Origin of the sequence: Dermacoccus barathri, assembly GCF_015070805.1 — a bacterium.
GTDB classification, from domain to species: Bacteria; Actinomycetota; Actinomycetes; order Actinomycetales; family Dermatophilaceae; genus Dermacoccus; species Dermacoccus abyssi.
The window spans coordinates 458,202-513,180 of record NZ_JADCTK010000001.1 but is presented as its reverse complement, the minus strand read 5'-3'; the positions used below and the strand labels follow the sequence as shown (position 1 = coordinate 513,180).

Annotated in this window: 60 protein-coding genes and 2 pseudogenes (2 of these 62 only partly in view); 20 read left to right on the top strand and 42 right to left on the bottom strand. The window is 68.9% G+C overall.

Going from position 1 to position 54,979, the window contains the following annotated elements; all coding sequences use genetic code 11:
• Positions 1-313 carry the end of a TrmH family RNA methyltransferase gene (locus tag IM689_RS02440; RefSeq protein ID WP_193642719.1) on the top strand. It extends 500 nt beyond the left edge of the window, so only the last 313 of its 813 coding nucleotides appear in the window; the start codon falls outside the window, past its left edge; its stop codon occupies positions 311-313.
• A 71-nt stretch (positions 314-384) separates the two neighbouring features.
• On the top strand, positions 385-1,038 hold the full coding sequence (locus tag IM689_RS02435) for a VOC family protein (RefSeq protein ID WP_193642718.1): 654 nt from the start codon (positions 385-387) through the stop codon (positions 1,036-1,038).
• Between the two features lie 17 nt (positions 1,039-1,055).
• Here IM689_RS02435 and IM689_RS14845 read toward each other — a convergent pair whose 3' ends face one another.
• Positions 1,056-1,589, bottom strand: a complete 534-nt coding sequence (locus IM689_RS14845) for a hypothetical protein (protein ID WP_193642859.1) — start codon at positions 1,587-1,589, stop codon at positions 1,056-1,058.
• Between IM689_RS14845 and IM689_RS15120 the strand changes: the two are divergent.
• Together IM689_RS15120 and IM689_RS02425 are read left to right on the top strand one after the other, a co-directional pair.
• A pseudogene (locus IM689_RS15120) lies at positions 1,536-1,664 on the top strand (CPBP family intramembrane glutamate endopeptidase); the annotation flags it as partial. The gene IM689_RS14845 and the pseudogene IM689_RS15120 overlap by 54 nt on opposite strands.
• 104 nt (positions 1,665-1,768) lie before the next feature.
• Positions 1,769-2,695 (top strand): tryptophan-rich sensory protein, encoded by a 927-nt coding sequence (locus IM689_RS02425; protein WP_193642717.1) that lies wholly within the window; start codon positions 1,769-1,771, stop codon positions 2,693-2,695.
• A 10-nt stretch (positions 2,696-2,705) separates the two neighbouring features.
• Here IM689_RS02425 and IM689_RS02420 read toward each other — a convergent pair whose 3' ends face one another.
• The 8 genes from IM689_RS02420 to IM689_RS02385 all read right to left on the bottom strand — a co-directional run bounded on the left by IM689_RS02420 (position 2,706) and on the right by IM689_RS02385 (position 9,025).
• Positions 2,706-4,250, bottom strand: coding sequence for a polyamine aminopropyltransferase (locus IM689_RS02420; RefSeq protein ID WP_193642716.1), 1,545 nt, complete (start codon positions 4,248-4,250; stop codon positions 2,706-2,708).
• 39 nt (positions 4,251-4,289) lie between these two features.
• Entirely contained in the window at positions 4,290-4,526 is a 237-nt protein-coding gene (locus tag IM689_RS02415) for a hypothetical protein (protein ID WP_118912982.1), read from the bottom strand.
• Positions 4,523-5,023, bottom strand: coding sequence for a DUF2617 family protein (locus tag IM689_RS02410; RefSeq protein WP_193642715.1), 501 nt, complete (start codon positions 5,021-5,023; stop codon positions 4,523-4,525). Before IM689_RS02410 ends, IM689_RS02415 begins: the two co-directional genes overlap by 4 nt.
• Positions 5,020-5,475: a DUF4178 domain-containing protein gene (locus IM689_RS02405; RefSeq protein WP_052946813.1), complete on the bottom strand. Its 456-nt coding sequence runs from the start codon at positions 5,473-5,475 to the stop codon at positions 5,020-5,022. Before IM689_RS02405 ends, IM689_RS02410 begins: the two co-directional genes overlap by 4 nt.
• Before the next feature lie 11 nt (positions 5,476-5,486).
• Positions 5,487-5,915 carry a DUF350 domain-containing protein gene (locus IM689_RS02400; RefSeq protein ID WP_129666219.1) on the bottom strand — a complete coding sequence of 143 codons (429 nt, stop codon included), beginning with the start codon at positions 5,913-5,915 and terminating at the stop codon, positions 5,487-5,489.
• Positions 5,916-6,176: 261 nt separating this feature from the next.
• A complete protein-coding gene (purB, locus tag IM689_RS02395; protein ID WP_193642714.1) occupies positions 6,177-7,598 on the bottom strand; it encodes an adenylosuccinate lyase in 1,422 nt (473 codons plus the stop codon).
• Positions 7,599-7,665: 67 nt separating this feature from the next.
• On the bottom strand, positions 7,666-7,965 hold the full coding sequence (locus IM689_RS02390; RefSeq protein WP_193642713.1) for a COX15/CtaA family protein: 300 nt from the start codon (positions 7,963-7,965) through the stop codon (positions 7,666-7,668).
• 259 nt (positions 7,966-8,224) lie between these two features.
• A complete protein-coding gene (locus IM689_RS02385) occupies positions 8,225-9,025 on the bottom strand; it encodes a VOC family protein (protein WP_193642712.1) in 801 nt (266 codons plus the stop codon).
• Between the two features lie 176 nt (positions 9,026-9,201).
• On the opposite strand from IM689_RS02385, the gene IM689_RS02380 reads away from it, so the two are divergent.
• Positions 9,202-9,624, top strand: coding sequence for a YkvA family protein (locus IM689_RS02380; protein ID WP_193642711.1), 423 nt, complete (start codon positions 9,202-9,204; stop codon positions 9,622-9,624).
• Between the two features lie 2 nt (positions 9,625-9,626).
• Here IM689_RS02380 and galK read toward each other — a convergent pair whose 3' ends face one another.
• From galK to IM689_RS02355, 5 genes are read right to left on the bottom strand one after another with little or no spacing between them, the layout of a single operon-like run.
• Positions 9,627-10,835 carry a galactokinase gene (gene galK / locus IM689_RS02375; RefSeq protein ID WP_193642710.1) on the bottom strand — a complete coding sequence of 403 codons (1,209 nt, stop codon included), beginning with the start codon at positions 10,833-10,835 and terminating at the stop codon, positions 9,627-9,629.
• Complete coding sequence (gene galT, locus IM689_RS02370; RefSeq protein WP_193642709.1) at positions 10,832-11,923, bottom strand: galactose-1-phosphate uridylyltransferase; 1,092 nt, start codon at positions 11,921-11,923, stop codon at positions 10,832-10,834. The genes galK and galT overlap by 4 nt, the downstream gene beginning before the upstream one ends.
• Positions 11,923-12,621: a dethiobiotin synthase gene (gene bioD, locus IM689_RS02365; protein ID WP_193642708.1), complete on the bottom strand. Its 699-nt coding sequence runs from the start codon at positions 12,619-12,621 to the stop codon at positions 11,923-11,925. Before bioD ends, galT begins: the two co-directional genes overlap by 1 nt.
• Positions 12,618-13,766 carry an aminotransferase class I/II-fold pyridoxal phosphate-dependent enzyme gene (locus IM689_RS02360; RefSeq protein WP_319803762.1) on the bottom strand — a complete coding sequence of 383 codons (1,149 nt, stop codon included), beginning with the start codon at positions 13,764-13,766 and terminating at the stop codon, positions 12,618-12,620. Before IM689_RS02360 ends, bioD begins: the two co-directional genes overlap by 4 nt.
• Entirely contained in the window at positions 13,763-15,103 is a 1,341-nt protein-coding gene (locus IM689_RS02355) for an adenosylmethionine--8-amino-7-oxononanoate transaminase (RefSeq protein WP_193642706.1), read from the bottom strand. The genes IM689_RS02360 and IM689_RS02355 overlap by 4 nt, the downstream gene beginning before the upstream one ends.
• 313 nt (positions 15,104-15,416) lie before the next feature.
• On the opposite strand from IM689_RS02355, the gene IM689_RS02350 reads away from it, so the two are divergent.
• Positions 15,417-15,791, top strand: a complete 375-nt coding sequence (locus tag IM689_RS02350) for a hypothetical protein (protein ID WP_193642705.1) — start codon at positions 15,417-15,419, stop codon at positions 15,789-15,791.
• Positions 15,792-15,853: 62 nt separating this feature from the next.
• On the opposite strand, the gene IM689_RS02345 is transcribed toward IM689_RS02350, so the two are convergent.
• From IM689_RS02345 to IM689_RS02310, 8 genes are all read right to left on the bottom strand, one after another.
• Positions 15,854-16,753 (bottom strand): type IV toxin-antitoxin system AbiEi family antitoxin domain-containing protein, encoded by a 900-nt coding sequence (locus IM689_RS02345; RefSeq protein ID WP_193642704.1) that lies wholly within the window; start codon positions 16,751-16,753, stop codon positions 15,854-15,856.
• Positions 16,754-16,930: 177 nt separating this feature from the next.
• Positions 16,931-17,164 carry a biotin synthase auxiliary protein BsaP gene (gene bsaP, locus IM689_RS02340; protein WP_193642703.1) on the bottom strand — a complete coding sequence of 78 codons (234 nt, stop codon included), beginning with the start codon at positions 17,162-17,164 and terminating at the stop codon, positions 16,931-16,933.
• Positions 17,165-17,247: 83 nt separating this feature from the next.
• Entirely contained in the window at positions 17,248-18,285 is a 1,038-nt protein-coding gene (gene bioB, locus IM689_RS02335) for a biotin synthase BioB (RefSeq protein WP_118912969.1), read from the bottom strand.
• A gap of 150 nt (positions 18,286-18,435) precedes the next feature.
• Entirely contained in the window at positions 18,436-18,558 is a 123-nt protein-coding gene (gene ykgO / locus IM689_RS02330) for a type B 50S ribosomal protein L36 (RefSeq protein ID WP_193642702.1), read from the bottom strand.
• Complete coding sequence (gene rpmF / locus IM689_RS02325; protein WP_129666246.1) at positions 18,555-18,755, bottom strand: 50S ribosomal protein L32; 201 nt, start codon at positions 18,753-18,755, stop codon at positions 18,555-18,557. Before rpmF ends, ykgO begins: the two co-directional genes overlap by 4 nt.
• The gene (locus tag IM689_RS02320) at positions 18,755-19,474 is read right to left on the bottom strand and encodes a GTP-binding protein (RefSeq protein WP_193642701.1); all 720 of its coding nucleotides are present in this window, start codon (positions 19,472-19,474) and stop codon (positions 18,755-18,757) included. Before IM689_RS02320 ends, rpmF begins: the two co-directional genes overlap by 1 nt.
• A 60-nt stretch (positions 19,475-19,534) precedes the next feature.
• Entirely contained in the window at positions 19,535-19,861 is a 327-nt protein-coding gene (locus IM689_RS02315) for a hypothetical protein (RefSeq protein WP_193642700.1), read from the bottom strand.
• Positions 19,858-20,109 carry a type B 50S ribosomal protein L31 gene (locus tag IM689_RS02310; protein WP_047310660.1) on the bottom strand — a complete coding sequence of 84 codons (252 nt, stop codon included), beginning with the start codon at positions 20,107-20,109 and terminating at the stop codon, positions 19,858-19,860. Before IM689_RS02310 ends, IM689_RS02315 begins: the two co-directional genes overlap by 4 nt.
• Before the next feature lie 66 nt (positions 20,110-20,175).
• On the opposite strand from IM689_RS02310, the gene rpmB reads away from it, so the two are divergent.
• Genes rpmB through rpsN form a run of 3 tightly spaced genes read left to right on the top strand, consistent with a single transcriptional unit; the run spans position 20,176 to position 20,881 of the window.
• Positions 20,176-20,412 (top strand): 50S ribosomal protein L28, encoded by a 237-nt coding sequence (gene rpmB, locus IM689_RS02305; RefSeq protein ID WP_047310659.1) that lies wholly within the window; start codon positions 20,176-20,178, stop codon positions 20,410-20,412.
• Complete coding sequence (gene rpmG, locus IM689_RS02300; RefSeq protein ID WP_129666252.1) at positions 20,412-20,582, top strand: 50S ribosomal protein L33; 171 nt, start codon at positions 20,412-20,414, stop codon at positions 20,580-20,582. Before rpmB ends, rpmG begins: the two co-directional genes overlap by 1 nt.
• A complete protein-coding gene (gene rpsN, locus IM689_RS02295) occupies positions 20,582-20,881 on the top strand; it encodes a 30S ribosomal protein S14 (RefSeq protein ID WP_193642699.1) in 300 nt (99 codons plus the stop codon). Before rpmG ends, rpsN begins: the two co-directional genes overlap by 1 nt.
• Positions 20,882-20,944: 63 nt before the next feature.
• Here the strand turns inward: rpsN and IM689_RS02290 are convergent, their stop codons facing one another.
• Together IM689_RS02290 and IM689_RS02285 are read right to left on the bottom strand one after the other, a co-directional pair.
• Entirely contained in the window at positions 20,945-23,398 is a 2,454-nt protein-coding gene (locus IM689_RS02290) for an MMPL family transporter (protein ID WP_227484424.1), read from the bottom strand.
• A 46-nt stretch (positions 23,399-23,444) separates the two neighbouring features.
• On the bottom strand, positions 23,445-24,056 hold the full coding sequence (locus IM689_RS02285) for a TetR/AcrR family transcriptional regulator (RefSeq protein ID WP_193642847.1): 612 nt from the start codon (positions 24,054-24,056) through the stop codon (positions 23,445-23,447).
• A 231-nt stretch (positions 24,057-24,287) separates the two neighbouring features.
• Here IM689_RS02285 and IM689_RS02280 point away from each other — a divergent pair, with 231 nt between their 5' ends.
• A complete protein-coding gene (locus IM689_RS02280; RefSeq protein WP_193642697.1) occupies positions 24,288-26,996 on the top strand; it encodes a DivIVA domain-containing protein in 2,709 nt (902 codons plus the stop codon).
• Between the two features lies 1 nt (position 26,997).
• Positions 26,998-27,399 (top strand): DivIVA domain-containing protein, encoded by a 402-nt coding sequence (locus IM689_RS02275; RefSeq protein WP_193642696.1) that lies wholly within the window; start codon positions 26,998-27,000, stop codon positions 27,397-27,399.
• Positions 27,400-27,490: 91 nt separating this feature from the next.
• Here IM689_RS02275 and cydC read toward each other — a convergent pair whose 3' ends face one another.
• Both cydC and cydD read right to left on the bottom strand, forming a co-directional pair.
• On the bottom strand, positions 27,491-29,182 hold the full coding sequence (cydC, locus tag IM689_RS02270) for a thiol reductant ABC exporter subunit CydC (RefSeq protein WP_193642695.1): 1,692 nt from the start codon (positions 29,180-29,182) through the stop codon (positions 27,491-27,493).
• Positions 29,179-30,774 (bottom strand): thiol reductant ABC exporter subunit CydD, encoded by a 1,596-nt coding sequence (cydD, locus tag IM689_RS02265; protein ID WP_193642694.1) that lies wholly within the window; start codon positions 30,772-30,774, stop codon positions 29,179-29,181. The genes cydC and cydD overlap by 4 nt, the downstream gene beginning before the upstream one ends.
• A 120-nt stretch (positions 30,775-30,894) precedes the next feature.
• Between cydD and IM689_RS02260 the strand changes: the two genes are divergently transcribed.
• From IM689_RS02260 to IM689_RS02230, 7 genes are all read left to right on the top strand, one after another.
• Positions 30,895-32,217, top strand: a complete 1,323-nt coding sequence (locus IM689_RS02260) for a cation:proton antiporter (protein ID WP_205744921.1) — start codon at positions 30,895-30,897, stop codon at positions 32,215-32,217.
• 173 nt (positions 32,218-32,390) lie between these two features.
• Positions 32,391-33,761, top strand: a complete 1,371-nt coding sequence (locus IM689_RS02255) for an NAD-dependent succinate-semialdehyde dehydrogenase (RefSeq protein ID WP_193642692.1) — start codon at positions 32,391-32,393, stop codon at positions 33,759-33,761.
• A gap of 39 nt (positions 33,762-33,800) precedes the next feature.
• Entirely contained in the window at positions 33,801-34,259 is a 459-nt protein-coding gene (locus IM689_RS02250) for a DoxX family protein (protein WP_193642691.1), read from the top strand.
• 107 nt (positions 34,260-34,366) lie between these two features.
• Entirely contained in the window at positions 34,367-35,050 is a 684-nt protein-coding gene (locus IM689_RS02245) for a type 1 glutamine amidotransferase domain-containing protein (protein ID WP_193642690.1), read from the top strand.
• Positions 35,051-35,518: 468 nt separating this feature from the next.
• Positions 35,519-36,142 carry a hypothetical protein gene (locus IM689_RS02240; RefSeq protein ID WP_047310648.1) on the top strand — a complete coding sequence of 208 codons (624 nt, stop codon included), beginning with the start codon at positions 35,519-35,521 and terminating at the stop codon, positions 36,140-36,142.
• Positions 36,143-36,284: 142 nt separating this feature from the next.
• The gene (locus tag IM689_RS02235) at positions 36,285-37,019 is read left to right on the top strand and encodes a heme peroxidase (RefSeq protein WP_193642689.1); all 735 of its coding nucleotides are present in this window, start codon (positions 36,285-36,287) and stop codon (positions 37,017-37,019) included.
• 61 nt (positions 37,020-37,080) lie between these two features.
• Positions 37,081-37,485: a hypothetical protein gene (locus tag IM689_RS02230; protein ID WP_193642688.1), complete on the top strand. Its 405-nt coding sequence runs from the start codon at positions 37,081-37,083 to the stop codon at positions 37,483-37,485.
• A 1,171-nt stretch (positions 37,486-38,656) separates the two neighbouring features.
• Here the strand turns inward: IM689_RS02230 and cydB are convergent.
• From cydB to IM689_RS02205, 5 genes are all read right to left on the bottom strand, one after another.
• Positions 38,657-39,748, bottom strand: coding sequence for a cytochrome d ubiquinol oxidase subunit II (gene cydB / locus IM689_RS02225; RefSeq protein WP_193642687.1), 1,092 nt, complete (start codon positions 39,746-39,748; stop codon positions 38,657-38,659).
• 15 nt (positions 39,749-39,763) lie between these two features.
• Positions 39,764-41,272 (bottom strand): cytochrome ubiquinol oxidase subunit I, encoded by a 1,509-nt coding sequence (locus IM689_RS02220; RefSeq protein WP_193642686.1) that lies wholly within the window; start codon positions 41,270-41,272, stop codon positions 39,764-39,766.
• Positions 41,273-41,386: 114 nt separating this feature from the next.
• The gene (locus tag IM689_RS02215) at positions 41,387-42,127 is read right to left on the bottom strand and encodes a hypothetical protein (protein WP_193642685.1); all 741 of its coding nucleotides are present in this window, start codon (positions 42,125-42,127) and stop codon (positions 41,387-41,389) included.
• A gap of 86 nt (positions 42,128-42,213) precedes the next feature.
• Entirely contained in the window at positions 42,214-43,050 is an 837-nt protein-coding gene (locus IM689_RS02210; RefSeq protein WP_193642684.1) for a hypothetical protein, read from the bottom strand.
• Positions 43,051-43,057: 7 nt separating this feature from the next.
• Positions 43,058-43,786, bottom strand: a complete 729-nt coding sequence (locus IM689_RS02205; RefSeq protein ID WP_193642683.1) for a LolA-like protein — start codon at positions 43,784-43,786, stop codon at positions 43,058-43,060.
• Between the two features lie 164 nt (positions 43,787-43,950).
• On the opposite strand from IM689_RS02205, the gene argS reads away from it, so the two are divergent.
• Together argS and IM689_RS02195 are read left to right on the top strand one after the other, a co-directional pair.
• The gene (gene argS / locus IM689_RS02200; RefSeq protein ID WP_193642682.1) at positions 43,951-45,738 is read left to right on the top strand and encodes an arginine--tRNA ligase; all 1,788 of its coding nucleotides are present in this window, start codon (positions 43,951-43,953) and stop codon (positions 45,736-45,738) included.
• 323 nt (positions 45,739-46,061) lie between these two features.
• On the top strand, positions 46,062-47,678 hold the full coding sequence (locus IM689_RS02195) for an HNH endonuclease signature motif containing protein (protein ID WP_193642681.1): 1,617 nt from the start codon (positions 46,062-46,064) through the stop codon (positions 47,676-47,678).
• A 246-nt stretch (positions 47,679-47,924) separates the two neighbouring features.
• Here IM689_RS02195 and IM689_RS02190 read toward each other — a convergent pair whose 3' ends face one another.
• The 11 genes and pseudogenes from IM689_RS02190 to IM689_RS02145 all read right to left on the bottom strand — a co-directional run.
• Complete coding sequence (locus IM689_RS02190) at positions 47,925-48,734, bottom strand: class I SAM-dependent methyltransferase (protein ID WP_193642680.1); 810 nt, start codon at positions 48,732-48,734, stop codon at positions 47,925-47,927.
• Positions 48,735-48,854: 120 nt separating this feature from the next.
• Positions 48,855-48,992 (bottom strand): GNAT family protein, encoded by a 138-nt coding sequence (locus IM689_RS14550; protein ID WP_227484449.1) that lies wholly within the window; start codon positions 48,990-48,992, stop codon positions 48,855-48,857.
• A 71-nt stretch (positions 48,993-49,063) separates the two neighbouring features.
• A pseudogene (locus IM689_RS14840) lies at positions 49,064-49,228 on the bottom strand (GNAT family N-acetyltransferase); the annotation flags it as partial.
• Between the two features lie 62 nt (positions 49,229-49,290).
• The gene (locus IM689_RS02180) at positions 49,291-49,455 is read right to left on the bottom strand and encodes a hypothetical protein (protein ID WP_193642679.1); all 165 of its coding nucleotides are present in this window, start codon (positions 49,453-49,455) and stop codon (positions 49,291-49,293) included.
• A gap of 43 nt (positions 49,456-49,498) precedes the next feature.
• Positions 49,499-50,017 carry a hypothetical protein gene (locus tag IM689_RS02175; RefSeq protein WP_193642678.1) on the bottom strand — a complete coding sequence of 173 codons (519 nt, stop codon included), beginning with the start codon at positions 50,015-50,017 and terminating at the stop codon, positions 49,499-49,501.
• Positions 50,017-50,619 carry a class I SAM-dependent methyltransferase gene (locus IM689_RS02170; RefSeq protein ID WP_193642677.1) on the bottom strand — a complete coding sequence of 201 codons (603 nt, stop codon included), beginning with the start codon at positions 50,617-50,619 and terminating at the stop codon, positions 50,017-50,019. Before IM689_RS02170 ends, IM689_RS02175 begins: the two co-directional genes overlap by 1 nt.
• A 7-nt stretch (positions 50,620-50,626) precedes the next feature.
• Entirely contained in the window at positions 50,627-51,646 is a 1,020-nt protein-coding gene (gene galE / locus IM689_RS02165) for a UDP-glucose 4-epimerase GalE (RefSeq protein WP_193642676.1), read from the bottom strand.
• 45 nt (positions 51,647-51,691) lie between these two features.
• A complete protein-coding gene (locus tag IM689_RS02160) occupies positions 51,692-52,507 on the bottom strand; it encodes an alpha/beta fold hydrolase (protein WP_193642675.1) in 816 nt (271 codons plus the stop codon).
• A 137-nt stretch (positions 52,508-52,644) separates the two neighbouring features.
• Positions 52,645-53,382 (bottom strand): histidine phosphatase family protein, encoded by a 738-nt coding sequence (locus IM689_RS02155; protein WP_193642674.1) that lies wholly within the window; start codon positions 53,380-53,382, stop codon positions 52,645-52,647.
• Complete coding sequence (locus IM689_RS02150; RefSeq protein ID WP_319803761.1) at positions 53,379-54,497, bottom strand: phosphotransferase family protein; 1,119 nt, start codon at positions 54,495-54,497, stop codon at positions 53,379-53,381. Before IM689_RS02150 ends, IM689_RS02155 begins: the two co-directional genes overlap by 4 nt.
• Positions 54,494-54,979 carry the 3' end of an acyl-CoA dehydrogenase family protein gene (locus IM689_RS02145; protein ID WP_193642673.1) on the bottom strand. 792 nt of this gene lie beyond the right edge of the window, so the window shows 486 of its 1,278 coding nt (coding positions 793-1,278); the start codon falls outside the window, past its right edge; the stop codon is at positions 54,494-54,496. Before IM689_RS02145 ends, IM689_RS02150 begins: the two co-directional genes overlap by 4 nt.

The window sequence follows — 54,979 nt, the reverse complement described above, 5'->3', positions numbered from 1 at the left end:
GAAGGGCACGGTCTTCAGCGTTCCGGTGGCCGCCGCGTCCACCTCCGAGACCCTGAGCTGGCTCGAAGAGCGCGGCATCCCGCTCGTCGCGGCGACGCCGGACACCGACGTCATGCACACCGACGTCGACTACCGCGGCCCCGTCGCGATCGCCGTCGGCACCGAGAAGTACGGCCTCACCGACGAGGCGCTCGCCGCCGCCACGACCCGCGTGCGCATCCCCATGGTGGGCCAGGTCAACTCCCTCAACGTCGCGACGAGCGCCGCCGTTCTGCTCTACGAAGCGATGCGTCAGCGCGGCGTCCGCGGTTGACGGAGCGCGCCGGGTCGAAGGAGAGTGACCCGGATTACAGTCCACACCAATGGGCGTGGCACAGTGTGCACATGCGTATTGACCACGTGATGTATGCGGCCGAGTCCGACGGTCTGCAGGCGACGGCCGAGCGACTCGCGCAGCAGCTCGGCGTGGAAGCACTCGACGGCGGCGTTCACCCGCGGTTCGGTACCCGCAACGTCATCCTGCCGCTCACCGAGCACCGGTTCCTCGAGGTCGTCGAAGCCCTCGAGCACCCCAGCGTCGACAAGATGCCGTACGGCCAGGCCGTCAAGGCTCGCTCCGCCAACGGTGGCGGCTGGATCGGTTGGGTCGTCGAACTCGACGACATGACCCGCCCCGTCGAGAAGCTCGGTCGCGGCACCACCGAAGGCCGCCGTCACCGCCCCGACGGCACCGAGGTCACCTGGCAGCAGATCGGCATCAGCGACCTCGTCCTCGACCCGCAGCTGCCCTACTTCATCAAGTGGGACGACGAGGCGACCCACCCGTCGTCGGACGGCCCCAGCGACTCGGGCCTCAAGGGCATCACGCTCGCCGGCGCGCCCGAGCGCGTGCGCGAGTGGATCGGCCTCTCCGGTGAACCGGGCGTCGACCGCGAGGAGTGGGAGCCGAGCATCGACTTCTCCTTCGTCGCCCCGCACGGCACCCCGTCGGTGCTGTCAGTGACGTTCACGACGCCCCGCGGCGACGTCACGATCTGACGCACGCATCACGCTCATCACGGGTCGGCATCCACGTTCGGATGCCGGCCCGTTGCGTTGCCGTCGTGCACCCCTGGGACCTCACCTGGCGCGGGTGGTCGGATGAACATATGGGCGACTCGGTGACACGGCAACGTCTCGCCTGCGGGCTGACGCTCGTCGTCGGCGCGCTCGTGCTGGCGTGGAGCCTGTCGATCGAGCCCGCTGATGCACTCTTCTACCCCGCGACGGCGCTGCTGGCCGCGGTGTGGTTCGTCGGCGCGTTCCTGGCCCGACGTCCGGGTGGGCGTGAAGCGCCGAAGCCGAGCGGAGCGCGTCGGCCCGCAGCCGACGTGGCTCTCGGCGCCGGCGTCGGGGCCGCACTCGCAGGGGCTTTTCTCGTCGGTGCGCTTGTTCTCACGCAGATTCCCGCGTTGCGCGACCCCGTCCAGCAACTCCTCGATCACGCCGACCGCGGCGTCTTCGTCGTGGTTCTCGTCCTCACCCTCGTCAACGGCGTGGCGGAGGAGACCTTCTTCCGTGGCGCGGTCTACGACGCGTTGCGCGGCCACGCTCCTGTCGTCACGAGCACCCTCGTCTACACCGTCGTCACGGCTGCCTCGAGCATTTGGATGCTCGCCTTCGCCGGCCTCGTGCTTGGCGGGGTGTGCGCGCTCCTGCGCCGCCGCACCGGCACCCTTAACGCCCCGAGGCGGGCGTCGTCATCGGTGAAGGGTCGTCGTCGTTCCAGATGTTGCGTCACCTCGCCGAGCGGCTGCCGCGGGCGCTCGCGCCGCGGTGGGTGCGCAACACGATCCAGCCCATCGCCGTGGCCGACGCGGTGCACTACCTCGTGGCCGCGGCGGACCTGCCGACCGACATCAACCGCACCTTCGACATCGGGGGCCCCGAGGCCATCGAGTACGCCGACATGATGAGCGAGTACGCCACGAGGGTGGGGTTGCGACCGCGCATCGTGCTCAAGGCGCCCGTGAGGACTCCGGGGCTGGCGGCTTACTGGGTCGGCCTCGTGACACCCGTGACGACACAGCTCGCCACACCGCTCATCGGCAGCCTGCAGCACGACACCGTCGTCCACGAACGCGACCTCGACAACCTCGTGGGGCCGCCGCCGGGCGGGCACACCACCTTCCGTGACGCCGTCCGGACCGCCTCGCGCAGCGCCGACACCCGCCGATGGGGTCGGACGCTCGCGCGCACGAGCGCCGCCGTCGCGGCGACCGCGGTGGTCGGCAGTCTCGCGACCGACCCCGACTCGCTCTGGTACCGCACCCTGCGCAAGCCCGCCTTCCAGCCGCCCGCGTGGGCCTTCCCCGTCGCGTGGACGGCGCTGTACGCCGACATCGCGCTCACGAGTTCACTCGTGCTCGCGGACCTCGGCGAGCAGGGGCGCACGCGCGAGCAGAAGGCCTATGCAGCGGCTCTGGCCGGCAACCTCGTGCTCAACGCGGGATGGAGCGTGCTGTTCTTCGACCGAAAGAAGTTGCGTCCCGCCTGCCTCGAGGCCATTGCACTCGCCGTGAGCAGCGCCGACCTCGTGCGCCGAGCCGGTGCTCACACCCCGGAGCGCGGCGTCGCGCTCGCGCCGTACGCCGCGTGGACCGGTTTCGCAGCCGTGCTCACCGGTGCCATCGCGCGCTTGAACCCGCGTCGCTGACACCTCGGGCTCAGTAGCCCCGGTAGGCGCCCTTCTGCGCGTCGAGGATCGTGGGCGACAGCAGGGTGGACGGTTTCACGGGCATCCGGCCACGGTCGGGCGGGAAGACGGCAGCGGCGCGCAGCACGTCCTGCGTGACGAAGCGCTGCGCCGGGGCGTCATCGGGCAGCGTGAGCGACGGCGGCGTCGACGAGCGCGTCGCGAGGTGGAAGCCCCAGTCGCCGAAGCTCGGCACGTCGACGTGGTACGGCGTTGTCGCGAACCCGGCGCGGCGCAGGGTCGCCTCCGTCGTCCAGTAAGCCTCGCGGGCGAAGAACGGCGAGCCGCTCTGGACGACCATGCGGCCGCCGGGGGCGAGGGCCCTGTTCATCAGCCCGTAGATCTCCTGCGAGTACAGCTTCGCGGTGGCCACGTCGTCGGCGTCGGGGAAGTCGACGACGATGGCGTCGAACGTCTCGTTCTGGGTGCGCAGCCACGTGAACGCATCGGCGGCGCGATAGGTCAGGCGCGGGTCGTCCATCGCATCGGCGTTGGCCGCGAGGAATTCGGGCCGCGTGCGCGCGAGATCGACCACCGCCGGGTCGAGGTCGACGAGCGTCACCTTCTCGACGCCGGGATACTCGAGCACCCGCCGTGCCGCGAGTCCGTCGCCCCCGCCGAGCACGAGGACCTTCGTGCGCGGCCCGTTCATCGCAGGAGCGACGAGCGCCTCGTGGTAGCGGTACTCGTCGAGCGTCGAGAACTGCAGGTCACCGTTGAGGAACAGCCGCACGTCGCGTCCGTCGAGGCCGGACGTGACGACGATGTCCTGGTAGGCCGAACGCTCGCTCACGACGATCGGATCGCGGTAGATGCGCTGCTGCGCGGACAGCTCGAACTTCCCCGAGAACCAGGCAAGCCCCGCGAGCCCGACCAGCGTCACGGCGAGCGCGCCGCCGACGAGGCGCCGCCCCCACGTCGTGAACGAGTCACGAAACACCCACAGGCACAAGGCAACACCGACGAGGGCGTTGACGGCGCCGACGGCGAGTGTGCCGCGGAGCAGGCCGAAGAGGGGCAGCAGGAGGAACGGGAACGCCAGGCCACCCACGAGGGCGCCGACGTAATCGGCGGCGAAGAGATCAGCGACGGCTTCCGACGCATCCTGCTTGCGGATGCGCTGCAGCAACGTCATGAGCAGGGGGATCTCGGCACCGATGAGCGCGCCGATCGTGAAGGCGAGAGCGACGAGCGCTGGCCCGTAGAGCGACCACCACGCGAAGGCGGCGTACAGCACGATGACGCTCGTGCCGCCGATGACGGCGAGGGCCAGCTCGATCAGGGCGAAGTTGCGGGCCGCCTGGCCGCCGAGGCGCTTCGCGGCGAGCGAGCCGATGCCCATGGCGAACACCATGACCGACAGGACGATCGACGTCTGCGTGATCGAGTTGCCGAGCAGGTACGAGCCGAGCGCGACGAGCGCGAGCTCGTAGACGAGACCGCATGCGGCGCACAGCAGGACGGCGCCGAAGACGAGGGCGCGGGCGAAGCGGGGAGCCTCAGACGGTGAGCGCACGGCTCACCTCGATCGCGCGAACGCTGCGAACAGCGTCGCTCACTTTCCGCTGCCCGAACCGCCACCGCGGAAGGAACTACCGTGACGGCGCGTCGTCGAGCTGCGGTGATCGTTGTCGCAGGCCTCCTTGACGGCCCGCTCGTTGGGCGTGAAGCCCTGCGCTCGCGCCATCTGACGCTGCTGCTCGCGGCAGGCTTCCTCTTCCTTGCTCGTGCCGCAGCCGCTCAACCCGAGGCCGAGGGCCGCGACGAGCAGTACGTTGACGGTGCGCTTCATGCCGGATCCCTCCGTCGCTGCAGGTCGAGCGAGGACGCGGTCTCGACCAGTTCTCCGTGCTGCGGGTAGACGTGCCAGGTGCGCCACGTGAGGACGTCGTCGCGGCGCTCGGCGACGAGGGCCGTCAACGCGAGGTCATGCCCGGGAAAGCGCGCGACGACGGCGTCGTCACGCTCGCCGAGCGCAGGGACGAACGCGTTGACCGCGTCGCGCAGGGCGTCCGGAGCCAGGTGCGTGACGCTCGTGCGCAGCGAGTAGCCGGGCGCGGTGTGGCGTTCCGGCAGAGGCATCGGGACGTGGGGGAGGTAGGCGATCGTCTCGGTGAACGGCTCGTCCTCCGTCTCGATGACGACCTGGTGCGAGGCCCCGAGCACGCGCAGGTCGGCACCCGCCACGAAGCAGGTGGCGAGATGCTCCACAGGGGCCAAGCCGAGCCCCAGGCGCAGGTCGGCGGCGCAGGTGTCGACGAACGGCGACGCGATGGCGTGAAGGGTCACGACGAACCCCCGGTGACCTGCACGCCGAACGCCGGGATGTGACGGCCGGTCGACGGCTCCCACGCGCCGTCGTCGAAGCGCTCGAAGGCGACGAGCGTGCCGCCGAGGCGGTAGTCGGCGTAGGCGTAACGGCCCGAGCGCCCCGACGGAAGGCTGCGGTAGGTGCCCGTGCCGTCCTCGTTGCGGCGCAGCTTCGTGCCGTCGCAGACGACGTTGCGATCGCCAGGCTCGCCGCGCTCGGGCAGGGCCGGGCGGTCCTTCCACAGGGTGAGGCTGAGCGTGCCCTCGTCGTCCTCGACAGTGAGCCAATCGGCGTCCGGATGCCCGCTGAGGCGGTGCGAGTGCCAGGTGAAGTCGTCGACGGTGAGTTCGAGGGTCTCCTCGACGCGCGCGGGAGCGCCCGCGAGCGAGAGGTGCGAGCCGGGGCGGATGGTCAGCGCGTCGTGGGTCATGGGAGCGCCGATCAGGAGATGGCGGCGCAGATCATGAGCGCGACCGCGATGTGAGCCGCCGCCGACACCCAGACCGCCGGGTGCCTGTCCTCCTGCAGCAGCAACGCGCCCAGCTTGCCCGGCGTCAGTGCGTCGAGGGCGAAGAAGCTCAGGGCCATGAAGACGAGGCCGAGGATGCCGTAAACGGCAGTGCTCAGGAGACCCGCCGCGAGGCCGTCGTGCGACGAGCGGATGGCGGTGAAGACGATGAGGCCGACGGCGATGAGGTTCGCCGACACGAGGATCGCCGCGTTCTGGTTGCGCTCACGCCAGATGATGTCGGCGAGGCGACCCGGCGTCAGCAGATCGGTCATGAAGTAGCCGAGCGCCTGGAGCGCGCAGCCGACGATGGCGAAGGCCGCGATGGCCCCGACGTCGTAGAGCAGATCGGATGCGGTCATCGAATTCATCGCCTTCCCGGCCGACGCAGGGCTGGGGCCGTTCCCCACGCGCAGTGACTGCGCGATGCCCCCGGAACATGCAAGAACTATAGGCGAATCACTCCGCCCCAAGGGGTGATTAGGGGGTGAGAGCCGCGGGTCGCTCGGGTGCGGTGGTGGCGCGGTCGTACGTTGTGTCCTGACGCCGCCTGTCGTCGCGCAGCACGACGCCCTGCCCGCGGAGCACAGCTGCGGGCAGGGCGTCGCGTGAGCGCAGGTTCGTCAGACCTCGAGGTAATCGACGAGCTGAGGTGCGATGCCGATGTAGGTGGCAGGCGTCATCTCGAGGAAACGCGCCTCGACGTCGGAGGGAAGGTCGAGGCCGCGCACGAACTCGCGCAGGTCGTCGCCGGTGATGCGGCGTCCGCGCGTCAGTTCCTTCAGGCGCTCGTAGGGCTGCTCCATCCCGGGCACGCCCTGGGCGCCGAGCGCGCGCATCGCCGTCTGGATGGGCTCGCCGAGCACCTCCCAGTTGGCTTCGAGGTCCTTGGCCATGGCGCCCGGCACGGGGTCGAGACCGCCGAGGCCCCGCGCGACGTTGTCCATGGCCAGCACCGAGTGCCCGAATGCGGTGCCGATATTGCGCTGCATCGAGGAATCCGTGAGGTCGCGCTGCAGGCGCGACGTGACGAGGGTCGAGCCGAGAACGTCGAGCAGAGCGCTCGAGACCTCGAGGTTCGCCTCGGCGTTCTCGAAGCGGATCGGGTTCACCTTGTGCGGCATCGTCGACGATCCGACGGTGCCCTGGCCGCGCACCTGCGCGAAGTAGCCCATCGAGATGTAGGTCCACACGTCGGTGCACAGGTTGTGCAGGATGCGATTGAAGCGCGCCATGTCGGCGTACAGCTCGGCCTGCCAGTCGTGACTCTCGATCTGCGTCGTCAACGGGTTCCACGTGAGGCCGAGGCCCGCGACGAACGACTTGCTCAGTGCCGGCCAGTCGGCGCTCGGCACGGCAGCCGTGTGCGCACCGAACGTGCCGGTGGCTCCGTTGATTTTACCGAGGTACTCCTGCCCACCGATGCGGCGCAGCTGACGGCCCAGGCGGTGGGCGAGCACCGCGAACTCCTTGCCCATCGTCGTCGGCGTCGCGGGCTGGCCGTGGGTGTGCGCGAGGAGCGGCACGTCACGCATGTCACGGGCCATCGTCGCGACCTGCTCGACGAGCGTCGTCGCCTTCGGCAGCCACACCTGCTGCGTCGCACGCTGCACCATGAGGGCGTAGCTGAGGTTGTTGATGTCCTCGCTCGTGCAGCAGAAGTGGATGAGTTCCGAGAGCTGCTCGGCGTCGTCGTGGCCCGCGTCGGCCACGATCTGCGTGAGGCGGCGCTTGAGGTAGTACTCGACTGCCTTGACGTCGTGCACCGTCTCGCGCTCGATCTCGGCGAGTTCGGCGATGTCGTCACCGTCGAACTGCTCCACGGCGTCGCGCAGCGCCTCCTTCTCGCCGTCGACCAGCGCGCGCACGCCGTCGAGGATGCCGGCGTCGGTGAGGTGGATGAGCCACTCGACCTCGACGTGCACGCGCATCCGGTTGAGCGCGGCCTCCGACAGGTGGTCGACGAGCGGGGCGACGGCGCCGCGGTAGCGGCCGTCGAGGGCTCCGAGGGCGATGGCGGGCTGGGTGTCGGCGAGGCTGTGCATGCACCCATTGTTCCAAACGACGAGCCCCGGACGCGTGTCGCATCCGAGGCTCGTCCTCACGGTGGAGTCAGCGCTTTCGGGCCCGCAGCGGGAGCCACACCGCCAGGCCCATGAGCGCCATCGCCAGCGGGACATGGACGGCGGCCATGACGTCCTTGCCCTCGTCCACGATGAGCCCCCCGAGATAGGGCTCGAGGATCAACAGCACCGTCAACGCCAGCGCACCGAAGGTCAGGTCGGTGCGTTCACGCAGCTTCAGGAACGCCCACACCGTGGCGAGGAGCGCGAACCCGATGGCGGCCTTCCCGCACCACGAATGGACCTCGAGCCAGGGCGTCTTCTCAGGGTCGGTGTCGGGCGTCGACATGAACAATCCGGCTCACAGGCCCTGCAGCAGCACGGCGAGCGACGCGACGCCGACGAGTGCTGCGAACGTACGAGTGGGTGCCGTCGCGGCTGAGGAATTCGCGGGCGTGGAGCTCGTCATGATGGTCCTTCGCGTGGAATGAAGCAGTGTCCCCACAGCCAACCGCGTCCACCTAGGAGAAGGCTCTCGTCCGGAACCGGCAGACCTGACAAGTACCCGGGATTTTCCTGGGTCAGGGCCGGCTCACCTCACCTGCTCGTCACTCGGCGTCGCGATCGTGCTCCGCCTCCTCCTCGGCTTCCGCGGTGTAGGAGATGACGTTGAAGACCTCGCCCTCGGGGCCGCGGATGGTGGCCTCGGGGCCGAACGGGGTGTCGAAGCTCATGAGCACCTCGCCGTCGAGCTCCTCGACGATGGCGACGCTCGAGTCGCGGTCGGCCACGACGAAGTGCGTGAGCCAGTTCGCCGGGACCTCGTCCGGCAGGTGCCCCGCGAGATGGATTCCGGCGACGACCTCACCGTCGGAGGCGCGCTTGCACGTGACGTAGTCGGCGCCCATCTCGTCGTAGCTGAACCCGAAGACCTTGCCGTAGAACGCCTTCGCGCCCTCGAGGTCTCGCGTCATGAGGTCGTTCCAACCCACGGAGCCAGACTCGTTGAAGATGCCGAAACCGTGGTGCTCACCGCCCTGCCAGGCGCCGAACGCGGCACCCTCGGCGTCGGTGAAGAACGCCATGCGGCCTGCACCAGCGACGCTCATCGGCTCGGCGATGACGCTGCCGCCCGCGGCGCGCACCGCCTCGGCGGTGGCATCGACGTCGTCGGAGGCGAAGAACGTCGACCACGCCGTGGGAACCTCTGGCGCCATACGCGGTGTGATGGCAGCGGCGGATCGTCCGTGCTTGAAGCACAGTGCGTAGCCGCCCATCTCGGCCGGGCCCTCCTGCACGTCCCAGCCGAAGAGCTTGGCGTAGAAGTCGCCGGCCTTCTTCACGTCGTCGAAGCAGCAGTCGACCCAGTTCGGGGTGCCTGCAGGCCAGTTCGTGTCACGGGTGGGCATGGGAGCTCCTTCGCTCGAAGTGCGGAGTTCAACGGCTCGACATCAGCCAACCACGGGCCACCGACAACCGCCAGGGTGTCTGGCTCCTGCGCAGATCCCCGTGATCAGGTCGCACGTTCGGGATAAGGCGTCCAATACGTGCCCATGAAGGCCCGACGAGGCCTACTCTTGTCGCCGTGACCCAGCCCTCCGCCGAAGCGCGCATTCTCACGTCGGCAGCGTTCCGGCGCGCGCGGCTCCGGGCGGCGTCACTCATCGCCTCCCGCACGGAGTTGCACAGGCTGCTCGCCAGCGTCGAGTCGAAGCGCAAGAGCGACCCGCGCCTGTACGAGGGCGCGCAAGGGCTTGACCTCGACATCATCTGCTCGGTCGTCGACGCCTACGTCGACGAGGGCATGCTCACCGTGGACGGCCACGACGACCCACACACCACCAGCATCACCGGCAAGGCACGTCTGCGCCTCGTCGTGGCAGCGCTCGTCTACCTCGTCGACGTGGAGGACGTCATCCCGGACTCGCGGCCCAACGGCCTCACCGACGACGTCGCTCTCCTGCGCTGGGCGTCACGCATGGCGCGCGCCGAACTGCCCGCCGTCTGAGGTCACTTCAGACGTTTGGCACCTTCACTCGCGAGAGCGACGAACGGCTCCGGCTCGGCGAAGCCACCCTTCGCGGCACGCTGCTTCGCAAGCTCCACGGCGTCGTCGACCCGGTCTGCATCGATGAGGGCGATGACGCAGCCGCCGAAGCCGCCGCCCGTCATCCGTGCGCCGTACGCGCCGCCGTCCTCGAGGGCCGCGGCGAGCGTGTCGACGGCCGGGACGGTGATCTCGAAGTCGTCGCGCATGCTGGCGTGCGACGCGCTGAGCACCCGGCCGACGGCGGGAGCGCTCTCGCGCGTGACGCCGGCCCCCAGGGCCTCGTGCACGGCAAGCACCCGCGCCGAGTCGGTGATGACGTGGCGCGCGCGGCGGCGCGGAACGTCGGGCAACTCCTCGAGGCGCGCATCGACCGCACTGACGTCGCGTCCGTCGACCTCACTGCACAGGTGACCTCGCTCGATGCCGAGCAGATCAGCGGCCTCCTCGCAGGAGCGACGGCGCTCGCCGTAGGCCCCGTCGACGAGCTCGTGCGGCGCGTGGGAGTTGACGACGAGCAGGACGAGCCCGGCCGAGTCGAGATCGAACGGCACCTGCTCGGTGTCGTTCGTCAGCGTTTCGAGGCGTAATGCGGAACCGGCTTCACACAGCACCGAGGCCATCTGGTCCATCGTTCCCGTCGGCGCGCCGGCGATCTCGTTCTCCGCGAGACGGCCGAGGCGGGCGGTGGCCGGACGCTCGAGGCCCCATCCGGCCAAGTCGTTCCAGGCGCTCGCGGTCGAGCAGCTCAGCGAGGCGGACGACGACAGCCCGGCACCGCGCGGCACGTCGGCCGCGAACGCGATGTCGAGGCCGGGCACGTCGAGGCCGTCACGCGCGGCCGCCCAGCCGACGCCGGCCGCGTACGAAGCCCAGCCGAGCGACGCCTCGCGCGAGATGTCGCCCAGGCGCACCTCGACGCGCTTGCCCTCGGAGACGAGCCGGACGAGGTCGTCGTCACGACGCCGCGCGACGGCGACGGTGCCGGTCGGCAGAGCGATGGGCAGGACGTAGCCGCCGTTGTAGTCCGTGTGCTCGCCGACGATGTTGACGCGCCCGGGCGCCCACCACGCGCCGTCCGGCGTGACGTCGCCGAACTCGCGCGCGAACAGCGCTTCCGCTTCGGCGAGCAGGCGGCTCTGCGAGTCGCTCGAGGTGATCTCCTGCGTCATCGCGACGTTCCCAGCTCGCGCAGGCGCTCGGCCACCGCCTCGGGCGCCACGTCGTTGCTGAACGCGCCCTGGCCGGACTCGGTACCTGCGAGGTACTTGAGCTTGTCCGCGCTGCGCCGGATCGAGAACAGCTCGACGTGCAGCCACGCGAGGCGACGGTCCGGGTGGTCATCCTTCGCAGGAGCTTGCTGCCACGCCGAGATGTAGGGCAGCGGGGCGTCGTACATCGCGTCGAAACGGCCGAGGACGTCGCGGTAGAGCTCCGCGAGGCCGTCGCGCTGCGCCTCGTCGAGGGCCGCGAGGTCGGGCGTCTGACGGCGCGGGTAGAGGTGCACCTCGACGGGCCAGCGCGCCGCGAACGGCACGAACGCCACCCACGTCGCGTTCTGTGCGACGATGCGCGACCCCTCCGCCAGCTCGCGGCTCAGAATGTCGCCGAAGAGGTTGCGGCCGGTGCGCGAGTGGTGGCGACGGGCGGCGTCGAGTTCCTTGCGCGCCCGCGGCGGAACCATGTCGTAGGCGTAGATCTGGCCGTGCGGGTGCGGCAGGGTGACACCGATCTCGGCGCCGCGGTTCTCGAACGGGTAGACGTACTCGACGCTCTCGCGCGCGGAGAGTTCGCGCGTCCGGTCGGCCCACGTGTCGACGACGAGGCGGGCCTGCTCGAGCGACAGGTCCTTGAACGAGGCGTTGTGGTTCGAGCTGAAGCAGACCACCTCGCACGCGCCGTACGCGGGCGCCGAGGCGAACAGCGGGTCGTCGATCTCCTCGACGTCCGTGACGGCGTCCGAGAGCGCCGGGAAACGGTTGTCGAACACGGCGACCTCGTAGTCCTCCGAGGGCACTTCGCTCGCGTAGTCCGGGCGGCTCGGACACAGCGGGCACTCGTTCGCCGGCGGCATGAAGGTGCGGTTCTGACGGTGCGCAGCGAGCACGATGTACTCGTCGGTGAGGACGTCGTAGCGCAATTGCGACATGGGCGTCGTCTCGGGCAGATCGCGCCGGTCGGGCACGGCTTCGCGGCCCTCCTCGCGGTCGTACCAGCGGATCGTGCGGCCATCGGCGAGACGGCCGTCGGTTCGGAACATCACAGGTGCACCCACTTGCTTGCGTTGTTTCGGAAGGTGTTCGGGTCGAGTTGGGCCGCACGTTCCGGCAGGCGCCCGAGCGGCTGCGCGCCGGCGGCGTTCGGCAGGTCGTCGAGGTTCGTGCGCTCGGCGAGGCCGGGCTCGTCGGGGTAGCTGCCGACGACGTAGCCGATGAGGTCGAGGCCCCGGTGGCGCAGCGCCTCGGCGGTGAGGGCCGTGACGTTGAGCGTGCCGAGACGGGGCGCGACAACGAGCACGAAGCCCGCGCGAACGCCATTGTCGCGCAGGTGAATAGCGAGGTCGGCCAGGGTGGCGCCCCCGCCGTCGAGGTGGACGAGCAGGCCGCCCGCGCCCTCGACGATGACGGTGTCGACGTCGTCGCGGTCGGCGATCTCGAGGACGCGCTCGGCGTGCTCCGCGACGGTCGGGATGCTCGTGCCGGCGAGGCGCGCGGCGGCGTCGGGCGCGAGGGGGTCGCGCAGGCGGGTGAACTCGTGCGTCGTCACGCCCTCGGTGCCGGCCAGGCGGGCGACCTCGTCGACGTCACCCGGCTCACCCGGGGCCAGGCCCGTCTGGACAGGTTTGACGACGGCGATCCGCATGCCCTGCGCGGCAAGTGCCGCGGCGACGGCGGCCGTCGTCACCGTCTTGCCGACCTCGGTGTCGGTGCCGGTGACGAGGATGACGGGGGCGCTCATTGTGCTCCTTCGAACGTGCTGGCGACGGCGCCGAGGATACGCCTGGCGTCGTCGAGTTCCGCATCCGTGAGTCCCGCCGTGGCGGTGACGCGCAGGCGGCTGATGCCGTCCGGCGTGCTCGGCGGGCGGAAGCACCCGATACGCAGACCCTGCGCGCGGGCCGCGTCGACGGCGGCCAGTGCTTCGGCGGGTGACGGCATGGGCTTGGACAGCACGGCCCCGGCCGACGGCTCGACGCCGAGGGCGTCGGCGATGGCGGCTGCTGCAGCGAGAGTTCGACCAGGGAGCTCGGGATGCGCGACGAGATGACGAAGGGCTCCGAGCGCGGCCCCAGCGGACGCGGGCGCGAGGCCCGTGTCGAAGATGAACGGGCGTGCCGTGTTGAGCAGGTGTTCCCGCAGCGATCGCGGCCCGAGAACCGCGCCGCCCTGACTCGCGAGCGACTTCGACAGGGTGACCGTGACGACGACGCGGTCGGCGCCCTCGCCGTCGAGGAGGCCGCCAGCCCTGACGAGCCCCTCGCCGCCCTTACCCGCGACACCGAGGCCGTGCGCCTCGTCGACGACGAGCAGCGCGTCGTGCTCGACGGCGAGCGCGAGGAGCGCGGGCAGGTCGGCGGCGTCGCCGAGCACGGAGAAGATCGACTCGACGACGATGACGGCGCGCGGCTCGGTGCGTTCGGCGAGGGCGCGACGCACGGCTTCGACGTCGAGGTGCGGTGTGACGGCGACGCGAGCTTTGGCCAGGCGCATGCCGTCGATGAGGCTCGCGTGGTTGTGAGCGTCGCTGACGACGAGGGTGTCGGCGGTGCCGAGCACCGTCATGGCGGAGAGGTTCGCGTGGTACCCGGTGGAGAACACAAGCGCGGACTCGTGCCCCATGTGCGCGGCGAGTTCGGCTTCGAGCGTCGTGTGGACGGCATGCGTTCCGGTGACGAGGCGGCTCGCGCCGGCGCCGCCGCCGGCTTCGTCGAGGGCTCGCCGTGCGCCTTCGAGCACCGCGGGGTGGCGCCGCAGGCCGAGGTAATCGTTGCCTGCGAGGTCGATGCGGACACCGTCGAGCTGGTCGGCCTCGGCCGTGCGGGCGAGGTCGCGCTCGGTGCGCAGCTTCGCGGCGGCGTCGAGGGCGTCGAGGTACTGGTTCACGGCGCCTGCTCGCTCGCCGGGGCGCATGCGTGGACCGCGGCGGTGACAGCCTCGCAGATCGTGCCCAGGTCGTCGTCGGTGCAGACGAACGGCGGCATCGTGTAGATGAGGCGGCGGAAGGGGCGGATCCATGCGCCCGCGTCGAGGGCGGCTGCCGTGGCCGCGTCGACGTCGACGTCGTGGGTCAGCTCGACGACGCCGACCGCACCCAGCGTGCGAACATCCGCGACGTGTGGGAGTTCGCGCAGGGGAGCGAGGTGGGTGTCGAGTGTGTCGGCGAATTCGGCTGCGCGGGTGAGACGTTCGGTGTCGAGGAGGTCGATGCTGGCGAGCGCGACGGCGCACGAAAGTGGGTTGCCCATGAAGGTGGGGCCGTGCATCATCGCGCCGGTGCGCTCGCTGATGGTGCGGGCGAGGTCGTCGCTGCAGAGCACGGCCGCCATCGTGAGGTAGCCGCCGGTGAGGGCCTTGCCGAGGCAGAGGATGTCGGGCGTGATGCCGATGCGGTCGGCAGCCCAGTAGGTGCCGGTGCGCCCGAAGCCGGTGGCGATCTCGTCGAAGATGACGAGCGCGCCGTGCTCGCGGGCGAGGGTGGTGAGGAATCGCACGCATTCGGGGTCGTAGATGCGCATACCGCCGGCGCCCTGCAGGAGTGGCTCGACGATGACGGCCGCGATCTCGTCGGCGTGTTCCCTGTATAGGGAAGCGGTTTCGCGCTTCCATGCCTCGAGTTCGTCAGGGTCGGCTTCAAGGCCTGCAGGTGGGAGCGGGGCGAAGAGCTGTTGTGGCAGCGTGCCGCGCCAGAGGGAGTGCATGCCGCCGTCGGGGTCGCAGACGCTCATGGGGTGCAGGGTGTCGCCGTGGTAACCGCCGCGGATCGTGAGGACGGTGCGTCGCGGACGGTCGTCGGCGGCGAAGACCTGGAGGGCCATCTTGAGGGCCACCTCGACGCTGACGGAGCCGGAGTCGGCGAGGAACGCGCGCGTCAGCTTCGGTCGGTCGGCCTCTGGTGCGGGCGCGATCTCGACGAGCTTCTCACCGAGGCGGACGGCGGGTTCGTGCGTCAGGCCGCCGAACATGACGTGACTCATCCGCTGCAGCTGCGCCTCGGCGGCGGCGTTGAGCTCGGGCACGTTGTAGCCGTGGATGGCGCACCACCAAGAGCTCATGGCGTCGAGCACCTCGCGCGATGCGCCGTCGTCGTCACGCAGGGTGAGGCGCGGCCCGTGCGCGGACTCGACGAACCGCGTCGTCGCAGGGTTCGTGGCGCTCGAGTAGGGGTGCCACAGGTGGTCACGATCCGAGGCGAGCAGCCGTGCGACGTCGGGGGTGGGCATGGCCCTCATCCTTTCACCTGGGGAAGGGGTGAGGCACCTCTGGCATCGACCGACTCGACCCGACTCTGCGCGTCGGCGAGTGGAGGCGGAAGGCGGGGTCGCTCCAGTCGCGGTGGCCGCTCTTGGCGCGCAGGGTCGTCTGGATCCCGGGGATGGTGAGGCCGCGCTTCGTCGCGCGGGTCGGCGCTGGCGGTACGCCGTTGACTCCGCGGGGCACGATTGCGCCAGCAGGGTGGCAGGCTGCCCGCGGGCGCGCCGTCCGGGTTCTCAGCCGGTGCCTCTGGAGCCGGTGTTCCTCGCTACCCTGGGGCACATGCTTTCGGACCTCTCGGTGGCCGCCATGGTCGGTGCTGTCGCGCTTCTCGTCATTGCCGGTGTCATGACGTGGGTGGCGCGCGGTGCCGACGACGGACGCCTCCCGTTCGGTGGCCGCGTGTCGATCCGGACGGCGACGACCCGTCGTTCGCCGGAGGCCCTTCTCGTCGGCAACCGCGCTGCAGCCCCGTTCCTGCGCCGCTACGCCGTCATCCTTGCGGTACTCGCGGCCCTCGTGCTCCTGCTGAGCTTCGTCAGCGACATCGCGGCCCTCGCCGTGCACCTCCTCGCCGTGGTGGCCCTCGTCCTGGCCGTGATGGTCTGCCTGAAAAAGGCGGACGCGGCAGCAGCCCCAGCCCCAACCGACGCTTAACTGGTGACGTTTCCTGCGGTTGGTGACGTTGCAACGCAGCCAAGCGCACCAAACGTCACCAGCTAGCGGCGCTCGGCGCGCGCCATTGCCGCGTGAAGGCGCGGCACGAACCGACCGAACCGCAGGTCGTCTGCGATGACACGGACAACGAGCCACCCGAGCTCCTCGATCTGGTTGTGACGCACCCGTTCCTTCTTCAGGTCGTCCGGGCGTCGGTACTTGCCTAAACCGTCGACCTCGACGACGACCTTGTATCCCGCAACGGTGAAGTCGACCGTGGCCATCCACTCGCCCGCCCTGTCGCGGATGACGGTCTGCGGCTCAAGACGGATCCCTTCCCCGTGCGCCTGCCACGCGGTTTGCGTTTCCAAGGGCGATTCGCGACGGCCGTCGGCGAGTTCGGCGACGAGCCGGGCCTGGGCGATGCCGTGGCGCTTGCCCCAGGAAGCCAGGACACGTTCGAACCGCACGTCTTCGTGCCGGATCGCGACATCAGCAGGCACGAGTCCGTGCAGCGCACCCTCGCGTGCTGCCAGTTCGACGATGGCTGCTTCGGGGCATTGCACGTCCACCCCGAGGTCGTCGAGTGTTCGGATGTCATGCGACCACGGACGGTGTGCGCGCAGCCCGAGCCTGCGGGTTTGAACACGGGACGAGGCGCGCGCGATGTGAACGTCGCGGGGAAGAACGAGGAGGGGAAGTCCGAGCGCAAGGCACGCGCTCGGTCCCACGAGGTAAGCCCCGGAGGAGGATCGGCACAAGGCGACAGCTCGGACGAGATGCTCCCGTACCCGTGACTCCGGGCTTGCCGCGTCTACGTCGAGGCTCTCGACGTAGACGCCTCGGCCGATTCGCTCGAGCTTGCCCGAGCGCACTAAGGCATCGATCTGACGTGAGGTGAGACCTGCGCGCGTCAGTTGCGCCGTCGTCACGCTCCGCACGGGCGGTTGATGGGTGCTCATGGAGCCAGCATCAGGAGCCTGGGCCGGGGTGACAAGAAGCCTCGGACGGGGCCTGTGGACAGAAGCCTCGGCCGTCACTGCTGTGGACACGCTGGTTGGTGACGTTTGCTGCGCTTGGTGACGTTGCAACGCAGCCAACCGCAGCAAACGTCACCAGCTAGCGCACGCCCCAGCGGGTCAGACTCCTGCGCCGCCGCTCAATGCGCCGTGGCGGGAGCACTCGGCCGACCACCCCGTCGGGACGACCTGCACCTTCATCCGGCGCGCGCACTGACCGCAGAAGCGGGGCGGTTCCTCGGCGGCGAGCCAGCGCGCGCAGGCGGTGTGGTCGGCCTCGTCGGGCAGCTTGCCGCACCGGGTGCAGTACGTCGCGGTGACGTCCGCGACGCCCGTGTCGCTCGTAGCGCTCATCAGGAAGGTCTCCTCGAAGGGTGAGACGTCCGCTCCCGAACGCGAGGCGATCGGGAGCGGACGAAGTCGGTGCGGGGCGGCGCTCAGAGCGTGGCGTTGAGCGCCTTGATCGGCATGTTGAGGTCCGACAGGAGTGACAGGTCTTCCTTCGGGTCACGCCCGAGCGTCGTGAGGTAGTTGCCCACGATGACGGCGTTGATGCCACCCATGAGGCCGTCGCGCGTGCCGAGGTCGCCGAGCGTCAACTCACGGCCGCCCGCGTAGCGCAGGATGGTGCGCGGCAGCGCGAGGCGGAACGCGGCGATGGTGCGCAGGGCGTCGTTCGACTCCATCGGCTCGATGTTCTCGAACGGCGTTCCCGGGCGCGGGTTGAGGAAGTTGAGCGGCACCTCGTGCGGGTCGAGCTCAGCCAGCTGCGACGCGAGTTCGGCGCGCTGCTCAAGCGTCTCGCCCATGCCGACGAGCCCACCGCAGCACAGCTCCATGCCCGACTCGCGGATCATCTGGCACGTCTCGAAACGCTCCTCGTACGAGTGCGTCGTGACGACGTCGGGAAAGTACGACTTCGCCGCTTCGAGGTTGTGGTTGTAGCGGTGCACGCCCATGTCGCGCAGGTCGTCGACCTGCTCCTGGGTGAGCATGCCGAGCGACGCCGCGACCTGGATGTCGACCTCGGCGTGGATGGCCTTCACGGCCTCACGCATCTGCGTCATGAGCTTCTCGTCGGGCCCGCGCACGGCGGCGACGATGCAGAACTCCGACGCGCCCGTCTCGCGCGTCTGCTTCGCGGCGCGCACGAGCTGCGGGATGTTGAGCCACACCGAGCGCACCGGGGAGGTGAACTGGCCCGACTGCGAGCAGAAGTGGCAGTCCTCCGGGCACCCGCCCGTCTTGAGGCTGACGATGCCCTCGACCTCGACCTCGTCACCGTTGTAGCGAAGGCGCACGTCGTGGGCCAGTTGCAGCAACTCCTCGAGTCGGTCGTCGCCGGTGCGCAGCACCTCGACGAGGTCGTCGTAGCCGAGCGGCTGCCCGTTCTCGAGCACCTGCGTCCGGGCGCGCGCCAGGATGTCGGTGCTGTCGTCGGTGTGCGTGCTGGGTGCCTCAGTCGTCGCGGTCATGCCGCCTAGGTTAACGACGATTAACCGAGACGGGCGAGTAACTCGCAGCCCGATTGCCCGGGCTCGGCCACGCAGACGTCGGCGCCGTGTGCGCTGGGCGACGCACACACCGACCACGTGCGTGCACCGCCCAGCGTCGACGTGGCCGACTCAGCCCTGACGAGCCTTGACGCGCGGGTTCTGTTTGTTGATGACGTAGGTCTTGCCGCGGCGGCGAACAACCTGCGAGCCGTGCTGGTCCTTGAGTGAGCGCAGGGACTTGCGCACCTTCATCGTCGTCCTCCTTCGTCGATGCGTGATTCTGTGGGCGGGTCGATGAGCCCTCGTTCGACGGCCCGGGCGAGACGCCGCGGAACCCGGTAGAACGTCCCGTCCACGGCGACGGGGACGAGCGCCGCGGGCACCGCCTTCCAGTTCGCTCGTCGCGAGCGGGTGTTGGCGCGTGAGACTTTTCGTTTCGGAACGGCCATCAGTGGTACTCCTTCATGTCGCCGAGCCAGGGCTCGAGTCCGTCTTCGTCGGTGCTCCACACGGCTGCGAGCGTGTCGAGTTCGGCGGGTGTGCACAGGGCCGCTTCGAAGGCTCGACGCAATTCGTCGCGAGGGTCGCCGTGCGCGAGGAGCCCGGTGACGACGAAATCCGTACGCCGCGCGGCCGGACGGCGCCAGCGCCCCGCCGTGCCGATGTTGAGCTGACCCGCTGCGCCGTCCCACACGCACAGCGTCTCCGGCCGGGTCGGCACCCAGAAGCAGCCGCGCGTCCGGAACGCGCCGCCGCCGAGTTCCGGCAGGTTCTCCTGGATGCGCTCGGGGTGTACGGCACGTTCGGAGCGAAGCCGCACGCGCCACACACCGTCCTCGCACGAGTCCCCGATCTGGGCGGGTGGCGTCTCGGCGACCCACTTCTCGATGGCTTCGACGTCGTGCACGCCGGGCAGAAGCGCTGTCGCGTCCCACTGCGACCATTTCTCGACCACCTGCGCACCCGGGCGCGCCAGCGTGCGGACGAGCGTCGAGCATTCGGGCATGAGTTCGCCGTCGACGGCGATGACATCCGCGTACTCGAGCAGGGTCGTCGCCACCTCGGCGGTGCCGCGCACGTCACCTTCGAACGTGGGCAACTCTCGTTCGACCAGCAGCTCGGGCCCGGTGAGGTGCCGGACGGCGTCACATCCGTCGACCGCGTTCACGACGGCTGCGATCCGTGCTCCGCCGAGCGTGTTCGGCTCATAGGAGGCAACCCGGCACAGCTACGTCGCCTCAGCTCCGATCGGCAGTCTCGCGATGATGCTCGACCAGTGGCCGCTGCTCGCGATGCCGGCAATCGTCGACAGCACGTCCTCGCGGATCGCGCACGGCACGCAGGCGTGTTCGAGGTCGATCGTCGTGCGATCCAGCAGGCCGGTCACGTCGCTCACCGTGCGCACGAGGCTCGTCCCGTCAGCCCCGAACGAGTGCGTGACGACGACAGGCTTCGGCAGGTCGAACAGCAAACTCATGGCCGTGGTGTCGGCTGCGCTCTGTTCGACGCTGGTGATGACGACGGTGGGCGTTGCGCTGTTCCCCTGCCCGCTCACGCCGTGCGTCCTCGTCCGTAACGGCGGTTGAACTGTGCCACGCGCCCTTCGCTGTCGTGCACGCGCGCCTTGCCCGTCCAGAGCGGGTGCGAGTCGCTGGAGACCTCGACGTTGACGACCGGCACCGCGTCACCGTCGATGTCGATGGTCTCGCTCGGGCGCAGCGTCGATCGCGTGACGAACACGGCGCCGGTGGTGGAGTCCCGGAACGCCACGCGCTCGTAGGCGGGGTGGATGCCCTTCTTCACGGTTGCTACCCCTCTTTCCTCGTGCTAGAAATGAAAACCGTTCTCATTTTGTATCCGAGGAGCAGCATGTCACGCAAATGCATGGTCAGCGGCGCTGTGCCGGGCTTCGGCCACTCGATCTCGCACAGCCACGTGCGCAGCAAGAGGCGGTTCGACGTCAACGTCCAGAAGAGGCGCTACTGGGTGCCGAGCCTCGGGCGCACCGTGCGCCTCACCGTCAGCCCACGCGGCATTCGCACCATCGACAAGCGCGGTATCGACGTCGTCGTCGCCGAGTTGCGGGCGAGGGGAGTGAAGCTCTGATGGCCTCCAAGAGGAGCGACGTACGCCCGAAGGTCAGCGTCCAGTCGAGCGCCGGCACCGGCTATCGCTACATCACGCAGAAGAACCGTCGAAACACCCCCGGCCGGCTCGAACTGCGCAAGTACGACCCGATCGTGCGCCGGCACGTCGTGTTCAAGGAGATCCGCTGATGGCCAAGAAGTCGAAGATCGCAAAGGACACCGAGCGGCGAAAGATCGTGGCCCGGTACGCCGACCGGCGAGCCGAACTCAAGGAGCGCATCCGCACGGGCAGCCCCGACGAGGTGGCCCTCGCCGTCCGTGAGCTCGCTGCGTTGCCACGTGACGCCAGCCCGACCCGGCTGCGCAACCGTGATGTCGTCGACGGGCGGCCGCGCGGCCACCTCACGCGATTCGGTCTCTCGCGCGTGCGCTTTCGCGCGATGGCCCACGACGGGCAGTTACCGGGAGTCACGAAGTCGAGCTGGTGAGACGAACGGCGGGCGCGAACCCTCCCCAGAGAAGGTTCGCGCCCGCCGCAGTTCTTCGATGCGTCAGTGCTTCGGCTTGTAGCCGTCGTCACGCACCGTGTCGTTGTCGTCGGCCAGGTGCTTCGGCTCGCTGTGGCTCTCGCCTTCGAAGACCTTCGCCACCGTGGACGCCGGGGTGGCGCCACCAGCGGCCGCCGAGCCCGACACAGCAGCTGCGCCGGCCACGGCCGGCGTCCCCGGGCGAGCGCCGTGCTGGGCGAGGCTCTCGCCCTCGACGTCGACGTTCGGCAGGATCTTGTCGAGCCACTTCGGCATCCACCAGGCCTTGTCGCCGAGCATGAGCATGATGGCGGGCACGAGGATCATGCGCACGAGGAAGGCGTCGAACACGATCGCTGCCGCGAGCGCGATGCCGATCTCACGGATGAGCGCGTTGTCCTGTGCCGCGAAGGCGGCGAACACCGAGATCATGATGAGAGCAGCGGCCACGACGACGCGGCCCGAGTGGCGGAAACCGTCGATGACGGCGTCACGCGCTTCCGTGCCGTGCACGTAGGCCTCGCGCATGCGGGTCGTGAGGAACACCTGGTAGTCCATCGCGAGCCCGAACACGATGCCGATGAGCAGCGTCGGCATGAAGCTCATGATCGGCTGCGGCTCGAAGATGCCGAACGTGCCGTCGGTGACGAGCTTCGTCGTGAAACCGAGCGTCGCGAGCACGGAGAGCAGGAAGCCCAGCGTGGCGAGCAGCGGCACGACGATCGAACGGAACACGAGCACGAGGAGCAGGAACGCGAGGCCGACGACGATGGCGAGGTACTTCGGCAGGGCGTCGGCGAGCTTCTCCGACACGTCCGCCGCGATCGCCGTCTGGCCGGTGATGCCGAGCTTCGTGCCCGTGGCCTTCTCGGTGGCGGCCTGCTGGTCGCGCAGACGCTCCAGCATCTCGTCGGTGGCCTTGTCGGCCGGGCCCGTCTTCGGCGTCACCATGACGACGGCGCCGTCGCCCTTCTTCGCCATCTGCACGATCTGTGCGTTGGCCACGTTCTCGTCCTTGGCCGCCCATTCGACGACCTTGGCGTAGGCACCCATCTGGGCCTTCTGGCCGCCGTCGATCTCACGGCCGTCGATGATGGCGATCATCGGCGCGTTCTTGCCCGAGCCCCAGCCCTCGGCGAGCAGGTCGGCGCTCTGTCGAGCCTCCGTGCCCTTCTGCGCCGTCGCGTCGGACGGCAAGCCGAGGTGGAGGTGCTGCACCGGCGAGGCCAGGGCGGCGAGCAGCGCGACGACAGCGAGTGCGACCGCCCACGGGGCTTTGCGGATGCCGCGCGCGAGGCGCACCGAGCCGTTGGTCGAGTCGTGGTCGAACTCGTCGGCGGCCTTGTCCTCGCGGACCCGACCGGCGAACGCCTTCGTCTTGAGCATGCCCATGAGGGCGGGCAGCAGCGTCAGCGACGTGATGACGGCGAGCGTGACGGTGCCGGCCGCGCCGAGACCCATCGCCGTCAGCATGCTGATACCGAGAACGCCGAACGCGGACAGCGCGATGATGACGGTGAGGCCGGCGAAGACGACCGCCGAACCGGCCGTGCCGAGTGCGCGGCCCATGGCGTGCTCACGGTCGGCCTGGCTCTTGATGTCGACGTGGCGCAGCTCCGCGCGGTAGCGCGACAGGATGAACAGCGCGTAGTCGATACCGACGGCGAGGCCGATCATCGAGGCGAGCGCGGTCGTCGTCTCGGGCAGGTCGAAGAACGCGGTGGCGCCGGTGATGCCCATCATGCCGAGCATGAGGCCCATGACGGCGTTGAGGATCGGCATGCCCGCGGCGACGAACGAGCCGAAGGTCAGGACGAGGACGAGCAGCGCGATGCCGATGCCGATGAGCTCGGAGGTGGCGCCAGGCTGCATCATCTCCTGCATGCCTTGGCCGCCGGCCGCGATGGTGAGCCCGTTCTCCTCGGCGGCCTTGGCCGCGTCGAGGATGCTCTGCTGCGTCTCGGGCTTGATGTCCATGATGTTGTCGACGGCGAAGTTCCACGACACCGTGCCGATGCGGCCGTCCTTGCTCAGCGGGGAGAGCGCCTCGGCGTTCTTCTCCGCGACAGCCTTGGGCGTGCCCTGCTTCGTGGCCTGCGCGACGATCTGCTGCTTCATCGCGGGGCCGGCTTCGGCGGGGTTGGCGAGCTTCGTCTTCGGCATCTGCTGGACGCCGCTGACCTTCTTGATCAGTTCGTCGACCTGGCCCTTGTAGGGCTGTTCGGCGAGGGTGTGCCCGGCCGGTGCCTTGATGACGAGCTGGCCGTTGACCTGCTTGTCGGCGGCGGGCTGATCCGGGAACAGTTCCTTCTGCGTCTCGGCGGCCTGCAGCGAGGGGATGCCGGGAATCGTGAACTGCGACGTCATCGGCCGCGACTTCGCGGCGGCGAATCCGCCGAGCGCGAGGAGGGCGATGAGCCACCCCACGAGGAAGAACGGCCACTTGCGGTAGGCCGTCCTTCCGAGGCGGTAGAGCATGTTTGCCACTGGGGAACTCCTTTGTGAAAGGGGGGGCTGTGGGGTGTCAGCGCATCGAGCGGACGGCGGCATCCGCGTCGAGCACGTCGTGGAAGACGGTCATGAAGTCGGAGTCGGCCTTGCGGAGGGAGAACTCCTCGAGGCTGACCTTGACGATGGCGAGGAAGGTTGCAGTGATCGTGCGGGCGCGCAGGTCGCCCGCGTCCCACTTCTCGCGCTCGCAGATGAGGGTGGCCAGGGTGTCGGACAGGTGCGTGAACCGCTCGAACGCGAGGTGGGCCACCTTGCCGTCGCTCGCGATGGCCCGTTCGACAAGGGCGTGCTGATCGCTGGCCATGGAGGGGTCCTCGACCTCGCTCATGACGCTGTCGAGCGCCTGGATGAGGTCGGGCATGAGGACACCGGTGGGACCGCCGTCACGGAAGAGCTCGACCTGCGGGTTGTCCCCGACGCCGTCGGGGCCGAGGACGGCCGACGCCTTGTCGGGCACGTAGTTGAACAGGGTGCGGCGGCTGACGCCGGCGGCCTCGGCGAGGTCGTCCATGGTGAAGCCGTCGTACCCGCGCTCGATGACGAGGGTGCACGCCGCCGAGCGGATCTCCTGGAGCCGCTTGTGGGCGCGCTGGGCTCGGGGGTCGTCAGTGCTGCAATCCCACATGAAACCCACGGCCACTCCTTTGCACTGTCAAATGTTCGAGTGCAATTTTGCACGAATGAGCTATGAAGTGCAACGACACCTGTGGCGCCGCCACCTCGGGGCTCGGGCCGCTTCGGCGCGTCACGGGGAGACGACACTCCGAACAAGGGGGTATCGGCCAGGTGCACCCGTGGTTAGGCTCAATCAAGAACCGCTGCCCCGCAGCGCATCCGTAACCGAGGGGATATGAAGATGATCACCGCGCATGAGGTCAGGACGGCGCAGTTCCACCGCGCCGACGCCGGCAAGGTCGGCTATGACGAGGTCGGTGTCGACGACTACCTCGACCGCGTCGCCGACACGCTCGAAGCCATCGAGCGCGGCGGCCAGATGCCGTCGCACGCCGTGAGCGCCACCGACGTCGTCGAGGTGGTGTTCTCCGAGCGCGGCCCGCAGTCTGCCGGTGGATACGACCTCGACGACGTCGACGACCTGCTCGACCGGGTCGCCCAGCGCATCCGTGCCTACGAGGACGGCGTGCGTCGGGCGTCCGCGCCGGTCGACGCAGGCCTCCCCAGTGACGTCGAGGCCGACGACCGTGGTGACGTCCGCGACGAGCGTGGACACGGCGGTCACGGTGTGGCTGCGGCAGGTGCCGCCGGCGCCGGTGTCGCGGGTGCTGCTGCGTACGAGCGCCGCGAGGACCGTGCGGACGTCGATCTGCGCGGCGACGTCCGCGACGATCGCTACGACGAGCGCGGTTTCGTCGACGAGCGTGACCTGCGCGACGAGCGTCGCCCGGAGGCCTACGCAGAGCCTGCGGCGCCTGAGCTTCAGGACTCGCCGCGCAGCGCCTTCGCCGACGACGGGGGCGTGCGTGACGGTGAGGCCCTCGCGGTCGCCGGCGGTGCGCCGCGGCGTGAGGAGCGCTTCGACGAGGAGCGCGGCTTCGAGCCCGCCGACGAGCGTCGGGGTGGCTTCGGTGAGCCGGGCGTCCGTGTCGACGAGGGCTCGGACGCCGCAGCGTTCGACGGCCGCCGCGATGAGAACGTCGCCGATGAGCGCGCTTTCGACGGTCGTGAGCGCCGAGACGAGCGTGGCTTCGACGGTCGCGACGCGGGCCTGGTCGCAGGTGGCGGCGCTGTCGCCGCCGGAGGTGCCGCGGCTGCGCACGGTCAACGCGACGAGCGCCGTGACGACGCCTTCGCTTCCGACACGCGTGATGACGTGCGTGACGACCGCGCCGGTGATGCAGGGGCCGGCCGTCAGGGCGGTGTCAACATGGTCGGATCCGACCCGGTCGACGAGGCGCCGATCATGGCCCCGGACGAGTCGGGCCGCAACCGTGAGCTGCGCTCGGACGACCGTTCCGACGTGAGCACCTCCCACGACGCCGCGTACGCGGCACCGGCCGAGCGCGACACGTTGGCGAACGACTCCGCGGTCACGCCTGAGGAGCGCTTCGACGCCGAGCGCCGCGATGACGTCGTACGTGACGAGCAGCTGGGCAACGAGCCCTTCGCGGACGAGCGTCGTGACGCAGACCTGCGTGACGAGCGTGGCTTCGAGGGCGAGCGCGAGGAGCGTTCCTCGGGCTTCGGCCCCGCCGGTGTCGCAGCCGCTGCCGGCGGTGCTGCCGCCGGAGGTTACGCCGCTCACCGCCACAGCGATCAGGGCGAGCAGGTTGAGCGCAACGAGTGGGCCCCGCGTGACGAGCGCGACGCCGTGCGTATCGACGGCGAGCCCGCCGGTGACTCAGCTGGCGACCCGGTGCGTCGTGAGCACGACGCCGCCGACTACCACGACCCGGCTGCAGCCCACAGCGAGACGTTCGCCGAGCCGGTGCCGCCGCAGCAGGTGAGTGCCGAGGAGGCCCGCCCGGTCGCCGCAGCCGAGCAGGGTGACAACTGGGCCTTCGAGGACAACGGTCTTCGCCGCGACCGCGCCCCCCGCTACCCCGACGAAGGCGCGATCCTTCTCCAGGGTGAGGATGAGGGCACCCGCGCCGACGAGCGCTTCCAGGGCAGCAACGCGTACGAAGGCGACGCAGTGGCCGGCGGTGACGCCGTCGCCGACGAGCGCCCGATCGCCACGCAGCCCGAGATCGTCTCCTACCGCGCCACCGACCGTCGAGTTCCGCTGCCCCGCAGTGAGGCTCGCCGTTCGATGAGCGATGAGGACCGCGAGGCAGAGGCTCAGTACCACCCCGAGTACAGCGCATACTCCTCGCCCGAGGACGGGGCCGGTGACTCCCCGCGTCGCAGCACGGGCGGCGCCTACGACGAGAGCGCGAGCATGCCGGCGAGCGATCTCGATCGTGGGCCGGACGCAGGCGTTCTGCCGACCGAGCAGGCGCCGCTCGTCGATGACCGTCCGGTGGCGCCCGAGGCCCCCGTGGCACAGGACTCCCGTCGCGATGGGGAGTTCGACCCGTTCTCCGAGCCGAGCGCTGTGACCGAGCGTCCGCTGCCGACGCAGCCGAACGAAGGGGGCGAGGCGCCGCAGGCTGCCCCGCCGCAGACCGGTGGCTTCGAGCGTGACCCGTTCGCTGACGACGCTGGTCGGGACTCCGTCGAGCGCCCCGAGCAGCCGGCCCGGGCCGAGACGTTCGGTGGACGCGGCACGGACGGCCCGCAGCGTGTGGCGCCGATGAACGAGGAGACCGCTCGCGTGCGTGAGCCGCGCGAGGGTGGCTTCGAGCAGCCCGGCGTCGGCAATCGTGACCCGTTCGCCGACGACGCCCGTCGTGACGGTTCGTTCGACGTTGCCGGTGGTGGCGACGACGTGCGCGAGCAGCAGTCGTTCGAGGCGTCGAGCCCGGTCGCCGACGACCGTCGGGCGTCCGACGTGGAACGCCCGGAGTCGATCGACCGTCCGCAGCCCATCGACAAGGCCGAGCCGCTGCCGGAGCGTGACGACACATCGCGCAAGGGCCTGCTGCGTCGCATCTTCAAGGGCTGACGTGCTGGCGTCGGACGACGTCGTCAAGGTCGAGTTCGAGCAAGGGCGCGGCGGGGCTGGTTACGACGAGATCGAGGTCGATGACTTCCTCGATTCCCTTGTGATCACCCTTCGCGGCTACGAGCAGGGCGCGCCGCGTCAGGGCGTGGTCACGTCTCGTTCGATCGACGACGTGGCGTTCACGCGGGCGCGCGGTTTCGGGCGCAGAGGGTACGACGCCGCGAGCGTCGATGCTTTCCTCGTCAAGGCCCGCGAGACGCTACGCGCGTACGAATCGCGCGGGGGCGTTCCGACGCAGGCACCTGAGGTCGTGTCCGCCCCTCGACAGGCGCCCTCGACGGCGCAACGCTCGGCCGTGAGCGAGCCGAAGAAAGGCATCTTCGGCAAGCTCTTCGGTGGCTGAACCGAACTGAACGACCAACGAGCCCCACACCAACGCGGTGTGGGGCTCGTGGCGTACGGCCATGCGGTTCGTGCGCAGGAACCGTCGAAGCTCAGCTCGTGACGGCGGGCAGGTCGATCACGCGGTCGAGCGCGTCGAACGCGATGGGGTGGTGGCTCACCATGACGACGGTGCGTCCGGTGCTCGCGGTGAGCAGGTCGCGGACGACGGCGTCGGCGGTCGGTCCGTCGAGGTGGGCGACGGGCTCGTCGAGCAGGATGACGGGGCGCTCGGAGAGCAGTGCCCGCGCAATGCCAAGGCGCGCCCTCTCGCCGCCGCTGATCGAGCGCTCGGTGGCGGTGCCCACCGACTCGGCCCCCGAACGTCCGGCGCTCACGAGGTATTCGCCGAGGTGCGTGTCGAGACCCTCGCCGAGTTCCGCGAGCCACGGCCCGAGCCCGGCGCGCTCGAGCGCGCGAAGCACGTCCGTGTCGTCCGCGTCAGGGCGGGCGAGCAGGAGGTTGGCGCGCAGCGAGCCGGCGAACAGGTGCGGGTCGTCGTCGACGAAGGCGATGCCGTCGCGCACGGCGTCCAGCGGGAGGTCACGGACGTCACGCTCGCCCCAGGCGTACGTTCCGCCGGTCGGGTCGAGGTGGCGCGCGAGGACGGCGAGAAGTGTCGACTTGCCGCACCCGTTGGGGCCGGTGACGGCGATGTGCTCACCGGGTGCGACATCGAGGGTGACAGGCCCGAGGTCGGTCTTCTCGCCGGTCCACGAAGCCGTCAGGTCACGCACGCGCAGGTGCGGCACCGTCTCGTCCGGCGCAGCCTCCGAGCCCGAATTCCGCACCGCCGGCTCCTGCGTGAGCAGCGCTTCGAGACGGTCGCGGGCGGCGGACGAGCGGGCGAGCGAGCCCACGGCGTCGGGGATGAGCCCGACGACATCGCCGAGAGCGAGCGGGGTGAGGAGCAGCAGCGCAGCGAAGGGTCCGTTGATCGTTCCGGCGTCGACCTCGCCGTCGAGAACCCACGCCATGGCGAGGGTTGCGACACCCGTGACGGCGAGCGCGAGAGCCACTCCGACGGCGCGGCCGCGCGACTGGGCGAAGGCGGCCTTCTCGACGTTCTTCTGCGCGTACGCGAGCCACGTCATCGGCTCGTCGGTGGCGCGGATGGCGCCGAGCTCGTTCGCTCCGGACGCCACGAGGTGCGCCACCCGGTCGACCTGGCCGCGCGCCGCGAGCGACGCCGCTTGGCCGCGGCGTTCGAGCGCGAGGTCGATCCACCCCACGAGGGCCGCCGCGACGACCGAGCCGAGCACGACGAAGCCCGCGGGCGGATGGACGACGAACGTCGTGACGACGGCAACGAGCGCGGCACCGACCGTCGTGATGAGCGGCACGACGACACGCACCTGGATGTCGACCTCGTCGTCCAGGTCGCGCACGACGCCAGAGAGAAGGTCGGCGCGGCGCTTCGTGCCCAGGCGCGCCGGGGTGAGCGGCACGAGCTGGCGGTAGGCCGCGGTTCGACGATCCGTGAGGTCGGCCAGCGCGGCGTTGTGGGAGACGAGTCGCTCGACGTAGCGGAAAACCGGGCGCCCGATACCGAACGCGCGCACGGCGACGATGGCCGTGAGCAGGGTGAGGACGACGGGGCGCTCGCTGGCGCGCACGATGAGCCAGCCCGACGTAGCCGTCAGCGCAACGCCACACGCGAACGCGAGCGCACCGATGAGCCCGGCGAGCGTCACGCCGCGCACCGGCTTGAACAGCGGGCGTCGCTCCTGCGTTTCGGAGGTCATGCCGTCACCTCGTCGCGGATCGGGCGGGCCGTGAGACGCCACTGGTTGTCGGCGCGGGCCGCGAGTTCCTCGTCGTGCGTCACGACGACGACGGGCTTGCGCGCGGCGAGCGCGACGATCGCCTCACGGATGTCCGCAGCACTCGCCGGGTCGAGGTGAGCGGTGGGCTCGTCGAGCAGGACGATGGCGGCGTCGGAGAGCCACGCGCGCGTCAGGACGAGGCGGGCGCGCTGGCCCGCGGAGAGGCCGAACCCTTCGTCGCCGAGGGAGGTGTTGACGCCGTCGGGCATGCCGAGGACGACGTCGTCGAAGCCGGTGGCGGCCATGGCCTCGCGGATCTCGTCGACGCTCGCGTCGTTGCCCAGCGTCAGGTTGGCGCGCACCGACATCGGCGCGATGAACGGACGCTGCGAGACGAGGTGCGTGCTCGGCACCTCGAGGCGCCCCGCCGTCGGGCGGCGCGCCCCGGCGAGCACTTCGAGCAGCGTCGACTTGCCGCATCCACTCGGGCCGGTGAGGGCGGTGAGGCCGTCGCGCACGACGGAGGTGACACCGCTGACGGCCGGGCTCTGCTGGCCGGGGTAGGTGTAGGAGACGCCGCTCAGCATGGCGCGCGCGAGGCCGCCGGCCTGTTCGGGGGCGGGCGCGTGCCACGGCCGGGCGTCGCTGCCCGCGAGGAGCGAGTCGATGGCCTCGACGCCGTCGGCCGCCGCGTGGAACTCCTGCCCGACGCGGCGGATCGGCCAGTACGCCTCGGGCGCGATGAGGATGGCCATGAGGCCGGTGAGCAGCGAGACGTCGCCGTGGGCCATGCGCAGGCCGACGGCGACGGCGACCATGGCGACGGAGATCGTCGCGAGCAGGTCGAGCGCTGCGGAGGAGAGGAAGGCGATGCGCAGCGTGCGCATCGTGGCCGAGCGGTGACGTTCGCCGACGCGGTGGATCTGCGCGACCTGGTGCTCGCCCCGTCCGTAGGCCACGAGCGTCGGAAGGCCCGCGACGACGTCGGAGAAGTGGCCGGCAAGCATCGTCGTCTCGACCCAGCGTTCCGCCGTGGCGCGCTGGGTGTAGCGGCCGATGAGCGCTGCGAAGACCGGCAGGAGCGGCAGCGTGACGATGACGATGAGGGCGCTCGGCCAGTCGACGACGAGCATCGCGGCGATGGCGAGCACCGGCACGACGCCAGCCGTCACGAGGGCCGGAAGGTAGCGCGCGACGTACGGTTCGACGGCGGCCGCGCCCTTCGTGGCCATGGTGAGCATGGCGCTGGGGCCGGGGCGTTCGTCCGCCGTCTGCGTCATCCAGCGGCGCATCGCGCCCTCGCGCAGCGCCCCGGAGATGCGTGCGCCGGCGTGGGCGGCCACCGTCTCGGTCGATGCGTTGAGTACCCCGCGCAGGGTGAAGAGGCCCAGGACCCACAGGCCGGGCGTCCAGAACGAGTGGCCCTCGACGACGGCGACGACGAGGTGCGCCACGGCGACGGCCTGGGCGATCGCGACGGCTCCGCTGAGCCCTCCGATGAGGGCGAGCAGCGCGACCGGCAGCCGGGTGGCAGGCACGGCGCGCAGCAGGGCGGGGTCGAACGGGCGCATGGGTCTCATTGTCCCGCACCCGCCGGCGTTCGCGGGCACAGGATGGGACGAACGGTGGCCGACGTCATGCGGCACGCCTTAATCTCAGGGAGGCACGGACGAACAACGAGAGGTGGCGGCGTGGCTGTCGACATGACCTGGCTGCTCGGCGGAGTGGCGCTGCTGCTCGCCGTCTTCCTCCCGACGCTCGTGCGCAGCGTGCCGATCTCGACACCGCTTGTGCTGCTCGGCGTCGGTGTGCTGTTCGGTCTCATGCCGCTGCCGGAGGGCTTCTCGCTCGACCCGGCCATGCACAACACGTTCCTCGTCCACGCCGCCGAGGCCACCGTCCTCGTCGCGCTCATGGGCGTCGGGCTCGCGCTCGACCGCCCGCTGCGCCTGCGTCACGGCTCGTCGTGGCGCGCGTGGGCAGCGACGTGGCGTCTGCTCGGCGTCGCGATGCCGCTGTGCATCGCGGCGGTGGCGCTGCTCGGGTGGGGCATGGGCATTGCGGCGCCGACGGCGCTGCTCCTCGGCGCTGCACTTGCACCGACCGATCCGGTGCTCGCCTCCGACGTCCAGGTCGCCGGCCCCGAGACGCAGGAGATGGGTGTCGGCGACGAGGAGATCGACGAGTCCGACGAGGTGCGCTTCGCCCTCACCTCCGAGGCCGGCCTCAACGACGGCCTCGCGTTCCCCTTCATTTACGCCGCGATCGCGTGGACGATGGAGGGCGCACCCTCGCACTGGGCCCTGAAATGGATCGGCTGGGATCTCATCGGCAAGGTCGCCATCGGCGCCGTCGCGGGTGCGCTCGTCGGGTGGGTGCTCGGCAAGCTGTTCTTCCGTCTGCCCCACAAGCAGTACCGGCTCGCCGACGCGGGGGAGCCGCTTGCGGCGCTCGCGGCCATCATGGCGGCGTACGGCCTGACGGAGGTGGTGGGCGGGTACGGCTTCCTCGCAGTGTTCGTCTGTGGTCTCGTACTGCGCGCCAGCGAGCGCGGCCACAGCTACCACGCCGAGATGCACTCGTTCATCGAGCGGCTCGAGCAGATCCTCACGCTGCTCATGCTGCTGTTGCTCGGCGCGTCGGCGACGAACGGGCTTCTGGCACACGCGGATTGGCGCAGCGTCGTCATCGCACTCGTGCTGATCTTCCTCATCCGCCCGGCTTCGGGCTGGATCAGCCTCGCAGGTCGCCGTGACGACACCGACCGCGCCGTCGGCCTCACGTCGCAGGAGCGGTGGGTGACGGCGTTCTTCGGCGTCCGCGGCATCGGCACGGTCTTCTACGTCGCCTACGCGACGGGGAAGGCGTCCTTCGACGGCGCGGAGTGGCTCTGGTCGACGGTCGCCGTCGTCATGATCGCGAGTGTCGTCGTCCACGGCATCGCCGTCACGCCCGCGATGAACTGGCTCGAACGTCACCGCACGAACCACCGTCGGGCGCTCGCGGACGCTTGATCCACCGGCGCCCCGGCGGCGCCTGCGCTGCACCCCCGGCGCCGGGCTGGCCGGGCCGCACACGCGGGCGCGTTTCTTCACCCCTCGGGGTGAAAAACTGCGTGCAGGAATGCTTCTGGGGGCCGGTGGTGTTGTGATCGATGAGAGAACTCATCGATCTGAGGAGGCACCTCATGGCCTACCGCACCGAGAACCCCGCCACCGGCGTCGTCGAGAAGGAGTACACCTCCGCGACGGATGCTGACGTCACCCGCGCCATCGAGCGCGCCGACGCCGCGTTCGGCACGTGGCGCACGACGGACGCGTCCGAGCGCGCCGCCGTCCTCACCAAGGTCGCCGACCTCTACGACGAGCGCGCCGACGAGCTCGCCCGTGTCATCGGCGCCGAGATGGGCAAGCCGCTCGCGCAGGCGCAGGGTGAGGTCGCGCTCGCGTCGTCGATCTTCCGCTGGTACTCCGAGCACGGTGAGGAGCTGCTCGTCGAGGAGCAGCTGAACATCGGCGACGACGCGAAGTCGCTCGTCGTCACCGACCCGATCGGTGTGCTCATGGGCGTCATGCCCTGGAACTTCCCGCACTACCAGGTCGCGCGGTTCGTCGCGCCGAACCTCATGCTCGGCAACACGATCCTGCTCAAGCACGCCTCGATCTGCGCGCGCACGGCCGAACTGATCGAGGAGATCCTCCACGCCGCGGGTGTGCCGCAGGATGCCTACATCAACCTGTTCGTCAGCAACGAGCAGATCACGTCGATCATCGAGGACCCGCGCGTGCGCGGCGTCTCCCTGACCGGTAGCGAGGGCGCCGGCAAGGCCGTCGCCGAGACCGCGTCGCAGAACCTCAAGAAGAGCGTCCTCGAACTCGGTGGCTCGGACGCGCTCATCGTCCTCGACGACGTCGACGTCGCCGAGACGGCGAAGGCCGTCGCCACCGCGCGCATGAGCAACGCCGGGCAGGCCTGCAACTCCCCGAAGCGCATCTTCGTGCCGTCGACGATGTTCGACGACTTCGTCAACGGCGTTGTCGCCACCGTCGAGGGCATTAAGGTCGGCAACCCGGACGACGAGGGCACGGACATGGGCCCGCTTTCGTCGGTCGAGGCTCGCGACGACGCGATCGCCCAGGTCGAGCGCGCCGTCGAGCAGGGTGCGACCCTGCGCACGGGTGGCACGGCGCTCGAGCAGGACGGCGCCTGGATGGCCCCCGCCGTGCTCACCGGTGTCACGCGTGAGATGGACGCCTTCAAGGAGGAGATCTTCGGCCCCGTCGCCGTCGTCTACTCCTACGACTCGATCGACGAAGCCGTCGAGCTCGCCAACGACTCCTCCTTCGGCCTGTCCGGCTCCGTCTGGGGCAAGGACACCGACAAGGCGGAGCAGATCGCCCGGCGCCTCGAGGTCGGCATGGCCTATGTCAACGAGCACGGCACGACGAAGGCCGGCCTGCCATTCGGTGGTGTGCGCCGCTCCGGTTACGGGCGTGAGCTCGGACGCTGGGGCTTCGGCGAATTCGCCAACACGAAGCTCGTCCGCGTCGCCAAGTGATCGATGCGTCGTGACCCGCGACGCGAGGAGGAAACAACCATGACTCGTTTCACCCGACTGATCGAATCCGTCCGGTCACTTGCCGAGCCGGCCCCGCCGGCGACCCGTGGGCAAGAGGTGGCCCGTCTCGGCCTCGGAACCTTCATGTCGTTCGCCGGTGTCTCGCACCTGACGTTCGCCCGCAAGGACTTCCAGGCGCAGGTGCCGGACTGGTTCCCGATGGACAAGGACGTCGTCGTCCTCGCCTCCGGTGTCGTCGAGGTCGCGTTCGGTGCGGCGATGCTCACCCTGCCGCAGCGTCGCGCCGCGGTGGGGGTGGCGCTCGCCGCCTTCTACGCCGCGATCTTCCCCGGCAACATCAGCCAGTACGCGGAGCGGCACGACGCCTTCGGTCTCGACACCGACACCAAGCGCCTCGTCCGTCTGTTCGGCCAGCCCGCCCTCATCGCTGCGGCGCTGTCGGCGGCTGGCTTGCCCCGACGCGGCTCGCGTCGCTGATCTCACCGTTTCGCACCCAAGAGAAGTGCCTCACCTACAACAAGTGACGACTCGCCCCGACGCGAACGCCACGCGCTGCTGCGCACTGAATCACCAAGGAGACTGACATGTCCAACGTTCTCTTCGTCGTCACCGGCGCCCGCTCCTGGACCCTGGCCGACGGCTCGAGCGTCCCGACGGGTTACTGGGCGGAAGAACTTCTCACCCCCTACCGTCTGATCACCGGGGCAGGTCACTCGGTCACGTTCGCCACGCCCGGTGGTGTGACGCCGGTGGCCGATGAGGTCAGCCTCGCCCCCGACGCGAACGGCGGCGCTGACGTGCGTCCTGACCTCGACGCGATCGACGGCCTGCAGCACCCCATGAAGCTCGAGGACGCCGTCCTCGGCGACTATGACGCGGTGTTCTACCCGGGTGGGCACGGCCCGATGGAAGACCTTGCGCAGGACGCCACGTCCGGCAAGCTCATCGCTGACGCGCTCGAGGGCAGCAAGCCTGTCGCGATCGTGTGCCACGGCCCGGCAGCGCTGCTTCCGGCGCGGACGGCGGCGGGCGAGCCCGTCGTCACCGGACGCAAGATCACCGGCTTCTCGAATGAGGAGGAGAAGGCCGCCGGCAAGGCTGACAAGGCCAAGTGGTTGCTGGAGGACCGGCTGCGCGAACTCGGCGCTGACGTCTCGACCGGCCCCGCCTGGCAGCCGTTCACCGTCGTCGACGGTGACCTGCTGACGGGTCAGAACCCGGCATCGTCCGAGGCGCTCGCCAAGAAGCTGCTCGAGCGCCTGAGCTGAGCCTGGCTGCGCGACGCGCGAACATGCCGAAGGCGCCTGGATCCCCGTGGGGTCCAGGCGCCTTCGGTGTTCACGGGCGGCCGGCGAACGGCCGATTGGGTTCGGCTCTCACGTGGCGTGGCGCCTCGTCGTGCGAGATGAACGGGCTCAGTCCGCTGCCCCGCGCATCATGGGGATGCTCGCGACGAGGACGACCAGCGAGGTGAGCGCGCAGAAGAGAGCCGGGCTCGCGCTGATGGACAGGCGTGTCGTGAGCAACCCCGCTGCGAGACGAGGTGTGTGCTCGGCACCTCGATGCGCCCGGACGTCGGCCGACGAGCGCCGGCGAGCAGTTCGAGCAGCGTCGACTTACGTTGTCGTGCACGGCATCGCCGTGACATCCGTGATGGGATGGCTCGAGCGAGACCGGGAGGGTCGCTCGGCGCCTGAGCGCGAAGGCGCCACGGCTCTCGCTGAGGGAGGAACGGCATGACGACGTACCGACGCGACCGCTTCGACGGCTACATCGCGGGCGCAGGCTCGACGTCCGGGCGGCGCTTCGTCGTCGGGGTGTGGGAGCGTTCGCCCCTCGGTGCGTTCGCCGACGTCATGGTGGCGCACCCCGACGGGTGCCGGGAGTTGCTGGCCCCGAGCGAGCAGGTGGCCGAGTACGTGTCGGGCACCTACCAGTTCGATGGGGTGACGCTCGTCGATGTCGTGGTGGATCGCTCGGTTCGTGACGGGGGCGAGCGATGGGTGGTCCAGGCAGGTGAGCTGCAGCTGTCGCTCGCAGTGGGAGGGCGACTGCTCCTGGCTGCGCCGTTGCTGCCGGTGCGCGGGCCGCTCGTCCACCCGCTCACGGCCCGCCTCATCGACCCCGTGGCGCGCCGGGTGATGACGGGCGTGCGCACCTCGGGTACGGCGGGCAACGGGCGGCGCGAGCACTATCTCGCCCAGGATCTGCATGCCGTCGAGCACATCGAGGGCACGTGGGCGGGCGAGCCGGTGGGAGCGCTGGCCGACGTCGCGCCCGAGCCGAACTTCGGGTTCAGTTCTACCCCGCGCCGCCCCGCCGTCACCCGCGTGACGACGTTCGTCGAGGTGCCGCGGTAGGGGCCGGCGAGAACCCCTCTGGCAACGTATTGACGCCCGGCGACCCGCGGCACGAGCGTGAACGCCGGGCACAGCGTTCATCGGGCAGCGGAGTTCGACGCTTTCCGGTTCGAGCGACTCCGTGCTGTGCGACGATCCGGCCATGAGGAACATCGAGAACTCTGATGTGGAGCGCCTTGCCGCTGCAGTGCGTCGTGACTTGGGTGACGAGTCGAGGTGGTTCAAACCCGAGGCCTATCGCAGCGTCGCCTTGTGCTTGATCGACTCCATCTATTCGACGGGTAACAGGTACTCCGGTGTCGTCGACGCGGTGAACCGTTATGTCGAACGACGAGAGTCCGAAGTGGCTGAGGCCACGACGGATTCATCGACTGATCTACTAAAGGCCGTTGAGCGTTGGGGTGGGGACACTGCGCTGGCCGACGCGACGAAACACTGGCGCTGCTGGCCCAGCAAGGAAGCACCCTTCAAGGCGACGGCGGTCGTTCAGGCCGCCCAGCTCTTGGCCGACGTCGGTCTCGAGACCATTGACGACGTTCAGGGTGCCCTCATGGATCCCGAGAAGCAGGCCAGTTCACCGGTCAAGAAGGAATGGCTCGCGCTCCCAGGGCAGCGTTCGGGGCTTACGTGGATCTACTTCCTCATGCTGGCGGGTATCCCCGGAGTCAAGGCCGATCGGATGGTCGTGCGTTACGTGGAGCGCGTCCTCGATCGACCGGTTGAGCCCGTGGAGGCCGCGCTTCTGGTGAGCGCCGTTGCGGATGAGCGAAAGCTGCCGCGCACCCTCCTCGATCACGCGATCTGGCGGCAGGCATCGGGTCGTCCGATCTTCGTCGAGGGTGACGTGCACTTCGAGGACGCCGGAGTCGAGAGCTGAGAGGGGCGCCACCGTCCTAGGCGCCTGAGGGTTGTCAGTGCTGGGTGCCACTCTCTGAGGCATGAATTTTCCCACCTCAGAAATGACGTCCGGATTCAATGACGTACTGACGCTCAAGCAGGTCGCCGACGATTTCGCGCGTCAGCGCCCTGAGCTTGCCGATCGACTCGTGAGATACGGGGAGCACTTCGTCTACCTCCTACCCGTGGGCGATGGTCGATCCGTCGTGACGGGCAAGATGTCCGTCGGCAGGCTTTCGGGTTGGACGTGTGCGGCTCCCGACGCCGAGAACGAGGAGGAGGCCCGAGCACTGTTGGGGCGCCCGATCCCCGAGGTTGTCGAGGCCGCCCTCGCGCACCATGATCGGCTTGCCAATTTCTCCGCGCGGCGTTGGGGTGCGGAAACGCAAACCTTGGCGGCGGATCGCTTGCGGTGGAAAAGGCGTGATGGGGGGAGGGTGCGATGATGGGCGTAAGAGAACTGCTGTCCTCGCCCACGAGGGGCGCTTCCTCCGGAGACAGACCTGATAGTAGTTCTGTACCCGAAGTGCGTGCCGCCCTGTCTGAAGTTCGAAAATCAGCGTGGCTCTTTCTTGGAGTGTTGGCGATTTTTCTCATGGCGGCTGGGGCCGCCACCCTTGTGGCATTTGAGATAATGGACAGGCGCTTAACTGTCCGTGATATTCGCGCGACGAGGGACACTTGGTCCAATGATATTCTAATCGGATATCCCACTACGCTGTGGGTTTCTGCCGTATTGGGCATTCTTCTAGATGGGCGCAAAGGGCCGGATCAGCCAGAGGTCTCTGCCGTGGACAGAGTGGGCTTCGTTGTGGCGATGACAGTTATCCGCGGTCTTATGGCAGTAGCTGGGTTGTTGGCCTCGCTGTCCTTGGTGCCCGGCGCTAAGGAGGCCTATTCGGTTCCTCGATCGGTCTTGGCTGTGGCACTTGTTGCTGCGATGGCTGCGACGTATGGTGTCCTTTCGCTTCCTCGATGGAGCGAAGCATCTCTTGCCCTCGACACTTTGATGGAGAGGCAGCGCGCGCTCGAAAAATTTAGAGCGCTCTTGCCTAGGAGGAGTACATTCAAGGCGCGGGCTGGTGAGGCCCTTCTGGTGCTTGCCGTCACCTTGGTGGTCACTGCCTGTTGTCAACTTGTCTTGGATGGCACAGTGAGCCTGGTAACGGTTTCTGCACTCGCTCTAACGGTCAGCGTTCCAGCCATTCCTCTTCCCAATCTGATTTGTGAAGCAAGGCTCGACCTGTCGACCACTCGCTATCTATCTATGGGAGCTATTGCTATTCTGGGACCAGGGCCTCTAATTCTGTTGATTTGGCAGGGCGTACAAGGAGGGTCGGAAGTATTAGGCGCACTCTCCCTTGCTGCCATTCTGTTTGCTGTTCCGCCTCTTGTCGTAGTCGTTCGATACATGGGGCCGTCCGGAAGGCGTCTGGATCGCTCGTTTGTTGAACGTGAGCTTCGCCGATTGAACGAGCGGAGGGATGCACTTGAACGTCAAGCGCGCTTCGCTGAGCACCCGAGGCCCGTTTCGAACGCAGTCGGGGTCAACGAGGGCGCGTAGAACAACGCCGCCGCCCGAATCGGGCGGCGGCGTCCTCGTGCGACAAGCGAAACTCAGTGCACCTTGATCGGGTCGGGCCTGCTCGGGTCGACGGCCTCCGGAATGTGCTTGGTCGTGATGCGCTTGCGGAAGACCCAGTACGTCCAGCTCTGGTAGAGCACCACGAGCGGCGTGAAGATGAGCGCCACCCACGTCATGATGACGAGCGTGTGGTGCGAGCTCGACGCGTTCTCCGTGGTGAGCGACCAGGCCGCGTTCGTCGTGCTCGGCATGACGTTCGGGAAGAGCATGACGAAGTACGTCAGCACGAACAGCGAGATGGCCACGAACGTGCCCGCGAAGGCTGCGCCCTCCTTGCCGCGCAGGTTGAACGCGAGAGCCGCGAGGAAGAACAGAGCCACGAGCACCGACGTCACCCACGAGGTGACAGTTCCGACCTCGATGCCCAGCCACACGAGCAGCACGACGGCGAGGACGGCGGCCGCGAGGCCCGTCTTCGTCGCGAGCGCACGGGCGTCGTGGCGGATGGCGCCGTCCGTCTTGAGCGCGACGAAGAAGCAGCCGTGCGTCATGAAGACGAGCATCGTCACGATGCCGCCGAGCAGCGACAGGGGGTTGAGCAGCGTGAAGAGGTTGCCGGTGAACTCCATGTCCGCGTCGATCGGCAGGCCGCGCACGATGTTCGTCAGCGCGACGCCCCACAGGATGGCCGGGATGAACGAGCCGACGATGATCGCCGCGTCCCAGCCCTTGCGCCACGAGTCCGAGTCGCGCTTGTGGCGGTACTCGAAGCCCATGTTTCGCACGATGAGGCCGACGAGGATGATGAGCAGCGGCAGGTAGGCCGCGGAGAACAGCGTCGCGTACCAGTGCGGGAAGGCCGCGAAGGTGGCGCCACCGGCGGTGAGCACCCACACCTCGTTGCCGTCCCAGACGGGGCCGATCGTGTTGAGCAGCACGCGGCGGCGCTTCTCGTTCTCGTCGATGTGGTCGGTGACGGGGTCCGTCACCTGATCCGTCGAGTCCGCCTTGCCCTTGCCGAGCACCGGCAGGAGCATGCCGACGCCGAAGTCGAAGCCCTCGAGGACGAAGTAGCCCGTCCACAGGACGCCGATGATGATGAACCAGAAGGTGGTGAGTTCCATCGTTCAACTTCCCTGTCAGTACGCGAACGAGAGTTCGTCGTCGTTCTTCGAACCGTCGGAGTGCCCACCGGGCAGGTCTTCCCCGTCGTCGGCGACGGGTTCGGCGCCCTTCCTCATGTAGTCCATGAAGAGCTTCACCTCGACCACGGCGAGCGCCCCGTAGAGCAGCGTGTACACGATCATCGAGGTGAGCACCTCGCCGGCGGAGACGCTGGGGCTGACGCCCTGCTTCGTCGTCATGACGCCGTAGACGACCCACGGCTGGCGGCCGATCTCGGTGAAGATCCATCCGATGCTCATGGCGAACACGGGCGAGAGCGCGCCGACGAGGGCGGCCGGTCCCATCCAGCGGTTGACGGGGTTGCGGCCCTTGCGGGTGATCCACAGCACCCACACGCCGATGGCCATGCAGATGCCGCCCCAGCCCATCATCCAGCGGAAGCTCCAGTACGACCACATGATGTTGGGCGTGTAGCTGTCCGCGGAGGTGAGCTTGCCCTCGTTGAACTTCTTCTGCAGTTCCGGTTCGAGGTCGTTGACGCCCTCGACCTTGCCGTGGAAGTCGCCCGTGGCGAGGAAGCTGAGCAGGTTCGGCACGGTGACGGCGAACTTCTCCTCCTTGCCGTCGCGGGTGCCGACGGTGAAGATCGAGAACGGGGCGTCCTTCTCGTACGTGTCGTAGAGGGCTTCCGCGGCGGCCATCTTCATCGGCTGCACGTCGGTCATCACCTTGCCCTGGAGGTCTCCGGTGACGACGACGCCGAGGCTCGCGACGAGCATGACGATGGCGCCGACGCGCGAGGCCTTGCGGTACATCGTGAGGTCGTCGGCGGTGGGGGCGACCTTCGTCGCGCCGCCCGTCTCGACGGCGTCAGCGGCCGCGCGGGCCTCGAGGGTGCGCTTGCGCAGGTTCCAGAGCATGACGCCCATGGCGACGGCGCCGCCGACCATGTACGAGCTGAACGCGACGTGGGGGAAGGTGACGAGCTGCACCTTGTTGAGCAGCACGGCGCCGAAGTCGACGAGCTCGGCGCGCTGGGTCTCCGGGTTGAAGCGGTAGCCCACCGGGTTCTGCATGAACGAGTTGGCAGCGAGGATGAAGTACGCCGACAGCAGCGTGCCGATGTGCACGATCCAGATGCAGGCCGCGTGCAGAGCGCGCGGCAGGCGGCCCCAACCGAAGATCCACAGGCCGAGGAACGTCGACTCGAGGAAGAAGGCGAGGAGCGCTTCGATGGCCAGGGGCGCACCGAAGATGTCACCGACGAAGCGCGAGTAGTCGCTCCAGTTCATGCCGAACTGGAACTCCTGCACGATGCCGGTGACGAGGCCCAGGGCGAAGTTGATGGTGAACAACTTGCCGAGGAACTTGGCGAGGCGCAGGTACTGGGTGTTGTTCGTGCGCAGCCAGGCGGTGTGGTAGCCGGCGACCAGGGCCGAAAGGCCGATCGTGATCGGCACGAACAGGAAGTGGTAAACGGTCGTGATGGCGAACTGCCACCGCGCCAGTTCCAGGACATCCATCGGTTGTGACCCCTCGACGAGACTTGTGAAGACTTTCACAAGAAAGGCTACTCAGGAGTTTCCGATCTCCAGAGGACCTAGGTCCTCACTTGCGGGTGGGATGTGTCACGGGCCTCACTTGCCCGTGGAACCCGATGCGCCGGAACCGGACTGGCCGCCCAGCACGGACGTGATCGGCTTCGCTCCCGAGGGGGCCTTGTACGTCTCGACGGAGTTCCACTTCGAGAACGTGTAGCTCGCCTTCGTGTTCGTCAGCTTGGAGCTGTAGTTCTCGATCTTGACGACCTGCGGCTTGTCGTCACGGGTGACGACGAGCTTGACCGCGTCCTTCGCGTCGGAGGCGCTGACGGTGTACGTGTCCTTGCCCGCGGTCTTCGTCTCGGTGACCTTGGCGTCCTTCGACGCAAGCTTCTTGCCGTCCTCGGAGTCGAAGAACTCGGTGAGCATCTGCTTGACGTCGAGCGCCGGGTTGGAGGCGGGATCGTTGGCCGCGCCCTTCCACCACTTGCCGTTGAGCTTCTTCGCGTCGGTGGCGTTGGCGCCGATCTGCTGCCAGAAGTCGGTGTTGGCCTTGAGGTAGGCCTGCTTGCCGATGACGAGCCCCTCGGAGGAGGCCCTGCCCTGCGTCTGGATCTGCTTCTGGTTCGAGCCGTTCGTCGCCCCGTAGGCGCTGAACGTCGTGCGCGTGCCGTTGACGGAGCCGACGATGTCGACGGAGGTCGACTTGGCGGACGTCGACGACGCCTTCGCGTCCTTCGTGAGGTCAGCGGCGCTCGGTGTTCCGCCGCAGGCGCTCAGGGCGAGGAGGGCGGCGCCCGTCGTCAGCGTGGCGGCAGCCGTGGTGCGCAGCGTCATGAGGGGTGACTCCGTATCGCGTCGGGGAGGCTCGGCGGTGAGCCACTGTGCCAAACGCGCGTGGCGCGCCCAAAGTGCCCGGCGTGTCAGGTCGTCTTCTCGGTGCCTGATTCGGGGTCGGCCGAGCCCAGGTCGAGCGCGCCCTTGGGGGCGGTGACCTCGAACTTCTCGTTCCAGCGCGAGAAGGAGGCCAGGGCGAACTCGTCCTCACCGGGTGAGGCGTCCTCGATCTTGAGCAGGTTGTACTTGCCGTCGGCGCTCGCCCAGACGACGGTGTCACCGTCGGCGCCGGTGATTTTGTACGCGTCCACCCCGTCGACCGTGTCTCGGGTGAGCTCGGCGTCGTCGGAGGCGAGCGTCTTCCACTTAGGGTCGCTGTCGTCGGTCATCGCGTCGAAGATCGGCTTGATCGACAAGTCGTCGAGATCGTTGTCCTCCCAGGTCGACGCAGGTGCCTTGACCCAGCGGTCGGCCAACGACGACGCGTCCGGGAGCGTGGGGTCGTCCTCCGCGACGGCCTTCCAGTAGGCGTCGTCGCCCTTGAGGTAGATGTCGGAGCCGATGCGCCGCAACGTGAAGTTGCCGATCTCGTCGCTCGTGAAAACGATGTCGCTCGGGTCGGTGTCGAGGTCTCCGGTGATGATCGCCCGTGGAGACTTCTCGTCCATCGCGTCACGACCGTCGACCCGCAGCGAGGTGTAGGCATCGATGTGGTCCTGCGTCTTGCTCCAGGCAGCCGTGGCGGAGGGCAGCGTCGTGCTCGATGAGCTGGACGAACTCGAGGACGACGCCGGCGTCGCCGCGCCCGAACGCGACGGCGCCGCCGCGTCCGAGCCCATCGTGCACCCCGAAAGCGTCACCGCGAGAAGCGCGGTGACGGCCGAGGCCACGCTGAGAGGACGCAGCGGCGCCGTCGTCGTCATCGGAGCGTCAGCCCTTGATGAGGTCGGTCATCTTCTTGGCGCCGCTCGGCGCCTTGATGCCGTAGTCCTTGTCGTGCGAGACGAAGTTGACCGTCGTCATCTCCTCGCCGTTGGACGAGCCCTTGGCTTCCCAGCCCTCGACCTTGAGGACGTCGCGCGAGTCCTCCTTCGAGACCCAGGCCTTGACCTTCTTGTCCTCGCTCTCGATCTTCCAGGCGTCCTTGCCGTCGACCTTCTCGTCGGTGACGGTGGCCTTGTCAGACAGCAGCTTCTTGTTGGACGCGTTGTTGTCGTCCTTGAGTTCCTTGACGAGGTCCTTGAGCGTGTCGCTCGTGTCCCCGCTGTTGCTCTCGGGGGACTCGACCCACTTGTCGGCCATCATCGACGTCATCGCGCTCGAGGCGCCGCTGTTGCCCATCGCGGACTTCCAGTAGGCGGAGTCGGCCTTGATGTAGGACTTGCTGCCCACGATGACGGCCTCCATCTTGCCGCCCTCCATCTCGCCCGAGAGCGTCTGGGGGTCGCCGTCGACGTCACCCTTGATCGTGAAGCTCGCCGGCTTGCCGTTGCTCTTGCCCGAGGCCTTGACCTCCATGCTCTTGTACTTGCCGGCCGACTCCTGGGAGGCGTTCCAGGCGTCCTTGGCCTTGGGGGCTTCTTCGCCGCCGCAGGCCGCCAGGCCCATCGTGGCGGTGGCGGCGATCGCGACGGCGGCAGCCGTGCTGCGGAGTTTCATGGTGTTTCCTCCCGTGGGGTGCAATTCTTCGTCGTCAGTCTTACAGACTCGGGGAGTCCGACGCCGTCAGCCTCGCTGAGGTTCCGCCCGAGTTCTCACGCAGTGGGCCGACGGGCCGTTCGACGAAGCAGAACTGATTTGCGCCGCCGCTCTAACCTTGACGTATGGCAGATCCCATCGCTTCGTTGACCGGTTTCGTTCAGAACGCCATCGCCACGTCGTTCGGCGAGGAGTGGCGAGACGCGGACCCGGTCATCCGCCCTGCCAACAAGAAGCAGACGAGCGCCGACGTGCAGGTCAACGCGGCGATGGCGCTCGCGAAGAAGGTGGGCAAGAACCCGCGCGAGGTGGCGACGGCCATCGTCGAGGCGCTCAAGGCGGACTCCGCTGCGATGCAGCTCATCTCGGACGTCGAGATCGCCGGCCCGGGCTTCCTCAACATCACGCTGTCGACGGACTGGGTGGCCGCGGAGGCTTCCACGATCCTGGCCGACGGCACCCTCGGCGTCCTGCCCCCGAGCAAGCTCGAGGTCATTCCGCTCGACTACTCCTCGCCGAACGTGGCGAAGGAGATGCACGTCGGCCACCTGCGCACGACGGTCGTCGGTGACTCGCTCGCGCGCGTGCTCGAGCGCCTCGGGCACACCGTCGTGCGCCAGAACCATGTCGGCGACTGGGGCACGCCGTTCGGCATGCTCATCGAGCACTTGCTCGAGGTCGGCGAGAACAGCCCGGAGGCGGAGCTTCTCGAGACCGACCCCAACGCGTTCTACCAGGCCGCGCGCGTCAAGTTCGACACGGCGGAGAAGGCGGAGCCGGCCGGCTCGAAGGGCGACTTCAACATGCGGGCCCGCAAGCGGGTGACGCTGCTGCAGGGCGGCGACCCGGAGACGCTGGCGCACTGGAACAAGCTCATGGATCGCTCCAAGGCGTACTTCAACCGGGTGTACTCGACGCTCGGCGTGACGCTGACGGACGCCGACCTCGCGGGCGAGTCGACGTACAACGACGAACTCGCGGGCATCTGTGAGGACCTCGAGTCGCGTGGTATCGCGCGGATTTCCGACGGCGCGCTGTGCATCTTCCAGGACGAGTTCACCGGCCGTGACGACGCTCCCGTGCCTCTCATCATCCGCAAGAGCGACGGCGGCTACGGCTACGCGACGACCGACCTCGCCACCGTCCGGCACCGCTCGCAGGATCTGCTCGGCGACCGGCTCGTCTACGTCGTCGGCGCGCCGCAGAACCTGCACTTCCGCATGACGTGGTCGGCGGCGGACAAGGCGGGCTACATCCGGCCGGAGTCGACGCCGATCCACGTGCAGATCGGTTCGGTGCTCGGCGCGGACGGCAAGATGCTCAAGACGCGTTCGGGTGACTCGGTGCGGCTCATGGAGCTGCTCGACGAGGCCATCGAGCGCGCCGAGAAGGTCGTCGCGGAGTCGAAGGCCGACATGACGGACGCCGAGCGCGCCGTCGTCGCGCGCCAGGTCGGCATCGGCGCGGTGAAGTACTCGGACCTGTCGGTCTCCCACGACAGCGAGTACACGTTCGACTTCGACCGCATGCTCGCGCTCACCGGCAACACGGGCCCGTACCTGCAGTACGCCGCCACGCGTATCCGCTCGATCCTCGCGAAGGCCGCCGACGCGGGTGCGACGCCTGCGTCCGCCATCACGATCGGTGAGGACGCCGAGCGCGCGCTCGCGCTGAAGCTGCTCGACTACGGCGCCGTCGTCGCGCTCGTCGGCGAGACGCTCGAACCGCACCGGCTCGCCGCCTACCTCTTCGAACTCGCGACGGCGTTCACGGCCTTCTACGAGAAGTGCCCGGTGCTCAAGGCCGACGACGACGCCGTGCGCGACTCGCGCCTCGCCCTGTGCGCCCTGACGCTGCAGGTGCTCAGCGACGGCCTCGGCCTCCTCGGCATCGAGACGCCCGAGAAGATGTGACGCCCCAGCGGCGTTTGCGTTGGGGGCCTTGGTGCAGCTGACGCACTTCGGTGCAGCTGATGCGGTTTGAGCAGGCTCAGAGTGCGTCAGGTGCACCGAACTGCGTCAAGCACCGGGGCATACCCCCCGGGGGGTGACCGTGGCGGAGCCCGGTGAGCACTTGGTGCATTTCGGTGCGTGTGACGCAGTCTGAGCAGACTCAAACGTGCGTCAGGTGCACCGAACTGCGTCAGCTGCTGGCGGCGGTGTCTGACCGCTTCTCTCCGGTAAATTTGGGCGGACTTTTCGCTCGATAATCGAACATAAGTTCGATAAAATGAGGCATGGAGACAACGCAGCGTGACGCCGTGGCCGAGGTGCTGGCCGCCGTTCGCGCGCTGCCTCTCGAAGCGCGAGTCGAGGCGTGGCACGCGATGGGCGTCGAGCTCTTCGAGGTCGCGGCTCGTTCGACGATCGACTGGGGTGAGTCGTCGGCGCTCGCGGTGGACGCGGTAACCGTTGATGAGGAACTCGCCCAACTCGACGCCGAGCGACGCGCCCTCGAAGAGCTCACCGTCACGGCCGCGTACGTCTCGCGCAGCGCCGACGCCACGATGCACGCCTTCGCGGCGGCCCACGCTCGCGTCGTCACGCGACACGACGTTCTCGAGGTCGACCAGTGGGAGAGCGACCCGCGTCAGTTCGTGCCCGGCGAGTTCGCTGCCGACGATTTGGCGGCCAGACTCGGAGTCCGTGTCGGTACCGCGGAGGCGTGGGCCGAAGCGGGTGACGCCGTGCGAGCCTCGTTGCCTCGCATGTTCGTCATGGCCGGTGCGGGGGAGATGCGCATGACGACCTGCGAGACCGTGCTTCGCGAACTGGAACACCTTGAGCCGGCCGAGCGGGAGAGCGTCGAGGGGATGCTCGTGTCCGGTCGGGCGCTGCTGGGCGGTTCGGCCGCAGTGAAGCGTCGTGTGCGGCGGCTCCTTGCCTCGCTCGGATTGTCGACGCCGGCGGATGAGGACGCGTCGGAGGCGCTCGTCGAGGTCTCGTTCCGCGAGCACCCCGATCAGCCCAGGCTCACGCAGATGACCGTTGTCATGGACGCCGACCAGGCGTGGCAGGTCCAGGCCGCCATCGATGCGCGTGCGCGCCAGCTGGCGCAGGAACACGAGCGTCTGCACGGCGGCGCGACGCGGTATCGGATGAACCGGGCGCGGGTCGATGCCTTCGTCGACCTGCTCCTCGGCTCCGTGAGATTCGACCCCATCGTGCGGCTCACCGTGCCCGTGCGCTGTTTCGAGGACGGCGTCACCCCAGGCACAACCATGCCCTTCGCCGGTCAGGGGAGCGGCATGCCCGTTTCATTCGGTGCCGTCGTCCGCAGTCAGGGGTGCGCTGCTCCGCTCGGTGCGGGGCAGAACGGTGATGGCGTCGGGGTCGGCGCCTCGGCAGGTCAGCGACGCGCCGCAACCGCCCCGCGCTCGACGACGCGAGTCGCCGACCTGCACGTGCCCGGCGTCGGTGTCGTGTCGGCGGCCTGCGTGGAGCGCCTCGCCTCGACGGTCGGTGCCGCCTTCACCGTCGCCCTCGTCGACGAGAAGCGCGGCGTGACGCGGTGGACGTCGCGATTCACCTACCGCCCGTCGATCACCACGCGCCGGTTCGTCGAGCAGCGTGACGAGCACTGCCGCTTCCCCGGCTGCATGCGCCCGGGCGAGTTCTGCGATGCCGACCACGTCGTGCCGTACGCCGACGGCGGCGCCACGTCGGCTGCGAACCTGCAGCTGCTGTGCCGCCACCACCACCGTGCCAAGACGTTCGGCGGGTGGGCCGTGGCCATGCGCACCGATGGAGTGTGCGTCTGGAACTCGCCGACCGGCGCCTGGTACCGCACCGACCCCGCCGACCCGACGGCGTACGAAATCACCTCGCGCGAGGGTTACGCACTCATCGCCTGAGTGGGCCGCGAGAATGGCGACGTGAGGGCGGGGATGTGGGCTCCGGTTCACGCATCAAGACCGAGGGCTATGGCCAGTCGATGAACGTCATGGTGAACAAGCGCAGCGAAACCTGGTGGGAAGAGCAGTTGGAGCACGCGGGCTTCACGATCGACGACCGGCGGACAACCGACGGGCACCACACGATCCACGCGTCTGGCGCACTGACGCCCGACACCGCGTGCCCCGTTCCGGGAGAGTGTCCCGTCAGGGTTTGCGCCAGAGCACCTCACCGTGAGGAACACAGAACCAGCCGTCGGGGTGCTCGCCCCACGATCGCCACGCCGCCGCCATGACGTCCACGTCGTTCGATCCCGCGACAGACCCCTCCACGAGCTGTTCGGTGAGGGCGGTCCGGCTCACACGGTCGGCCCACAAATCGGCCCACCAACGGCGCTCATCCGGTGTCGCGTACGTCCAGGTCGAACTGGATGCCCGAGCATCTACCAACTCGGCCGCGTGAGCCCAGGCCAGCAGGCGTCGTCCGGCGTCGGGCTCGCCGCCGTTGGCCCGCGCGGCGCGCGAGTAGCTCTGCCGCCATCGTTCGATTCCAGGTGTCTCCGGCCACCACGTCATGGCACCGTAATCGGCATCACGAACCGCGACGACACCGCCCGGCTTCGTCACGCGAGCCATCTCGCGCAGCGCCGCCACCGGGTCTGCGACGTGTTGAAGAACCTGATGGGCGTGGACGACGTCGAAGGTGTCGTCCGCGAAGGACATGCCGTGAACGTCCTCGACGGCGAACTCCATGTTCGTCACACCGGCGTCCTGCGCGGCGCGTCGTGACAACGACAGGATGTCTTCGCTCGTCTCGGCGACGGTGACGGAGCCGACGCGCCGCGCGAAGTCGACACTGATCGTGCCCGGCCCTGCGCCGACGTCGAGCAGATGGACCTCGGGCGTGAGGTGGGGCATGAGGTACGCGGCGGAGTTCTCAACGGTGCGCCAGGTGTGGGAGCGCAAGACAGGCTCGTCATGGCCGTGGGTGTATCGCGGGTTCTTTTCGTCGGTCATGGCTCGAGGGTGCCCCAGGATCCGACCTTCGCGCTGGGGCGCTTCAGTCGTCGGTCGCTACGGCGGTGTACGAGATGGCCTCATGCGAGGGTCAGCAAATCATCGCCTCGCGCTACGGACTCAGGTGAGATCGAGGCGCATGAGGTCGTCAGCCACCCGAAAACCGAGGAAGCGATACAGCGGTTTCGACATCTCCGACGGCGCGAGAACCACCCGCACCATGCCCTCAGCGCGGGCGTGCTCGACCAGTTCCGACATGAGTGCGGCCCCGCGATGCCCTGCCGCCGGAACTCGGGGCTGACGAAAACGTTCGCGGCGTAGAGCCAGCGCGCGGGAGGGCGGCCCGGGCTCGGCATCCGCGAGTAGATGAGCGCGTTCGCCATACCCACTGGGCGTTCCTCGCTCGTCAGTGCGACGGTGGCGCGGCGGTGGTGACGCTCCGACCGCCACCACTCGTGGAAACGCTCGTCGAACTGGGTATCGGTGGCCGACATGTCATGCCATTCGTAACGCAGGGCCAAGAGGTCGCGCGCATTGGAACCTACCTCGGTGATGGTCACGCTGGATGCACGCATGCCGCGAGGATAACCAACGATGTCGATTGTGCGATGGAGCGAGCCGTCGTGACCGCATCGACGGCATCGAGCGCTACGAGGTCGGCGTGAGCGTCCAGGACCGGCTCTTCGTGGCCGTGGGTGTATCGCGCGTTGTCGTCGCTCATGGGGCGAGGGTGCCTCAGGTTTCGGCCCGCGCGCCGGAGCGGTTCAATCGTCGGTCGCCACGACGAGCCGCACGAGGTGGTTCGCGCGGTCGATGGCGACGAACTCGTGGAAGCCGCATGCTCCGATGACGAAACCGTAGTTGTGCTCGTGCGCGGTGCCCGGGCCGACCAACCGGTACAACGAGGTCGCAGACTCGAACCAGCCGAACACTTCGGCGAGACCGCCCCAGGCGGTGTCGCTCACGACGAAGCCGGAGTCGCTCCAGTCCTGCTCCGTGGCCCACCTCGTCAGAGTTGTGCGGGCTTCGTCAGCGGTGCACGGAACGAACTGATCCGGGCCGAGGTCCCACAGCCACCACCGGCCGTGCCGAATCCGGGACAGCGACGGTGAGTCCGGGTCGAATGGTGAGGCGTAGTCGTGCCCATACGCGCGATGTCGCACGAGCGCGCCCAGCAGCTCGGTGTCGTCAGCGATCTCCGACGTTGTTCGAAACACCACCGCGTCGACGCGCAGGAACGTGTCGTCGAGCGCGACGCCCGCAGTATCGACGACGGCGAGCACTACAACGCCCGCGTGAACACCCCGACGACGAAGTCGGACTCGTCGTCACGTGCGTGCATCTCCCACGTCGAGAACAGCGCGTCGCGGCGCCAGCCGGCGCCTTCGGCGTCGGCCACGAACTGTTCCAGCGTGTACCCGCGGTTCGTGCCGAACCCGACGGCCAAGCGGCCGCCGTCGCGCACCGCCGCGAACAACGCAGCAAGCGCCCGCGCCTGCGCGCCGTCCTCCATGAACGGCAACACGTTGCCCGCGCACACGACGGCGTCGAACGGGGCCCCGAGAGACTCGAGCAGGCCCGACGGCAATGCGCCGAGATCGCCCTGCTCGAAGCGGATGCCCGGCCAGTCCTCACGCGCCGCGTCGAGCAGCACGGGGTCGAGGTCCACGCCGACCGGCGAGAGCCCCAGCGCCTTCATCGCGCCGCTGACTCGCCCTGGTCCGCATCCGGCGTCGAGCACCCGCGAACCCGGCCCGACGAGCGCCGCGACGAAACGCGCCTCGCCTGCGAGATCCTCACCGTCGGCGGCCAGCCCACGCATCCGCTCGACGTACCAGGTCGAGTGGTTCGGGTCGTCCGCGATCGTGCGCGCCCAACTCGTCATCGGCGCTTCAGCCGCCGAACCCGTTCGGGTTGGCCGACTGCCAACGCCACGTGTCGACGCACATGTCGTCGATCGTCTTCTCGGCCTTCCAGCCCAGCTCCTCGCGGGCGCGCGTCGGGTCGGCGTACGTGACCGGCAGGTCACCCGCACGGCGCGGGCCCACCTCGTAGGGCAACTCCTTGCCGCACGCCCGCTCGAACGCGTGGAGCAGCTCGAACACGCTCGTGCCCTGCCCGGTACCGAGGTTGAACGCACGCGCCGACTCGCTCATCGCGTCGAGGTGGTCGAGCGCCGCAACGTGCCCGGCCGCGAGGTCGACGACGTGGATGTAGTCGCGCTCGCCGGTGCCGTCCTTCGTGTCGTAGTCGTCACCGAAGACGCCCAGCTTCTCGCGCCGCCCCACGGCCACCTGTGCGATGTACGGCATGAGGTTGTTCGGGATGCCGCTCGGGTCCTCCCCGATGAGCCCGCTCTCGTGCGCGCCGATGGGGTTGAAGTAACGCAGCAGCGCCGCCTTGAAACCGGGGCTCGCGGCCGCGACGTCCGTGACGATCTGCTCGATCATCGCCTTCGTCCAGCCGTACGGGTTCGTCGCGCGAAGCGGCTCGTACTCCTCGTGATACGGCAGCGGCGCATCCGGGCCGTACACCGTCGCCGACGACGAGAACACGAACTTCTCCACGCCGTGCTCGGTCATCGCCGAGAGCACAGCGAACGTCGAGTCGAGGTTGTTCGCGTAGTACATGAGCGGCTTCTCGACGCTCTCACCGACGGCCTTGTACCCGGCGAAATGGATGACGGCGTCGGGCTTCACATCCGTGACGAGGGCGCTCGTGGCCGCGACGTCCGTGAGGTCGACCTCGTGACACGTCACCGGCTGCCCGGCGATCTGCTCCAAGCGCTCAAGCACCTTGGGGCTTGAGTTCGCGAAGTTGTCGGCGATGACTGGTTCGTGGCCCGCCTCGAGCAGGGCGAGCACGGTGTGGGAGCCGATGAAACCGGCACCGCCGGTGACGAGAACGCGCATGCCGCCACGATACGGCCCCGACGTGACGGGTCGGGGGAGGCGGCGTCAGTGGCGGGGGAGGTGCTCCACGCGTTCGACGAACGAGCGCACCAGATGAGTCACCGTCTGCGGCGATTCGAGCGGTACCGCGTGCCCGGCCCCTTCGACCGTGTGCACCTCGGCGCCCGAAATGAGCTCCTCGAGCCGCCTGCTGCGATACGGCGGATTGACGGTGTCGTCCTCGCCGACGATGAGCTGTGTCGGAACTCGGAGGCTGTGGGCCTCTGGCTGTGTGCCGCGGCGGTTCGCGAACGCGCGGATCGCGTGGCGCAACTCGGCTCGCGACGGCTGCCCGAACTCCTCGGCCCAGTGGTCGACCTCTCGCCGCACCTGCCCGCTGCGCAGGCTCGCCTCGCAGAAGAGCGCCTGCCTGAGTTTCGGGCGAACCGCCCACCCGCCGAGGCGCCGATAGCGGTTGGCCAGGCGCAGGTACCAGTACGCGTCGTCGGGATCCTCCGCGTTCGCCGACGCCCCGAGCAAGGTGAGGGAACGGAAGAGTTCACCTCGCCGGGCCGCGAGCGGCAAGGCCGCCGAACCGCCCAAGCCGTGCCCGACGTAGTGCACTGGCCGGTTGATCGTCGAAAGAAGCGCCTCGAGGTCGTCGACGAGGTCGTTCATCCCGAACGGGCCGCGGGCCGACGTCAGCCCGTGCCCGCGCCAGTCGAAACTCACACAACGGAACTGCTGTTCGAGTGCGTCGAGTTGATGGTGGAAGAGAGACCCCGTGAAGAACAACCCGTGCCCCAGCACGACCACGGGGGCGTTCCGCGGGCCGGACTCGATGAAGTGGAGGGCCGCACCAGGGCGCTTCAACTCGGCCACGGGCACTCCTTCCTCATGGGTGAATCGCCGGTCGCTAGTCGGACGGGCGACTCGGAACCCTACCCGAGAGGGTGAGAAGTCGGCTGGGGACGCACCGCGTCGCCTCACGCCGCAGAGGGGCCTCGCCATCGGGCGACTCAACGGTAGGTGACGTACCCCTCGCGACCTTGGAGGTGGCTGTGGTCGTTCACCGTGAGTGCCGTGAGTGTGCGCCCGACGAGGATCTTCGTCACGGACGCGTTGACCGTCGTGGCGCTGAGATTGTGCCAGACGGCCACCGCGGCGTCACTGACGCCCGCGGCGCCCGCACTCGAGACGGCGCGTTCCTTCGGCGAGCTCGTGAGCAGGTGCGAGGCCACCCAGGAGATCGGCCCGCCGGACGACACGACGACGGCGTCCTGCCTCGAGGAAAGCCGCGACGTCACGCGCCCCAGCGCGAGCATGATGCGGTCGGCGAACTGGGCGAACGTCTCGTCGTAGTCGTCGTGCTCACCCGACGTCCACCGACCGGTGGCCTCGACGAACATCTCCTGGAACGCCCGACGCGGGTTGCCGCGGCGCGCGAGGTCGGCCTGCATGACGGCCTGGTTCGTGTACGCCGGTTTGTGCGTGTAGACGATGGCGTCGTGGTCGTACTCGTTCCACCCCTCGTCGATGTCGACGGGAGCCTCCCAGCCGGCCTCCTCCCACATGCGCGAACCCGTGACGCGCTGGCGCTGAAGCGAACCCGTGACCAGCAGGGCGGGCTTCACGCCGCACCCGGCGAGGGCGGCGCCCGTCATACGCGCCTGCTCCTCACCGAGCGGCGACAGCTTGTCGTAGTCGCTGCGCCCGAAGCTGGCCTGGCCGTGACGCACGAGGTAGACGACGCTCACGCGCCGTCCCCGTTCGCGCCGATGAGCTTCTCGCAGCGCCACTCAAGGTAGTTGACCATCGGGCGGAACTGCTTGAAGACGGCGTTGTGCGTCTGCCCGTTCGCGTAGCGGTAGTAGATCTGCTGCGCGATGACGGCCAGGCGGAACAGCCCGAACACCTCGTAGAACAGCTGATCCTTCGGGTCGATCGTGCGCCCGGACTTCTCGGCGTAGTAGCTCCACACCTCGTCGCGCGTCATCATGCCCGGCGTGTGCGTCGGCTGACGGCGTGAGCCGCGCATGAATTCGTCGTCGTCGGCCTGCACCCAGTAGGCGAGGGCCCCGCCGAGATCCATGAGCGGATCGCCGAGGGTTGCCATCTCCCAGTCGAGGATGCCCAGGATGCGCGTCGGGTCGTCCTTGTCGAGCACGAAGTTGTCGAAGCGGTAGTCGTTGTGGATGAGGCAGTTCGCGACGTCCTGCGGCTGGTGCTCGTCGAGCCACGCCATGACCGTCTCGAACGAACCGGTGCCGTGCTCCTCGCCGTGAGTGCGGGCCTTGCGGTAGCGCGCGGACCACCCCTCGACCTGACGACGCACGTAGCCTTCGCCCTTGCCGAACGATTCCAGCCCCGCGACCTTTACGTCGACCGAGTGCAACGCGATGAGCTCGTCGATCGCCGTCTCGCACAGCCTGCGCACGCCGGCCTCGTCGAGGCCCATCTCCGGCGGGATCTCCTGACGCAGGATGATGCCGTCGAGGCGCCCCATGACGTAGAAGTCGCTGCCGATGACCGACTCGTCGTCACAGAAGGCCACCATCGGCGCGACGGCGGGAAAGTGCGGCGCGAGTGCGCGCTGGATGTCGTGCTCGCGGCGCATGTCGTGTGCACCCTTGGCCTTGGTGCCCGAGGGCGGGCGTCGCAGGATGAGGTCGCGCTCCGGGTAGCGCAGGAGGTAGGTGAGGTTGCTCGCCCCGCCCGTGAACTGTCGCACCTCCGGCGTGCCGTCGAGAGCGCTCGTGTCGGCTTCGGGGTGCGCGTTCTCGCGCAGCCACTGCGCGACGGCGGCCACGTCGAACGCGTCCTCCTCGCGCATCGCTCCCGCGTTGGCCTCGACGTCGTCGAGCGTCGTCACTTCCCTGCACCCCCGGAGGTGGCGGCGAGGTAGGGCTTCAGCTCCTCGCGGGCGACCATGCCCAGGTGCACCTCGTCCGGACCGTCGGCCAGACGCAGCGATCGCGCGGTGGCGTAGGCGCTCGTCAGCGGGAAGTCGTCGGACATGCCGCCACCGCCGTGGATCTGGATGGCGAAGTCGATGACGTCGCACGCGATGTTCGGCACGATCGCCTTGATCGCGCTGACGTCGACGCGCGCGGCCTGCGTGCCGCCGTTGTCGAGCTTCCACGCGGCCTGCTGCACGAGCAGACGCGCCATGTCGATCTGGATGCGGGCCTTGGCCAGACGCTCGCGGTTGCCGCCGAGCAGCATGAGCGGCTTGCCGAACGCGACGCGCTCCGTGCCGCGTGTGCACGCCCGCTCGAGAGCCATCTCGGCGAGGCCGAGCAGGCGCATGCAGTGGTGGATACGGCCCGGGCCGAGGCGTCCCTGCGCGATGGC

Bases quoted from the DNA above. Each gene is read 5' to 3' on its own strand.
- IM689_RS02235 (WP_193642689.1), top strand. From the start codon at position 36,285: ATGAGGAACATCGAGAACTCTGATGTGGAGCGCCTTGCCGCTGCAGTG.
- IM689_RS02210 (WP_193642684.1), bottom strand. From the start codon at position 43,050: ATGACGACGACGGCGCCGCTGCGTCCTCTCAGCGTGGCCTCGGCCGTC.
- cydB (WP_193642687.1), bottom strand. From the start codon at position 39,748: ATGGAACTCACCACCTTCTGGTTCATCATCATCGGCGTCCTGTGGACG.
- IM689_RS02345 (WP_193642704.1), bottom strand. From the start codon at position 16,753: ATGAGCACCCATCAACCGCCCGTGCGGAGCGTGACGACGGCGCAACTG.
- IM689_RS02385 (WP_193642712.1), bottom strand. From the start codon at position 9,025: ATGCCCACCCGTGACACGAACTGGCCTGCAGGCACCCCGAACTGGGTC.
- purB (WP_193642714.1), bottom strand. From the start codon at position 7,598: ATGCACAGCCTCGCCGACACCCAGCCCGCCATCGCCCTCGGAGCCCTC.
- rpmF (WP_129666246.1), bottom strand. From the start codon at position 18,755: ATGGCCGTTCCGAAACGAAAAGTCTCACGCGCCAACACCCGCTCGCGA.
- IM689_RS02205 (WP_193642683.1), bottom strand. From the start codon at position 43,786: ATGAAACTCCGCAGCACGGCTGCCGCCGTCGCGATCGCCGCCACCGCC.
- ykgO (WP_193642702.1), bottom strand. From the start codon at position 18,558: ATGAAGGTGCGCAAGTCCCTGCGCTCACTCAAGGACCAGCACGGCTCG.
- bioB (WP_118912969.1), bottom strand. From the start codon at position 18,285: ATGACCGCGACGACTGAGGCACCCAGCACGCACACCGACGACAGCACC.
- IM689_RS02280 (WP_193642697.1), top strand. From the start codon at position 24,288: ATGATCACCGCGCATGAGGTCAGGACGGCGCAGTTCCACCGCGCCGAC.
- IM689_RS02170 (WP_193642677.1), bottom strand. From the start codon at position 50,619: ATGACGAGTTGGGCGCGCACGATCGCGGACGACCCGAACCACTCGACC.
- IM689_RS02425 (WP_193642717.1), top strand. From the start codon at position 1,769: ATGTTGCGTCACCTCGCCGAGCGGCTGCCGCGGGCGCTCGCGCCGCGG.
- galK (WP_193642710.1), bottom strand. From the start codon at position 10,835: ATGACGCAGGAGATCACCTCGAGCGACTCGCAGAGCCGCCTGCTCGCC.
- rpsN (WP_193642699.1), top strand. From the start codon at position 20,582: ATGGCCAAGAAGTCGAAGATCGCAAAGGACACCGAGCGGCGAAAGATC.
- IM689_RS02240 (WP_047310648.1), top strand. From the start codon at position 35,519: ATGACGACGTACCGACGCGACCGCTTCGACGGCTACATCGCGGGCGCA.
- IM689_RS02355 (WP_193642706.1), bottom strand. From the start codon at position 15,103: ATGCCCACCCCCGACGTCGCACGGCTGCTCGCCTCGGATCGTGACCAC.
- IM689_RS02220 (WP_193642686.1), bottom strand. From the start codon at position 41,272: ATGGATGTCCTGGAACTGGCGCGGTGGCAGTTCGCCATCACGACCGTT.
- galE (WP_193642676.1), bottom strand. From the start codon at position 51,646: ATGCGCGTTCTCGTCACCGGCGGTGCCGGTTTCATCGGCTCCCACACC.
- bsaP (WP_193642703.1), bottom strand. From the start codon at position 17,164: ATGAGCGCTACGAGCGACACGGGCGTCGCGGACGTCACCGCGACGTAC.
- rpmB (WP_047310659.1), top strand. From the start codon at position 20,176: ATGTCACGCAAATGCATGGTCAGCGGCGCTGTGCCGGGCTTCGGCCAC.
- IM689_RS02415 (WP_118912982.1), bottom strand. From the start codon at position 4,526: ATGAAGCGCACCGTCAACGTACTGCTCGTCGCGGCCCTCGGCCTCGGG.
- IM689_RS02215 (WP_193642685.1), bottom strand. From the start codon at position 42,127: ATGACGCTGCGCACCACGGCTGCCGCCACGCTGACGACGGGCGCCGCC.
- IM689_RS02350 (WP_193642705.1), top strand. From the start codon at position 15,417: ATGCTTTCGGACCTCTCGGTGGCCGCCATGGTCGGTGCTGTCGCGCTT.
- IM689_RS02290 (WP_227484424.1), bottom strand. From the start codon at position 23,398: ATGCTCTACCGCCTCGGAAGGACGGCCTACCGCAAGTGGCCGTTCTTC.
- IM689_RS02230 (WP_193642688.1), top strand. From the start codon at position 37,081: ATGAATTTTCCCACCTCAGAAATGACGTCCGGATTCAATGACGTACTG.
- IM689_RS02400 (WP_129666219.1), bottom strand. From the start codon at position 5,915: ATGACCGCATCCGATCTGCTCTACGACGTCGGGGCCATCGCGGCCTTC.
- cydC (WP_193642695.1), bottom strand. From the start codon at position 29,182: ATGACCTCCGAAACGCAGGAGCGACGCCCGCTGTTCAAGCCGGTGCGC.
- IM689_RS02435 (WP_193642718.1), top strand. From the start codon at position 385: ATGCGTATTGACCACGTGATGTATGCGGCCGAGTCCGACGGTCTGCAG.
- IM689_RS14550 (WP_227484449.1), bottom strand. From the start codon at position 48,992: ATGTCGGAACTGGTCGAGCACGCCCGCGCTGAGGGCATGGTGCGGGTG.
- bioD (WP_193642708.1), bottom strand. From the start codon at position 12,621: ATGAGCGCCCCCGTCATCCTCGTCACCGGCACCGACACCGAGGTCGGC.
- IM689_RS02285 (WP_193642847.1), bottom strand. From the start codon at position 24,056: ATGTGGGATTGCAGCACTGACGACCCCCGAGCCCAGCGCGCCCACAAG.
- rpmG (WP_129666252.1), top strand. From the start codon at position 20,412: ATGGCCTCCAAGAGGAGCGACGTACGCCCGAAGGTCAGCGTCCAGTCG.
- galT (WP_193642709.1), bottom strand. From the start codon at position 11,923: ATGTTCCGAACCGACGGCCGTCTCGCCGATGGCCGCACGATCCGCTGG.
- IM689_RS02195 (WP_193642681.1), top strand. From the start codon at position 46,062: ATGGAGACAACGCAGCGTGACGCCGTGGCCGAGGTGCTGGCCGCCGTT.
- IM689_RS02250 (WP_193642691.1), top strand. From the start codon at position 33,801: ATGACTCGTTTCACCCGACTGATCGAATCCGTCCGGTCACTTGCCGAG.
- IM689_RS02405 (WP_052946813.1), bottom strand. From the start codon at position 5,475: ATGACCCACGACGCGCTGACCATCCGCCCCGGCTCGCACCTCTCGCTC.
- IM689_RS02180 (WP_193642679.1), bottom strand. From the start codon at position 49,455: ATGAGCGACGACAACGCGCGATACACCCACGGCCACGAAGAGCCGGTC.
- IM689_RS02245 (WP_193642690.1), top strand. From the start codon at position 34,367: ATGTCCAACGTTCTCTTCGTCGTCACCGGCGCCCGCTCCTGGACCCTG.
- cydD (WP_193642694.1), bottom strand. From the start codon at position 30,774: ATGCGCCCGTTCGACCCCGCCCTGCTGCGCGCCGTGCCTGCCACCCGG.
- argS (WP_193642682.1), top strand. From the start codon at position 43,951: ATGGCAGATCCCATCGCTTCGTTGACCGGTTTCGTTCAGAACGCCATC.
- IM689_RS02190 (WP_193642680.1), bottom strand. From the start codon at position 48,734: ATGACCGACGAAAAGAACCCGCGATACACCCACGGCCATGACGAGCCT.
- IM689_RS02255 (WP_193642692.1), top strand. From the start codon at position 32,391: ATGGCCTACCGCACCGAGAACCCCGCCACCGGCGTCGTCGAGAAGGAG.
- IM689_RS02390 (WP_193642713.1), bottom strand. From the start codon at position 7,965: ATGTCGACGCCCGACACCGACCCTGAGAAGACGCCCTGGCTCGAGGTC.